Here is a 57,671-nt window from a genome sequence, read left to right as displayed (position 1 = left end):
CTTTAAGCACGGCCCGGCTTTTTTCCGTTAATGCCAGGGTGCCATAGCCTTCGATATCCAGTGCCAGGTAATGGTTGGCCAGCAACTGTCGCAACACACTACGCCAGGCCGAATCGCTTAAATCCTGCCCCACCCCGAACACACTTAAGGTATCGTGCTGGTTTTGCGTCACCCGGTCGGTTTTCTTGCCGCGCAAAATATCAATAATATGGCCGGCCCCAAAACGCTGGTCACGTTCCTTAAACAACCGGTAAACCGCTGACAGGATTTTTTGTGCGGCCACCGTACCATCCCACATTTTGGGCGGGTTAAGGCAGACATCACAATTACCGCAAGGTTCAATCTGCTGGTCAAAATAAGCCAGCAAACGAACCCGCCGACACTGAGCGGTTTCACACAGCCCCAACATGGCATCCAGCTGGGCCGCAGAACGACGCTTGAAGATCTCATCACCATTTGAATCTTCAATCATTTTTCTTTGCTGCACCACATCTTGCAGGCCGTAAGCCATCCAGGCGGTGGCTGCCAGGCCATCACGTCCGGCACGGCCGGTTTCCTGGTAATAGCCCTCTACCGACTTGGGCAGATCAATATGCGCCACAAAGCGGACATCGGGTTTGTTAATGCCCATGCCAAAGGCAATGGTAGCCACCATGACCAGATCGTCTTCCTGCTGAAAACGGGCCTGGTGCTCAGCCCGGCGGGCAACATCCAGGCCGGCATGATAAGGCAAGGCTTTAATACCTTCCTTGCTCAGGAATTCTGCAATGTCTTCGGTTTTATTGCGCGACAGGCAATACACAATACCCGAATCACCCATATGTTCTTCACGAATGAAATGCAACAACTGACGGCGCACATCATGCTTTTCAACAATGTGGTAAGTGATATTGGGGCGGTCAAAACTGGCAATAAACTGTTTGGCTTCACCCAGCGCCAAACGCTGGATGATTTCCTTGCGGGTATGGGTGGTGGCGGTAGCGGTTAAGGCAATTCGCGGCACATGGGGCCAGCGCTCATGCAATATAGACAGCCCCATATATTCAGGCCGAAAGTCATGCCCCCACTGGGATACACAATGCGCTTCATCAATCGCGAACAGGGAAATTTGTCCCTGGCTTAACAATTGCAGGCACCGCTCGCCCAGCAAGCGCTCTGGCGCAATGTACAGCAAGTCCAGCTCACCACGCAAAAAGTCTCGCTCTACCGCGCGTATTTCAGACCAATCCAGGGTGGAATTAAGAAATGCCGCCTGCACACCCAGTTCTTTCAAGGCATCCACCTGGTCTTTCATTAAGGCAATCAAGGGGGAAACCACAATGGCGCAACCCTCCCTGACCAAGGCAGGAACCTGGTAGCATAAGGACTTGCCAGCCCCGGTCGGCATCAGGACGAGTGCATCCCCGCCAGAAACAAGGTGTTCGACAATGGCCTGCTGTTCGCCCCGGAAAGATTCGTAGCCAAATACAGTTTGCAAAACCTGGCTGGCTGATGATAGTGACACTGCTGAAATATGCTGTAGTTGATTTAACCGTTATTAAAACAATTCTGTACCAGAAAAGTCGTATGATGTTGACATTATAGTCAATGCTGAACAACAGAAATGAAAAAATCCGTTTTTTACAAATTGCTGGCGGCTGTATTGGCCTGTACCTGCGCTACCACCGTGCTGGCAAAAATTCCCGTGTACATCAGTGGTAACACGCCCAATGATACCATCGGCACCCATATTGTTGCACAACTGCAAAACCAGGTCATGCTGTCTCCTGTCCTGCAACTGGTTAACCAGCCTGACCAGGCCGTGGCCCGGGTAAGGATTATTGGCGCAGACCCTACCCGAGACGGCCGTTTTACCGCGCTGGCCGAAAACGTGGATATCGTTAATATAGCTGCGCCACAGGCGGCCTGGCTGAATATCCAGCAGCATATCCGCATCTGCCTGTCTGAATCCAGCCAAACTTGTACCCATCAAATTTATGCCGACCTTGAAACGGTGGCCAAACAGTATGGGCCACCGTTGCAACAAAAACTGGGCCGTTGAAACTTGATCTGCATCATATAAGCGGAAACAGGCACCTATTATTGCAGCCTGTGCCAGCCTGCCTGTTTATAATGTTGCCTTGTCCCGAAAACAACATTCAACAGGCAAAGAAAAAAACATGAAAATAGCTATCGCCGGAGCCGGCCTGTCAGGTCGTTTGCTCGCTTTTGTTTTGTCATCACAAGGTCATCAGGTAAGTGTGTTTGACCCGGCCCCGTCCATGTACAGCCCGGTTGCCGCTGGCTGGACCGCCGCCGGCATGCTTAGCCCCATTGCCGAACTTGAAAGCGGTGATGAGAACGTCTTCCTGCTGGGCAAGCAATCGCTGGATTTATGGGCCAATCTGGTTCCTCGCCTGAAGCAGCCGGTTGAACTGCACTTTAAAGGAAGCTTGCTGGTGGCACACCGCGGTGATGAGGGTGCGGCAGACCGGCTGGTTTCCCTGCTTAAGGCCAAAGCCCCTGTGCATGAACAGCCCCAAGCCCTGCCGCGCCAGGAACTGGCCCGCCTTGAGCCTTCCATACAGGGGCCCTCGCACACCTGGCTGCTAGCCAACGAAGGCCAGATTCATACCGTCCAGGCCATGCGGGCCTTGGCCGAATCAGCCCCCAATGTGCAATGGCACTGGGGCCAGCCGGTTAACGCCCTTAGCCCGCATACCATTCATACCAGTACGGGCCAGCATAGCTTCGACTGGGTTTTTGATACCCGTGGGGTAGGTGCCCGTGACAAACCCGTTCATAACCATGCCGAACTTTCCTGCCAGAATGTACGGGGCGTGCGCGGAGAAATTTTCTGGGTCCAGGCACCGGGTGTCAGTTTACATCGCCCCATCCGCCTGCTGCATCCGCGTTACCGTGTGTATATTGTGCCGCGCGCGCCCGATACCATCGTGGTGGGCGCCAGTGAAATCGAAAGCGAAGACCGCTCTCCCGTTTCGGTACGCACCACGGTCGAGCTGCTAGCCGCTGCCCACAGCATTTTGCCTGAACTTGCCGAAGGCAGGATCATCCATTCAGAAGTCAACCTGCGCCCTGCCCTGGTCGACAACTTTCCCCGCATTGAAACCGAAACAGGCCTAACCCGTATTAACGGCTTGTTTCGCCATGGCTGGCTAATTGCACCCGCTATGGTTGAAAACGCCTTAAAATCAGTCTTTTCAGCTGACTATTCCTTATTGCAGGCATGACAACAATTTCAATTTCAGTAAATGGTCTTGAACGCATCATCAACCAGGGCACCACACTGGCTGCCCTGGTTGAGCAATTGCAAACCGAAACCCGTCAGGAACCTGACTCAACCGCCGTCGCCACCGCAGTTAATGAAATTTTCGTTTCGCGTTCCTCACGTGAAGCCTACATACTGCAAGCCAACGACTCTGTCTTCACCTTTTCGCCCATTACCGGTGGCTAAGCAAGCTTAATATGTCCTTCACTATTGCAGATACCCTGCTGTCCAGCCGTTTTTTTCTTGGTACCGCCGGATACCCGTCCCCCAAGGTTTTACATGATGCCATTGCCGCCTCGGGCGCACAGGTGGTGACGGTTGGCCTTAAACGCCAGCTGGCCCCCGGGCAAAACCCCTTAAGCAAAAGCACCACCGAAGGGGTTTCCAATGCCTTTTTCCAGATGCTCAAGCAAAATGGTGCCCACTTGCTGCCCAATACGGCTGGTTGCAAAACCGCCCGCGAAGCCATTACCCTGTCGCATATGGCCCGGGAAATCTTCGATACCAACTGGATCAAGCTTGAAGTGATTGGTGATGACTACACCTTGCAGCCCGACCCCATCGAGCTGATTAACGCCGCTGCGCAACTGGTCAAGGACGGTTTTGAGGTTTTTCCTTATTGCACCGATGACCTGGTGACTTGCAACCGCCTGTTAGATGCCGGTTGCCGCATTTTAATGCCATGGGGCGCCCCCATTGGCTCGGGCCAGGGGCTGGTTAACCCCTTTGCCCTAAGAACCTTGCGGGCCCGCCTACCCAATATACCGCTGGTGGTAGACGCCGGCATTGGCTCACCGGTTGATGCGGTAAAAGCCATGGAATTGGGTTTTGATGCGGTCCTGTTAAATTCAGCAGTAGCGCAATCGCATGACCCGGTCAAAATGGCCGAGGCGTTTAAATTGGCGATTCAGTCTGGCCGGATGGCTTATGAAGCCGGTATTATGGCCAGACAAGATATGGCGACACCCACCACACCGGTAACTGGCAGACCTTTTTTGCTGTAAGGCTGTTAGCGATTAACGCAGGGTATCTTTTTACCCTGCCAACCCGCTTTTTTTCAACTTTGATACCATACCAGGGCCGCTGTTACACCAGCCACATCAGGAAGCCGTAAGCCACCATGCCCAGCAGCATGGCCAGGCCGGTGTTTTTGGCAGCCTTCAGCACGCCAAACAGAATCAGCACCGCCAGTACATAAGCGCCCACTTCCTGCCATGACGTGGTTTCTGCCAATCCCGAATACAGCACCACCGTAGTGGTTGATACCAGCAAGGCCGGGCCCATGATGGCAAACCGGCCCGAATTCAGGCGTGACAGCAGGCGGCTGCGTTGCATCAAAACAAACGGCAAGGCTCTCATCAAGTAAGTGAACACCCCCATGGCCACCATGGCAATCACATATTCATACTTTTGCATTGTCGTCTCCGGGGGTATAAAACAGGCAGGCACCAAAAGCCCCCACCAGAATGGCCAGGGTTGGGAAGCCCAGTGATACCACCCCTATCGTAATTACGACACCGGCGGCCATGGCCTTTAACATAGGGGGCTGAATACTTTGCACCGTTACCGCCACAAACATGGCCGGCAAGGCAAACCCCAGGGTTTTTTCAACCACCGGAAAAGCCTTTAATAACTCATCACCGGCAAACACACCAATGGTCGTTCCGGTTGCCCAGGACAACCAGGCCAATATGCCCAGGCCCATATACCAGCTGCTGCGGGCTTCCTTTTCTACCTTGTTCATGCCCACATAACAGGTCGCAAACACCTCATCGGTCAGGTAAAACGCCTTGACCAGCCGGTTCTTCAGCCCCTTGGGCAGGTATTTTTCAATAATCGGACCATATAAAAGATGACGGGCATTAAGCAGGGTTACCAATAAAACCATGGTCACCAGCGGCGTACCCAATTGCAGGGATGCCAAAATAAAAAATTGCCCGGCCCCTGCATAAACAATCAATGAAGTGGCAATGAGCTCCCAGGCATTTAAACCCAGGCTGGCCCCTGCTATGCCAAACGCCATGGCAACGGGAATATAACCCAGCATAATGGGCAACCCCGCGCGCAGGCCCCTGCCAAAATATTTCAACTGACTCATTCTGATGATTGCTTCTTGGTTTGCTTCAGGAAAAAGGTGAGATATTACACCATTGCCATGACAGCCTGCCGTAAAAAGCGCTTTAATCCCAGATTACCAGCTGTTTACCTGGTGCCAGCGGATGGGCAATGGCCTGCCCATCAATGCCATACACCGCGTGCAGATTATCTCGGGTAAGTACTTTTTCGGGCGTGTCGCAGGCAATCAGTTTACCCTCGCACAACAAGGCAAGCCGGTCACAATAACGGGCAGCCAGATTCAGGTCATGCAAGATAATAAGTACACCTATATTTTCCTGCCGGGCCAGCTTGCCCAACGTACGTAATAATTGCTGCTGGTATTTGGGGTCCAGGCTTGACGTGGGTTCATCCAGCAACATATAACGGGCAGCCGGATCCTGTTCACGCTGGGCCAGCAACTGCACCAGCACACGAGCAAACTGAACCCGCTGCCGCTCTCCACCCGAAAGGGTCTGGTAGTTACGCGCTTGCAGGCTTTGCACATCGGCCCATTGCAGGGCCCGGTCAATCAAGGCCGTGGCCTGCGCCTGCATGATGTCCGAAAACGGGTACATGCCCATTTCTATAATTTCCAGCACGCTCATATCGAAGGTCAGCGAGGCATTCTGCGGCAACACAGCGCGCCGCTGCGCGCATTCAAGCGCACTCAAGCTGGAAATATCCTTACCATTAATGGTAACGGCAATACGATCGTGCGCAGACAGCCCCTGTTTTATTTCACCGCCCAGCACCGACAGCAAGGTTGATTTACCCGCACCATTGGCGCCCAGCAAAGCCAGTACCTGTCCGCTTTCAATCGAAATGGAAACATGGTCAAGAATACGCCGCTGCTGACGATGAAACAGCAGCGACTCACCTTTCATGGCATGTGTCATTATTACCTCTTGATCTGGCGAATCAATAACCAGAGAAAAAATGGTCCGCCAATCAGACTAGTCACCAGCCCAATGGGCAGTTCTGAAGGCAGGATAATTGTACGGGCCACCCAGTCAGCCCAAATTAAGGCCAGACCGCCCCCCAAAAAAGAGGCTGGCAACAGATAGCGATGATTGGCCCCGATAATCATGCGCATGATATGTGGCACCACCAGACCCACAAAACCAATACCACCCGTTACCGCTACCAGCGGACCAATTAACAGGGCCACACACACAATCAGCCGGCGCCGCAAAACCCGCATGGAAAAACCCAAATGTTCCACTTCCCGCTCTCCAAGCAGCAAAGCATTCAGGGCTTTCCATTGCCGGGCGGCATACATGGAAAGCATCACTGTCCAGGGCAGCATAAAACCCAGTGTTGACCAAGATGCGGCAGCCAGGCTGCCCATGCTCCAGAAGGTCAGGTCCCGCAGTTCGTTATCGGTGGCCATATAACTGAGCAGGCCGATAAGGCTGCCGGTAATGGCATTAATCGCAATACCCGCCAGCAACAGGCCCGCTACCCCCGGGAAACGGCAGCCTACCCAATAGGCCAGCCAGGTACAGACGAGGCTGCCCATAAAAGCGGCCAGGGCAATACCCCAGAAACCCGTGTTAGCCAGTACGATAACCAGTACAGCCCCCAATGCCGCCCCGGAAGAGACACCAATCAAGCCGGGTTCTGCCAGCGGATTCCTGAACAGGGCCTGCATGACCACCCCCGACAAGGCCAGCGCGGCCCCCGCTACCAGGCCGAACAGGACGCGTGGTATGCGAATATCCAGCAGCACCGCCTGCATCATACGCTGGCTTTCGGGCACTTGCCCCCATAGCAAAGCGGGAATATCCGCAAAGGGAATGGCAACCGCACCACTACTGCCAGACGCGATCAGGCTGATAATCACCAGTATGGCCAAAACAAAAATAATACGGACGGAAAACAGGTTTTTCCGGTAATGACTACTGTGCTGCATTTGATGCCAGTTTAAGTTGTTCAATAGCCTGGGCGACACGTGGCCCCAGACCCAGGGCGAGAAGATCATCCATGACGACAACCCGCTTGTTAATGGCTGCCGGCGTTATGGCAATGGCAGGATGTTTAAGGAACTTTGCCAGGCCGCCACTGGCCTGCACTGATCCCTTAGTCACAATAATAAGCTCAGGCCCGAAATTTACCAAGCTTTCTGCTGAGATGGGTTTATATCCTTTTTGTGCCGACTCCAGGACATTGGTCAAGCCGGCCAGCGATATCAGGACTGAAGCGGCGGTATGGCTGCCCGCCGCCTGGATGGTGCCGGTCCGGTTAACAATCAGGGCCGTTTTCAGGTTTTTGCCGGGCAGGGCCTGTGCCCGGGCCACCCTGGCACGGATTTGTTCAATAAGCACATCCCCCTTGTCTTCGGCAGATAAAACCTTGGCGATTTGCTGCACCCGCTCGTACAAGGACTCAAGGCTGGCACGGTCGGATACCTTGACAATTTCAACCCCCAGTTTGCTGATGCTTTCCAGCGCATGCGCAGGTCCCGCGTTTTCCGAGGCCAGGATCAGGTCTGGATGCATGGCCACCACCCCTTCCACGGGGACGGCACGATAATACCCCACCCGGGGCAAGCGGGTGGCGGCTTCCGGATACAGGCTGGAAAGGTCATCGGCAATCAGGCTGTCACCCAGGCCCAGTTCATACACAATTTCAGTTACCGAGCCCCCCAGGCTGATAACCCGCTCTTTATTGGCGGCAAAAGCCAGGGGCACAAAAAACAGCCCCAGTAAAAACAACAATGATTTTTTCATGGTGTTATTAAGCCGCAAGCGGCTCCTTGCATAAAGATTCCAGCAAATTACGCCAGGCCGGCAATTCAGGTATGCCCGGTTTGCGCACACCAAAAAACTGCACAATCAGTTCACCAGATTTTTCATAAACCTCAAGAGACGTCACCCAGCCATCAATAGTTGGCTTATTCACCACCCACACTGAATCAATTGCCGTCGTATTCAAATGCAAATTGAATTTTGCATCCAGAATATTGAACCAAGGGCCCGTACGCAACAGTTTATGAACTACGCCAGAATGGATCTGCACCATTCCCCGGTTGCCGGTAAAACACATAATCGGGATTTCCCGTTCCACACTGAGTTGCAACATGCGCTCAACGGCATCGTGATCCACCTGCTGGGCCAAATCATCGCCAGCAGCCTGCAAGGCGGTTATTCGGGACACATTCCATTTTTTTAATAAAGGAAAAAACGCATGGGTATCTTTCATGCCCAGCCAGTTGTCCCGCAACTGGGCCGGGGCCTGTTCAGAAAGACCGGTTTGCCCAGGCTCGGGCGCGGTAACGGCCGGCACCAGTGCCAAATCGGTCCTGAAACGCTCGACCAACGCCTCATAGGCCTGCCTGTCTGTCTTTTCAGTGCCGTAAACCTTGTGAATCGCCATACCGGTTTCATCAAAAAACTGAATGCTGAACCGCCCGTTCTGGCTGACTGCCCATGCTGTTTTCCAGCAGGCAAAAAACATCCGCAAATCAATATCCGGCCCCAGCACAATGCCAATAGACGCCTTGCCCACCTGGATATCTTTAAACAGGCCATGCCGTTCATGCACGCACCATTCATTGCGCGTCAAGACCATCACCTCACCCAAGGTGCCCAGCTGTTTAAAAATTTCCTTGACATCGGTACCCAGATAAACCGCTTGGGCATCGCAGCATTGCGCGGCCAGCAATTGCATTTCACTCACATTCAGACGCTCTGCCACATTACGGATTCGCAACTTGGGTTCCTGTGACAGCAGGCGGTCACATTGATGCCGCAGGGATTCAAATGATTGATTCATATATTTTCACCTTAAAATAATTAACGTTGCTGTGGTTATTAGTATTGGTAACTGACAGAAAGTGTGGCATGACGTCCCGGCTCAGTGTAATAGTCAATGCCGCGTGAAATCCGGCTGCTGCCCGCCGTCGGCACATTCAGCGCATTCCAGTATTTTTTGTCAAATGCGTTCATCAGGCCGGCTTGAATACGCAGCCCCTTCACCGCCTCAGGGGTCCAATGCGCCACCAGGTCAAGCGTGCCATAACCGGGTGCCTTGAAATCGGGGTAAGGCACCTGCGCGGTCGCATCGGGGTACTTGACCTTGTTGCGTTTGGCCGCCATTGTCCAGATGGCTTCAGCGCCCCACTGTTGGCTTTGGTAGCCAAGTGCCAGGATGCCCTTGAGTGGTGCGACCGAATTCAGGTAGTCACCCGTACTGCGGTCTTTGCCCACCGTCCATGCCACAGAACCCCGGGTATACCAATGGTTATTCATATTCCAGTAAGCGCTGGCCTCTAAGCCATAAATACGGACACGATCCAGATTGGCATGGGTAAACACGCCAAATGGATACAAGCCGTTTTGCATCATTTGCGCATAAATGGAATCGGCTGCCACTGGCACACCCGATTCAATAAAATTTTTATAATGCTGATCAAAGAAAGTGAGTGATCCACCTGCCGTCTCCGTATTCACGGCAACACCCAGTTCCCATCCGCGACTGGTTTCCGGTTTCAGGGATGCTTCACCCTTGCGCAGGTAATTGGACGATGAACCAAACTGCATGTACAACTCGGGGGCGGTAGGTGCCCTGAAACCATGCGCATAACGGGCAAACAAAGCGAGCGTGTCATTAGGATTCCAGGTAAATTCCAGGGATGGCGAAAAATGCCCTCCGCTGCGTTTATCCATTTGCGCCAGGCCACCGTTGGGATTATTCATAAAATCGCCAGCCGCTGATGGGTTCCGCTCGTAATGATCGTAACGCAGGCCAGGTGTCAAGTTGTACTGCCCATTACCCCATGAAAATGTGTTTTTGGCATACGCAAACCAGTCATTGCTTTTAACCTGGGGCACATCAGCCTGGTTGGTATGCAAAAATTCGCAAGAACGGGGACCAAACGGGGCCGGCAACATGGGTGAAACCACAGGGCAATTATCCACCCCTCCTGAATGCTGGCGATAACGGTCGCTGGTAAATCCTGCACCTGCCATCCAATGCGAACGCAACGGTGCTGTCCCCCAATAACCCGATGCATCCATATTCAGGCCCCAGCCTTTTTGCCCTACACTGTTATGGCGGTTATATTCCCCTGACGGAAAACCATATTTGTAAGGATCGCGGGGAATGATATTACCCCTGGCATCTTGCTGGCGATAGGCATTCTGTTCATTAAGCAGGTCGGTCCTGTGCCAGTAAGCCAGCATGGAAAACCGGTCAAGTGCCTCTCCTGCCTGTTCAGACCGGTATTCATAATCCAGCCAGATCCGGTCACGCTTGATTTCTTCTTTATACTGGTTATCGCCAATGTAATAAGTGGATGTATTTTGCTCGCTTAACTTGTCAATATCCCTGTCAAGTCGGAACAGGCTTGCGCCCAGGCCAAGCTGATGCCCGGGTGCCAAATCATGCTCAATCCGGAATAAAGCCGAATTCCGGTGATAATCAGCGGGGTCTTCTTTGGTCCTGTTGTCACCATAACCGCCGGTGCTGGCCTGGTTTTTAATTTCATGCCCCTTTTTATAGGCATACTGGAACAGCATCCGGGTTTTTTCACCCAGCCGGGTAGCCAGCGCCACATCTATGCCCGCACTGTCATCAAGACCCGAATAGGTGGTTTTACCCAAAAAGCCAATATCCTGCCCTTCTGGCAACAAATCGCTGGGCGACAGACTGCTTAAGGCCACCGCGGCTGTCATGGAATTGGTTTGATTGGCCCCGGGCCCTTTCACAATATCAATCGCTGACAGGGAATCAAAGTTAATCGCATCAAGCCCCCCTTTTACGCCACGGCTGCCATCGCTTAACCATGGCAATGGCACACCATCCTCGGTAAGCCGGATACGGTTGCCATCCAGGCCCCGTATATTCACACTATTGTTCTGTCGGTTAAAATTAACTCCCGGTGACAGGCGTTGCCCCAAATCAGTCCAGCTTTCAATACCCGCATTCTGCAACTGCGTTCTGTCTATGCTTTCTTGCTGGGGATTTTCAGTCTCGGCAACCACCTTTACCGCTGAAAGGGTGACCACTTTTTCCGGCTGTGATGCTGTTTGTGCCAAAGACGGGTTAGCCGCTATCAGACCGGCCAGCAGTAGAACCCCCTGGTGACGGGAATTATTTGAAAACCTCATTTTTATGCTTACCTTTTTATTTTAACTTAAAAACGAGAATCATTATCATTCGTATTATTATTAATGTCAAGAAAATTGATGTAGATCAATGTTGAAACACAAATTGGCTTGCATTCATCTAATCGTAATAAAAATGCAATATCCTATAATTAGTCATCTCCTGCTTTAATACCCTATACTGGTATGAAGACATGCCCCGCTTTAGTAACGGGTTATTAAATGCACAGGAAAGCATCACCGCTCCAAAGGACTCTTGAATGGTAAAAAACACCTGCAATCCTCAAACCGCCATGGATCAACTCGACCAGCGTTTTCAGGCGTCCATTGCCAAAAGTACGCTGTCAATGTCACCGTTACAGGGACTGCTCAGCTATATCGACTGGTCCCGGCATCTGGCCATATCACCGGGCAAACAGCTTGAATTATTCAATCTGGGTGTCGCGCAAAGCCTGGCGCTGGCCCAATATGCGCAGCGTACACAAACCGTTGGCATCCCCGGCACGCCCAGTTACCACAGCAACCTGAATATTGAACCTCCCATTACCGACAGACGCTTCAGCGATGAAAGATGGAAAATCTGGCCATTTAACATCTTGCAACTGTCTTATCTAATGACAGAAGAATGGTGGAAAGAAGCCACTACCGATATTCGTGGTGCAACGCCTCACCACCTGGACCTTGTTCGCATGGCGGGGCAACAGTTCCTGAATGCGCTCTCGCCCAAAAATTTCGTGCCAAGCAACCCCGAGGTATTGCAAAAAACACTAGAAGAAAAAGGGGCCAACCTGCTGCGCGGCAGCATGAATGCATGGCAGCTGTTCATGCAACAATACACGGGCACCCCCGATCCCAAACTTGAAAATTTCAAGGTAGGCCAACACCTTGCCACCACTCCCGGCAAGGTGGTTTTACGTAATCAGCTCATGGAGTTGATCCAATACACACCCACAACAGAAAAGGTCCACCCCGAACCCATCCTGATCACGCCGGCCTGGATCATGAAATACTATATTCTTGATCTTTCTCCGCACAATTCCATGATCAGGCATCTGCTAGACCAGGGCTATACGGTTTTTTGTATTTCCTGGAAAAACCCCGGCGTAGAAGAACGCAATATGGGTATGGATGATTACCTGTCCATGGGCTTTTTTGCCGCCCTTGATGCGATCAACCAAATTACCGGCCAGCACAAAGTCCATGCCACCGGTTATTGCCTCGGAGGCACCTTGCTGTCTATTGCCGCAGCGGCCATGGGTAGGGACCAGGATGACCGCCTACTTTCCATCACCATGCTGGCTGCCCAAACCGACTTCAGCGAACCAGGAGAACTGTCCCTGTTCATTGATAACAGCCAGCTGGCCATCCTGGAAGCAGAAATGGCGGATATTGGTTATTTAACCGGTGAACAAATGGCGGGCGCATTCCTGATGCTGCGTTCCGACTTGCTGATCTGGTCGCGTTACATCAAAGAACTCCTGCTGGGTGAAGAATCAACCATGAATGATTTGATGGCCTGGAATACAGACACCACCCGCATGCCCGCCAAAATGCACTCGCAATACCTGCGCAGGCTATTCCTGAACGATGATCTGGCAGAAGGCAAATACCCCGTCAATGGCCGACCGGTTTCCCTGACCGACATTCACTTGCCGGTTTTCTGCCTGGGTACCGAAACAGACCACATCGCCCCATGGCACTCGGTTTACAAAATTCATCCCCTGTGTTGTACCGACATGACCTTTGTACTTACCAATAAAGGACATAATGCCGGTGTTGTCAGTGAGCCTGGCCATAAAAACCGCTATTACCGGGTTCTTGCCCGCGCCAAAGACGAGCCTTATCTGGGTCCTGACGAATGGTATGAAACCGCACAACACCATGAAGGTTCCTGGTGGAACTGCTGGTTCAGCTGGCTCAAAGAGCGCTCCGGTAAACCGGTATCCCCTCCTCCCATGGGTAATCCCGAAAAAGGTTATCCATTGCTTTGTGACGCCCCCGGCGTTTATGTATTTGAAAAATAATTTCTCTTGGAGCTTATTAAATGACAGTAGTGAATGAATCAGTCAAGCGGACCGCATTGGTTACCGGTGGCACAGGCGGCCTGGGCACGGCAGTGGCCCGTGCCCTGCATAATGCCGGTCACACCGTTCTTGTTACCATGCGTCCTGGCAAAGACTATTCCGACTGGTTAAAAAAGCAAAGTGATGAAGGCTATAACTTCAAGGCCTATATGGTTGATGTTGCCGACTATGACTCTTGCATTGCCGGTGCCAAACAAATGCACGACGACGGCTATCATATTGATATCCTGATCAATAATGCCGGCATTACCCGCGATGCCAGTTTCCGTAAAATGGACAAGGACAAATGGGACCAGGTCATGAAAACCAACCTGGATTCCATGTTTAACATGACCAAACCCCTATGTGAAAACATGCTGGCTGCTGGCTGGGGGCGTATTGTCAATATTTCTTCCGTTAACGGCAGCAAGGGGTCATTTGGCCAGGCCAACTATTCTTCGGCCAAGTCAGGTATTTATGGCTTTACCAAAACCCTGGCGCTGGAATTTGCCCGCAAAGGCGTAACCGTTAATGCGGTTTCTCCGGGTTACTTAAATACCGAAATGGTTGCCGCCGTTCCCAAAGAAGTCATGGACAGCCAGATCCTGCCCCAGATTCCATTGGGCCGTTTGGGCGAACCAGCCGAACTGGCCGCGCTTATCGTGTTCATCTGCAGTGATTTGGGCGGTTTCATGACCGGTGCCAACGTTGCCATGAACGGCGGACAGCACATGTATTGATTTTGCTCTTGTTTCAAGACAATAAAATGCCTGCCCGGCTTATTTTGCCGGGCAGGCATTTTCCATTTACCGTTTAGGCCGTGCCTGATAACAAAGCGGCTACAGCAAACCTTCCGCTTTCATGACAGAAACAATCGCGGGACGCTGGGCAACACGTGCCTGATAGGCGGTCAGGTTGGCCCATTTAGCCAGATCCAGCTGAATATGTTTAGCCCAGCCCAGTACCGTAAACAGATAGGCATCAGCAACTGTAAAGGTATCGCCCATTAAATAATCTTTACCCGCCAACTCAGACTCAACATAAGCCAGACGGCGTTCAAGATTAGCCAGACAAATATCCTTCCATTCTTGTGGCGTGGCGGGATTGAAAAAAGGGCTGAATCCTTTGTGAATTTCAGTTGCCACGAAATTCAGCCAGGCTTGAGCTTGATAGCGAGCGGAAGAACCGGATGCAGGAATCAGGCCTTGGGAAGGATTGAGGTCACCTAAATATTCAAGAATAACCTGACACTCCGTTAACACTTCACCATTATCCATTTGCAATGCCGGCACATATCCTTTTGGATTAATGGTTAAAAAATCCGCACCTGATTCAGTCACCTTGGTTTTGAGGTCGACTTTTTCAGATTCATAACTAACACCCAATTCTTCCAGAACGATATGCGGCGCCAAAGAACATGCACCTGGTTTATGAAACAATTTCATTTAACAACTTCCTTGATCAAGTGAACAAAAAACGGGTAACTTCGCATAAAACCCGAATAAAAATTTGACAACAATTACTTATTAATCCAGAACATACTACAAAATTACCGGATTCTCAGTAAGCACAATGCCATCGGCATCACTATATACATACCAGCCAGACCTGAAGGTAACGCCACCAATCATGACCGGGATATCCAATACGCCCTGCCCCGCCTTGTGACTCTTGCGAGGATTGGTACCCAACGCCTTGACAGAAAAATCCATATCATTGATCTGGGCACTGTCACGAATAGAACCATACACAATAATACCGCCCCAGCCGTTATCCATGGCCAAGGTGGCAATCATGTCTCCCACCAAAGCCCTGTGCAACGAAGCGCCGCCATCCACCACCAGAATTTCTCCCGACGACTTTTCTGACAGCACCTGCCTGACCAAGGTGTTGTCCTCATAAACCTTAAGAGTCCGGATCCATCCGCTAATTGCCTTACGCTTGCCCCATTGCTGAAACTGAAGATCACACGAGGCACTTTCAGGAAATGCATCCATCACATCGCAGGTAAGTAATACTGACATTGCTTGTTCTCCTTTTAGCTGAAAATTTCCAATTTTTTTATATTGACGATCAAGTGTAATCCATGATCTTTATATTTTCGACCCGCCTGATTTGTATTTTTATTATATTTTTATATATAATATATTTTTATATAATATATAGCACGGAAATTTTCACATGATTATCAACTGGCAAAATTTCACCCCCTGGTCATCACTGGCCGGGGGTATTTTACTAGGCATTGCTGCCGCCATTTTCATCCTGGCAAGTGGCCGCATTCTAGGCATCAGTGGCATCCTTGGCGGCCTGCTCAAACCCGCCAAAGGCGATACCAACTGGCGTATCGCTTTTCTACTGGGACTTTTTTCAGCACCGTTAATTTATTTGCTGGCAGTGGGTTCCATACCCATAGAAATCAATACCGGCTGGCCACTTATTATGCTGGCTGGCTTACTGGTGGGCTTTGGCACTCGTCTGGGTTCGGGTTGCAGCAGTGGCCATGGTATTTGTGGCCTATCGCGGCTTTCGGGCCGATCGCTAGTTGCCACCCTGGCTTTCATGGCAAGTGGTATCGCAACCGTTTATCTGGTTCGTCACCTTATTGCTTAACCCCCTGTCTTCAACCTAATTAAAGGATATCAACATCGTGAAACGCATCACCGAATATCTGGTCGGACTCCTCTTTGGCATGGGTCTTATCATTTCAGGTATGGCCAACCCTGAAAAAGTACTTGGCTTCCTGGACATTGCCGGCAACTGGGATCCTTCCCTGGCCTTCGTCATGGGGGGCGGCATATTGGTGGGCCTGTTTGCCTTTACCGCCGCAAAAAAACGCCAGACAGCCTGCCTGGGTGACCCCATGAGTTTACCCGCCAGCCGCAGCATTACACCTCGTCTGGTGATTGGCAGTTTACTGTTTGGCATTGGCTGGGGGATGGCTGGCATTTGTCCTGGGCCTGCTTTGGTATCAATGGCCGCAGGCGAATGGAAGGCATTGCTGTTTGTAATTGCCATGATTGCAGGCATGCTTGTTTTTACCGCCTTTGAAAACCGTAAAACCCGTTAAGCTCATTAAAACTGCAAAGCCCCAATACCGTGACCCAACGCAAATTGCCCAACTTACTGCCTGACTGGATATTGGCCTATCAGAAAAACCTGTTTTCAGGTGATCTGACAGCAGGCCTGATTGTTACTGTCATGCTTATCCCACAAAGCCTGGCCTATGCCATGCTGGCAGGCCTGCCACCTGAAATGGGGCTGTATGCCAGTCTTTTGCCTATCATTGCTTACGCCTTGTTGGGCTCAAGCATGACATTGGCAACCGGCCCTGTGGCGGTTATTTCCCTCATGACCGCCAGTGCCCTAGCACCGCTGGCCCAACCAGGTTCTGCGCAATATATAGAACTGGCCATTCAAATGGCCCTGATATCCGGTGTCATGCTGTTGGTGTTCGGGGTATTGCGGCTGGGGTTTCTGGCGCATTTGTTAAGCCATCCAGTCATTAGCGGTTTTATCAGCGGTTCGGCCATTCTCATCAGTATCGGGCAACTTAAACACATGCTGGGTGTTCAGGCTTCGGGCAATAATATCATCGCCACCCTGCTTGATCTGGCCCGTCATTTACCCCAAACCAATCTGCTTACCCTGCTCATTGGCAGCAGCAGCCTGCTTTTTTTATGGTGGTCACGGCGTTACTTAAGCGCTGCTCTTGAAAAGGCCGGTGTCTCATCCCGGCTGGCCGGCATGCTTTCCAAACTGGCACCCATGCTTAGCGTAATCTGCTTTACTGTCATTGTTTATGTGTTCAAACTGGATACGCAGTATGGTGTCAGTATTGCCGGTCATGTTCCGCAAGGCCTGCCTATACTCAGCCTGAATCTGCCCGGTCTGAATGCAATTGGCGCATTATGGTTACCAGCGTTGCTTATTTCGCTAGTCGGCTTTGTTGAAAGTGTTTCGGTGGCGCAATCGCTGGCCTTAAAACGCAAGGAACGCATCAAGCCCAACCGCGAATTAATTGGCCTGGGCGCTGCCAATATTGCCAGCGCCATTTCGGGCGGTTATCCGGTAACTGGCGGGTTCGCACGTTCGGTGGTCAATTTTTCAGCCGGCGCCAATACCCCGCTTGCCGGTATTATCAGTGCCCTGCTCATGGCTGTGGTTATTGCTTTTTTTACCGAGCTGTTTTATTACCTGCCCCAGGCCGTACTGGCCGCCACGATTATTTCAGCCGTGACAGCACTTGTCGACTGGCACAGTCTGAAGGCCGCCTGGCAATATGATCGGGCCGATGCTTTCTCATTATTAACAACCATGCTGGGCGTGATTTTACTGGGCGTAGAAGCTGGTATCCTGTTTGGCATTGCCCTTTCCCTTGCCGTACTGGTTTGGCGCAGCAGCCGCCCGCATATGGCCGTCCTGGGCCGTGTGCCTAATACCGAACATTACCGCAACATAGAACGCCATGACGTGCAAACCGTACCCGGCCTGGTCGCGTTACGGATTGATGAAAGCCTTTTTTTTGCCAATGCCGCAGCGGTAGAGCAAAAAATCATGGCGCTTATTAATACCAACCCTGATGCAAAAAATATGCTGCTGGTTTGCTCGGCGGTTAACCAAATTGATGCCACTGCACTGGAAATGCTGGACCAGCTTGAAAAAAGCCTGGCTGCCCGCGACATCCAGCTGTATTTTGCCGAAATCAAAGGCCCCATTATGGATCGCCTGAAAAATACACCTTTGGGCAAGCGCATGAAAAACAAAATATTTTTAAGTGTGCACGAGGCGTTTCTGCAGTTAAATTAATGGCGCTTGATTGACGGCAGTAAGCAGCAACAAAAACCCACATTAAAGCCCCCCTGAAGGGCAGGTTTATGCTTAACGCTTAATTGCACAAAGCTATCAATAACCATTGATAGCTCTTGGTGGGTTGACAGGGAATCGAACCCTGGACCGACAGATTAAGAGTCTGCTACTCTACCAACTGAGCTACCAGCCCAAAAAACCGACAAACCACTGTAAGTATAAATATTGGCTTCGGTAGCTTAAGTATATCTGAAATTTTTACGCAAAAAAAAGCCGCTTAACTTTTGTTAGCGACTTATTTTAACAAACCAAATAATTTTGGTGGGCTGGCCGGGATTCGAACCCGGGACCAACGGATTAAAAGTCCGCTGCTCTACCAACTGAGCTACCAGCCCGAATAAAAAAGCCGCTTGTATAAATAAAAGCGGCTAATAATATGTACTACAAAATTACGTGCTTTAATTTTCAGATGGTGGGCTGGCCGGGATTCGAACCCGGGACCAACGGATTAAAAGTCCGCTGCTCTACCAACTGAGCTACCAGCCCCCTGAAAGAATGAAATTATGACTGATCTGCACTATCGTGTCAATATTTTTTTGCTACCAGGCAACTAAAATAGAATCTTGGTACTTTTTCACAACAAAATCCTTAACGGGCCGTGATTGGTAAATTTGCACGAACTCTTTCAGGTCGGCACGATCAAGATCTTTTTCACGGACAGCAATAATATTGGCGTAAGGTGAATCGCCATCTTCCAGCACCATGGCATCTTCTTTTGGGGTCAAGCCCGCCTCAATCGCAAAATTGGTATTAACCGCTGCAAAGTCCACATCATCCAGTGAACGGGGCAATTGGGCCGCATCCAGCTCGATGAAACGCAGTTTTTTGGGGTTTTCAATCACATCAATTGGTGTTGCCTTAATGCCCGCCTTGGGATCAAGCTTGATCAGCCCTTGCTTCTCAAGCAATAACAAGGCACGGCCACCATTGGTAGGATCATTGGGCAGGGCAAAACGTGAACCTTCCTGAACTTCACTGAAATTTTTAATTTTTTTACTGTAAATACCAATTGGGAACACAACCGTTTTTGCCATGCTTACAATGCCGTAATTGCGGTCGGCATTGGCATTTTCAAGGTAAGGCAAGTGCTGGTAACTGTTGGCATCCAAATCGCCGGCTGCCAGTGCCACATTGGGTTGCACATAGTCGGAAAACTCGATAATTTCAATGTTATAACCTTTTTTGGCCGCTTCTTCTTTTACTACCTCCATGATCTGTGCATGTGGGCCGGATGTCACACCCACTTTCAGTGTTTTGTCTGCGGCCAATGAGGTTGAAACCAGACCCGCACCCAATGCCAGGGCCAGGATATGACTAACAAATTTTTTCTTCATGTGAGAATCCTTCGGAATTATTTATGTGACAAACGTCGGGAAATCCAGTCACCCACACTTTGAATCAACTGGACCATAACAATTAATACTACTACCACAATCAGCATAACTTCAGGCAAGAAACGCTGATAACCATAACGGATACCCAAATCACCCAAGCCCCCTCCGCCAATGGCACCCGCCATGGCCGAATAACCAATCAGGCTAACCAGGGTAATCACCATGGCGGAAATAAGTCCAGGCAACGCCTCGGGCAGCAGCACCTTGACAATAATTTGCATGGGTGAGGCGCCCATCGCCTTGGCAGCGGTAATCAGGCCACGGTCAACCTCACGCATGGCGGTTTCAGCAACCCGGGCCATAAATGGAATAGCCGCGATAGCCAAGGGAACAATCGCCGCGGTGGTGCCAATAGAAGTACCGGCAATAAAGCGGGTAAACGGAATAATCGCCACCATCAAAATAATAAAGGGTACCGAGCGGGTTGCATTGATAACCGCCCCCAGAACACGGTTTACCGCCAGGTTCTGCCACAGACCGCCTTTATCGGTCACGATCAGGGCGACACCCAGCGGCACCCCCAGAAAGAGTGCCGCCAGCCCTGAAACCCCAACCATGAGCAGGGTTTCAAAGGTCGCATCAATTAATAAATTAACCATTTGCGGATTCATATGCCACCTCTTGTATTTGAACACCGGCCTCATTACTTAAAGCCTGCTGTGCATTCAGGATAGCTTGCGCACTACCCTGCACCTGTACATATAATTTGCCTACGGCAACCCCTTTGATGTCTTCTACTTTGGCCTGCAACAAGGAAAGCCTGACACCATAATCATTGGCCTTGCCTGCAAACAGTCCATCAGACACCCGGGAGTCATGCAAATGCAATTCCCAAATGGCGGCATCCTGCCCGGGATTTTCCTGAACCCACTTTTTCAGGCGTTCCACCAGAATCTCCTGCGAGTCTTCAGACAAGGTGGATTCTGTTGCTGCAGACACCATAGCCCGAGTCACATCATGTTGGGGGTTGGCAAAGATATCGGCAGTCGCACCCACCTCCACCACGGCCCCATGGCTTAACACCGCCACCCGGTCACAAATTTGCTTGACCACTTCCATCTGGTGCGTAATCATGACAATGGTAATCCCTGTCTTGCGGTTGATGTCGCGCAGCAAGTCCAGGATATTGGCCGTTGTTTCAGGGTCCAGGGCAGAGGTCGCCTCATCACTTAATAAAACATCAGGCTGGCAGGCCAGCGCACGGGCAATGCCTACCCGTTGCTTTTGTCCCCCACTAATCTGCGCTGGGTAGCGGTCGCTTAAATGAGACAGCCCCACCAGATTCAACAGTTCATCTACCCTGCTTTTGATGACTTCCTTCTTGACGCCGGCAATTTCAAGCGGCAAGGCCACATTATTGAACACCGTGCGCCGGGACAATATATTGAAGCTTTGAAAGACCATACCGATTCGACGTCGTTGCGCACGCAACTCGATTTCCGACAGACCGGTTAACACCTGGCCATTAAGGGTAATAGAACCGGAGTCAGGCTTTTCCAATAAGTTGATACATTGCACCAACGTGCTTTTACCGGCTCCACTGGGGCCAATAATGCCAAAAATTTCACCCTGCTCTATCTTCAGGTCTATTTTTTTGATGGCTTCAAAAATCCCTTTGGGCGTTTTGTATGTTTTTCTTAAATCTTTAATGTGAATCATGATGTGATATTGTGATCTGCTTGCCAGTTTCAGCAAACAAAATTATAGTAAGCTCCATATTTCTTTTGGAAATATGGAGCTTACTTTTCTTAAATAATTTTAAGCCAAGCAATGTGAAAAACAATGCTTATGCCGTGTTAGCCCGCCTGATTTCCCTGGCTCTGCGCCGTTGTTTGCGAAATTTTTTCCAGCGATTGTACAAGGGGCCCCAATACGGATTTTTGGCAATGCCGATTCTATGTATTAACCATGCACCAGGTTTGTTTCTAACCGCAATCCGGTAAATATATTGCGGGTTGCCACCCGCCACATTAAATCCATAGGCATCGGTGGTATAAAAAATGCTAAAGCCCAATGCCTGGGCAGCCTGGATATAGTCATCATCAAAATACCCCTGTGGCCAACACAAATGCGGGCTATTTTTATTTAATTCCTGCAACAGAGCCGCTTTTGATTGTTGTAAATCATTGGCAATACCTGCACACTTTCCAGCCCTGTCAAAGTTCAAATCCCAACGGGTATGGGTATGGGTATGGCAATGAATTTCAAAAGTACCTGCGGCTTCCATGGCCTGCACCTCAGACCAGCGAACCGCAATATCATTGGCTTTGCCTGCCGCAACAATTTCTTTGCATTCATGATGTGAAGGACAGGCGGGTAAAGGCTTACCTGATCCGTCAACGGGCCGGAGCTCGCCCTGCCCGGCCCAATCAGTCACCAGAAACATGACCGCATTCATGCCATATTTTTGCAAAACCGGATGGGCATAAACGTAATTATCCAGATAGCCATCATCAAAGGTGATTAGCACCGATTTTTCGGGTACTGTTTCGCCCTGAAGATAGCCGGCAAACTGGCCTGCAGTCAGACTTGTGTAGCCATTGGCCGCCAGGGCCGCCATTTGCGATTCAAAGTTTTGGGGGCTGGTAGTGATTTGTCCCGAAGACGGCGTAATATGGTGATACATCAGGACCGGCACAGAGCGGGCATTTTTCTCCGCCATCTTAGCGCTCCCGGGAGATGCGTACCTCGGCACCGCGACGCTTTACCTCAAGCCCTTCAGACTGCAAAATACGCAACCCTTCAAGCCCTTTGATATAACTGGACCCTTGCATTTGCATGACACGGATTTTATTGCGCATCACAACAGGGTTATGTAATGGCATGCCAAACATCCAGACCTCATCCAGTATGCGCGCCGTATTGAACTCGCCCAAATGTTTAAGCACCGGGCCAAGACACAGCATATGCCCTTCACGTCCAAAGACAGGTACGGAATCAAGTGCACAGTCAAGGCTGATAGGTTGACCACCCTCATAGCGCCAGCCGGTATTCAAGTCCCACCAGGCCTCGCCTTCGGGCAAGTAAACCACAACGTTCCCACCGGGTTCCAGTACGGGTGCCACCAATAATGCCGGCCCAAACATGAATTGGGTATCGTATTCTTGCGCCTTCGTATCGTTTGGGAAAGCCAGAGACATCATGCGCTGTACCGGCAGGCCGGTTCTGACCGAGTCTTCTATGATGCCAAGCACATAAGGAATAAGGCGGTAACGCAACTCGAACAGGGTTTTGATTTGCGACTGGGTGTCTTCATTGAAAGCGGTGGGCAACAAGGCTGGATTTGCATGCAAGGCAAACCCGGCAGAGAAAACCGACAGCCCCAAACAACGCAAATACCATTCAGGATCGACAGGACCAGACAGCATGTGCGGATTACCTATCTCATGCACCTGCGTCACGATGCCACTGGCCTGAACCGACAGGGCACTGCGTAATATCTGGTGCAGGGCATCCCAGTCATTGCCGGGGCACTCCAACTGCTTCCAGGGCGTACGCTGCGACCCCAGGCCAAGACTGTCACTTAACACCACCCCTTCTGCAGGTATCTTGTTACGTGAAACGGCTTCAAACAGGGCGTTTTTCAGCAATAATGGGTAGAGCGTGCGCAACAGCGGACCGGACTCTCCGTTACGGGCACTGACTGAGTCGGGCAGCGCTATGGGCAACTTGCATTCAATCGCGCTAGCACCTTCTTCAATAAGTTGCGCATGGCGCTCTTGCCAAAAAAGGAACGCGTCTTTATAGGTTAAATCAAGCAAGCCAAAAGACTGTCCACCTGTAGCCGGAACCCCGTCAAATACCTGTGCCAACCCTTCATCATTGCAAAGCAGCCAGCCACGATCTTCCAGGTCTGCAAACAGGCGCGTATTAGTCAGCACGCCCGGGAAAGTCGTTACACAGGCATACCATTGGTCTTCGGTCAGTTGGGCAAAATAGCGTCTTGCGTCTTCAAGGCGTGAAACATCCCATTCAAGGGCCTGCTTGTCCTGTTGAAACTGGATTAGGGACGGGTTGTCAAGCCTTAGGGTATCGAGCGGAATATCCTGATCACGCAGTGCTTTCGCCAACTCGCCAACTTCGTTGAAGTCTTGGCCCGTTTGCTGGATTAACCAGGTGCCCATGGCCCATAGCGGGGGTTGCCCGGCACGACCGGCAAGCGCGGAATATTGATTAAATATTTCGGCCGGCTCACTGGCAAATAAAAACAGGTCAAATACACTGTCTTCAACAAACAACTGGTAGGTATCCGGTTCATCGGGTGTACCGGGAGCATGCAAGACACGGTTCAGGGAGTTTACGTAAATACCCCAACCTTGAGGGTTCCAGGCCAAAGGCAAATAATTGAAACCGGGCAAATCGGAAACAATTTCCTGACCGCGACGGTTGAAATCGCCAAGGGTTTCACCCAAGCCATACACCGGTGCCTTGTCAGGCAGACCCAGCATAAGTCCCCAGCTTTCGGGCAGACCATTGCTGATCTCGGCCACAAAAGGACTGGCAAACTGGCTGTCTGTACTTAATAAAAGCTGTTCATTGCGAAACAGGGCCAGCCGGAATGGTCGGGCATGCATTTCCAGCGTAATGTCCCCTTGGACAAAACGCCAGGCACTTTCTTGCAAAACAGACTCGGTGCTCATTTCACCGATAGCCTCGGGCCTGGCCAATAGTAACTCCTGACGGGCCCTGGCGCGCGCATTCAGTTTTTCATCGTCCAGTTTGGATGCTGGACCACACCGCAAACGAAATACGCCCGGAGCGTGTGCCTCTATACGAAGGCTCAGGCCCGAATCTATTTCAAAAACGGCATGTGCTGAATGTGCGGATACAAATTCTAGATTATCAAGCTGGATCACGTAAGTTCTTTTTAAGTATTGCGCTTAGTGTGGCGCCAAAACGGTCACACTATAAAATATATTATTTTGACTCATTTACACCAAAATTAAAATCGAAACAAGGATTTAGCTGAAAATTCCTGCTAAATATGGCTTATTTCCCGTTTAAATCTGCAAATACAAAGAATATTGCAAAATTAACGCGGAGAAATCGCTTTTAGCAAATCTCGCTCCAGCGGTACCGGTTCTCCTTCAAGCCGGGCACCAATCACATCTCCAGCCAAACTCGACCATGTTAGTCCATGGGAGGCATAGGCCGCAGCAATCCAAACGCCCTCAGCATGATCAAGCTGCCCGACAACCGGCAAACGCCCCTGCAACACAGCCCGCATACCTGCCCACCCGCTTATCTCATTATCCTGAACGGCCTTTTTAAGATTTGCACAAAGGGTGACCGGCATTTTCGACAAAATGGTTTCCTGGCCTGCTTTACTGGTACATGGCATTAATTGATTATGCATATAAGTACTGCCCATGACACATAAGTTGTTGACCGCTGGTAAAAAATAACCCTCGCCACCAATAATGCAACGGGGTCCCCCATTAACAAGCCCAGCCGGTACATGCATGACTTCCCCCCCCATGGGATGAAGGGAATGCAGTTTGGGAATGGCCGGCACCACCTCACCGGAACGACGGGTTTGCTGCATCAGGCCGCTTTCTTGCATGACAGGAAGGGTTTGCAAACCACAGGCCACCACAACCGTATGCCCGCACGCCAGTACATTGCCATCTGCGCCCAACAGTTCCCATTGCCGGGTTTGCTCATTACGCAATAAAAATGCCACCCGGGCAGCCATGCACTCAATGCCCTTATTGGCCAGCAAAGTCTGAATCAGACCTTCCGGATTAACCAGCATGCCGGCAGAAAAATAAGCCCCTTCCCGGTCTATGGGCGTACCGGCCAATTCCGAAGCCTCGGCAAGTTTAACATGGCGCACCCATTCCCGGGGAAATTGCATGGCCTTGACGGCTTCGGTCAAATCCTTGGCATGGCCTTTATTTCGGCTTAACTCAAGGGTACCGCATCGGGCGGGGATAGCCGCTGGCGGGAAATCACGCCAGCGACTATGCGCCCGTAACGTACCGGCTCGACTTAAGCGCGACCGAAAATTATCATCAATTGATATCATCGGTGTCAGGGCAGCGGCAATATGCCCCTGCTGCCCTGCCGACTGCCCATGCGCAAAAGACGGATCGAAGACCCTAACCTGCCAGCCACGCAGGGCCAAGGCATGCGCCACCCCAGAGCCGGCCAGACCGCCCCCGATCACCAATGCAGTTCTGTCCTGGTCCGCCCTATAAACCGGCATTGGCCTGCCAGAGCGCGCCTGCAAGGCCAGATGCTTTCCATCTTGGCTCACGCTGGCTTCTCCTGTTACCAAACCTTCGGTTTTCAGGGCCTGCCTCAAGAGCCCCTCATCCTGGACACGACTTATCACATAAACTTGTGGTGAGGCATAACGCAACCAGTCACTGTAATTTTCTTGCGCCAGTACGGCAGGGCCACAACTGTCAGCCAGAATATAGGTATCCATAGAGGCATGAATATTTTTCAGCATCCGCCGTTTTTCGCCATACGCCAGCGTGATGGTAATATTGCCCCCTTCCAGGTCAATGCGATGCATGCCCGGTAATACGCAAGGCCAGTGACTGGCCAGCTCATTGACTTGCGCCTGGAAATGCCCGGGAAAAAGACGCGCGCCCATTTTTACAAAATCTTCACGGGAAAGCGGCCGCTCTTCAAACACAATCAGATGCAAACGTTTGCAGCGTAATGGATCTTCTTGCCAGTATTTGCGCAACAAGAGCAGATGCATGGCAAAACGCGTGCCATTCAGGGCAATGGTATGGCGTGCCTTGCCCTGCCATTGCAAACAAGATGACACGAAACTTGAATACCATGCATCAAGCTCGCAAAAGCTTTCTGTGATGGCCGAAACGGGATTATCTGTACAAGGCAAACTAAAGCCACTCTCTTGGGCGACAAGGTTGGCGGGACATAAAGCAGGATTGGTAGAGGACATGAAGGAAAGTGTTCGGGCAAATCAAAATTTAAGGTTCAGGAGCCGGCGACCGTGGCATCACTCCTGTGTATAATTCCTGTTTATAAGGACTGAATGGGCGAATTACGATGTTAACAAAAAACTATTTGGATTTTACCAGAGCATTGGAAGCAGGCATTACCGCAGCACATGCCGCAGCAGCAATTTTACAGGCATACGCCCATAACAGATCAGATCTGGTCATCGACCATAAATCGCGCAATGACCTGGTTTCCCAGGCAGACCGCGAAGCCGAAGCCGCCATTCTGGCGCACCTGTCAACCCTTACCCCCGAATTTGGCATTGTGGCTGAAGAAACCGGTGGTAAGCCCACTGGCACCGCCACCTGGTATATTGATCCGCTGGATGGCACCACGAATTTCCTGCACGGGATCCCCCATTATGCCGTATCACTGGGCTTAATTGCCCATGCGGGCACCCAACTGCAGCCCGACACACCACCCCTGACCCAAGACACACCGGTCGTCTCGGTTATTTATGACCCTTGCAGAGAAGAACTGTTCACCGCCATTTATCAGGAAGGCTCACGACTTAATGGCGAGCGGATTTACTGCTCCGCCTCACAATCCCTGGCCGACTCCCTTCTTGGCACAGGGGTTCCGTTTCGGGATTTTTCTTTTGCCAATCAATACATGCCCACGTTTGATGCCGCTCTTCAAACGACTCGCGGTATCCGTCGCCTGGGCGCGGCCGCCCTTGACCTGGCCTGGATTGCCTGCGGCCGTTTTGATGCTTACTGGGAAATGGGCCTGGCGCCCTGGGATGTTGCTGCAGGCACCTTGCTGGTGCGTGAAGCAGGTGGGCAAGCCGAAGATATGTACGGTATTGATCCCTGGCCTATAAAAGGTTATATTGCCGCCGCCAACTCACAGGTATTTCCTGAACTCATGGCAATGCTTAGGCCACACCTGACTGCTCCCACCATAAAAAATGAATCAATATGAACAATAAAGTCAAAGAAATCGAGGCACCCGAAGCCGTTATGGTCACGATTCCCAGAAGACTGGATACCGAAGATGCACAACTGGCACTGGAAAGGATACAGGACTTACTGAAAAAGCATGCCCTGGTAGAAAACCTTGTACGCAGGCAAGAGGAAGGAGACGAACAAGCCGACATTGTTGAAGGATTATTAAGGCGGCAACATGAGGTTGAGCTGGAACACACGCTTAACCAGCTGCATCCGGCCGACATTGCCTTTATTCTTGAATCATTACCCTCAGAGCAGCGCCGCCTGATCTGGAGCCTGGTGAATGCCAAATATGATGGCGATATTCTTCTCGAGGTTGATGACTGGGTTCGTGAAGACCTGATTTCATCCATGAATCGCGAAGATCTTCTGGCCGCCACCGAAGATCTTGACGCCGATGAGCTGGCCGATCTGGCGCCCGACCTGCCCGCCGATATTGTTGCCGAAGTCCAAAAAGGCCTTACCAACGAAGAGCGGGCGCAATTACTTGAAGCCATGGGTTACCCTGAAGGTACCGTGGGTGCCATCATGGACTTCGAGATGGTACGTGTACGTGAAGATGTCAGCCTTGAGGTCGTCTTGCGTTACCTCAGGCGCCTTGAAGAACTGCCAGACCATACTGACCAGATTTTTGTGGTGGATCGCCAGGATCGCCTTCAGGGCGTATTAAGCATATCCCAACTACTGGTCAATGACCCGGACACTAACGTGAAAGATGTCATGAAAACCGACTATCTTTCCCTCAAACCCAACGATGACGATACCGATGCCGCGTCGGCTTTCGAGCGTTATGACCTGGTTTCCGCACCGGTTGTCAACCGGCAAAACCGCCTGATTGGCCGGGTAACCATTGCTGATATGGTGGATGTGATTCGTGAAGATTCACAAGAACAGGATTTATCCCGTGCCGGCCTTCATGAAGAAGATATTTTTGCGCCGGTCGTCAAAGCCATCAAAAACCGTTCCCCCTGGCTGTTGATCAATTTATGTACAGCCTCCACCGCCGCGGTCATTGCCTCACAATTTGAAGGCACGGTCAGCCATATCGTTATTTTGGCTTTCCTGATGTCTATTGTGGCAGGTATTGGTGGCAACTCGGGTAACCAGACAATGACCATGGTCATCCGGGCCCTGGCGGTTGGACGCATTACCTCAAAGAACTTTACTTCCCTGCTGAAACGGGAATTTATTGTGACTATTTTAGTCGGTTTCATTGGCACCATCGTAGCTGCCGGTTTTTCCTGGGCTATTTCAGGCTCATTCAAAATTGCCTTGGTCATGGCCACCGCCATGCTGTGCAATATGCTGATTGGTGCCATGCTGGGTGTCCTGATCCCAATTTTCCGCGACAAGTTTGGCAAAGATCCCGCCATTGGTTCTTCGGTATTGCTCACTTTTGTCACCGACTCTCTGGGTTTTTTCATCTTCCTGGGGCTGGCCAGTATCTTTCTGCTTTAACATCTTCCCCGGCCTGATGGCCACAAACAAAAAATGACTGAATACCATTGAGTTCGGTATTCAGTCATTTTCTACGATCCAAAGAACACAAGCCGGGCGCCCCCGGCTCATGCCTTACCAAAGAGGGCTTTTATTTCAGTTGACCATGGCAGTGTTTGTATTTTTTACCACTACCACATGGACATGGATCGTTGCGCCCGACATTGGCCATCATGTTCCGGACTGTAATTCCACCGGCAGAAACATCACCTTTTTCATTCACTTCAATACCCAAGGCTTCGTCAAAGTCCGAATGATGGAGCGTTACATTCTGCACATGAGATTTGGCCGCTTCTGCTCCGGCTTCCTGAACCTGCTCAGGAGAGCGGACCTGAACAGTCATTAACACCTTGATCGTGTCATTGCGAATGCGCTCAAGCATGCCGGCAAACAGTTCAAAGGCTTCTTTTTTATATTCCTGTTTGGGGTCTTTTTGTGCATATCCGCGCAAATGAATACCCTGGCGCAGGTGATCCAGTGAGGCCAGATGCTCACGCCAGTGTGTGTCGATGGTTTGCAACAGGATAGAGCGTTCAAACGAGGACCATTGTTCCTGCCCTACCTGCTCCACCTTGGCCTCATAAGCATTCTTGGCCGCTTCCTGAATAGCATCATGAATTTCCTCTTCACCAAGACTGTCATCAGCCTGAATCATGGCCGTTAACGGCACTTCTATTTGCAACTCGGCAGCAAGCGAGGTTTCCAAGGCAGGAATATCCCACTGTTCTTCCATGGAGTTTTCAGGCACATAGGTTCGCACCAGGTCATTAACCGCGGCATTGCGCAATTCGGTAACCATTTCTGAAATGGATGCCTCTTCAAGAACCTCGTTACGCTGGCCATACAATACCTTGCGCTGGTCATTGGAGACGTCATCATACTGAAGCAGTTGCTTGCGAATATCAAAGTTGCGGCTTTCCACCTTGCGTTGCGCCGACTCGATAGAGCGGGACACCATTTTGGCCTCGATAGGCTCGCCATCGGTACCCAGGCGCTCCATGATGGCACGGACACGTTCACCCGCAAAAATACGCATGAGTGAATCATCAAGGGAAAGATAAAAGCGGGAAGAACCCGGATCTCCCTGACGTCCGGCACGGCCACGCAGCTGGTTGTCGATCCGGCGTGATTCGTGGCGCTCGGTACCGATAATACGCAATCCACCCGCCGCCTTGACCTGCTCATTAACCGGTTTCCATGCTTCCCGGATTTTAGCGGTTTCCGCTTCTTTCTGTTCTGCTGCCAGAGAATCATCGGCACGAACCAGGTTAATGGCTTTTTCTATACTGCCGCCCAGCACGATGTCGGTACCACGACCGGCCATATTGGTGGCAATCGTAATGTGGCCGGGTTTACCTGCTTCGGCAACAATTTCCGCCTCGCGTGCATGCTGTTTGGCATTAAGCACTTCATGGGGCAGTTTTTCTTTTTTCAGTAGCTCAGACAAAAGCTCCGAGTTTTCGATGCTGGTGGTACCCACCAGAACAGGTTGGGCACGTTCGTAACAATCGCGGATATCCTTGATGATAGCAGCGAATTTTTCCTGGTCATTTTTGAAGATCTGGTCGTTCTGGTCGATCCGGATCATGGGCACGTTGGTAGGAATAATGACGGTTTCAAGACTGTAAATTTCCTGAAATTCGTATGCCTCGGTATCTGCCGTACCGGTCATTCCCCCCAGTTTTTCATACATGCGGAAATAATTCTGGAAGGTAATGGAAGCCAGCGTCTGGTTTTCATTCTGGATTTGCACCCCTTCCTTGGCTTCAACCGCCTGATGCAAGCCGTCTGACCAGCGGCGACCGGCCATAAAGCGGCCGGTGAATTCATCGACAATCACCACCTCGTTGTTTTGCACCACATAATGCTGGTCTTTGAAGAACAGGTTATGGGCCCGCAAGGCCACCATCAAGTGGTGCATTAAGGTGATATTACGTGGATCATACAAAGACTCGCCCTCGGGCAGAATGCCCTGCTCGCGCAAAATCTTCTCGGATTTTTCATGACCGGCTTCAGACAAGTAAATTTGCTGGGATTTTTCATCTACCCAGAAATCGCCTTCGGGCTCGGGTTCCTGCGGCTTGGGCTCTTCTTTCATGCGAGTCAGCAAGGCAGGAATACCATTCATGCGAATATATAATTCGGTATTGTCTTCGGCCTGGCCTGAAATGATCAGTGGCGTACGGGCCTCGTCAATCAGGATAGAGTCGACTTCGTCAACAATTGCGTAATTGAGCCCACGCTGACGGCGATCCTCGCTGCGGTACTCCATATTGTCACGCAGGTAATCGAAGCCATATTCATTATTGGTACCGTAAGTAATATCGGCACGGTAGGCATCAATTTTTTCCTGGTTGTCCTGCTGGGGAACCACCACCCCTACGCTTAGACCCAGAAAATTGTAAAGACGGGCATTTAATTGCGCATCGCGGCGGGCCAGATAGTCGTTGACGGTGACTACGTGCACACCCTTGCCACTTAAGGCATTCAGGTAAACGGGCAAGGTACTCATGAGAGTTTTACCTTCTCCGGTACGCATTTCCGCAATCTTTCCGTTATGCAAGGCAATACCGCCCAACAGCTGGACATCAAAGTGACGCATGCCCAATACCCGACGGGACGCTTCGCGGGTAACCGCAAAGGCTTCGGGAAGCAGGTCATTAAGGCTTTCGCCCTTTTCCAGACGGGCACGAAACTCGGGGGTTTTAGCGGCAAGCTCTTGATCGGAAAGCGCTGATATTGTTTTCTCCAGCGCATTGATTTTTGACACTATTTTGCGATACTGTTTAAGTATGCGGTCATTACGGCTGCCAACTAGTTTTTTAAGTATAGAAATCATTCTTATTTTACAATATAAGCTTGGATTTTCGCAGGGGCTACCCGCCAAACCGGTCCAATGTGGTTAGTCAAATTTTTTACTCGAAGCCAGTAGTTTAACGCATACCGCTTCCAGTTGTAACGCCTGAAGGTAAACTGGCTCCAGCTTTTCCGCCCGAACCCAGCTTTGCCCCAATAACTGCCGCACCTGCTTTACTGACGGTTTCAAGCAATGAATTCCCGGCAACTGCCGTTGTTGGTGTAGAGGCTTGTTTCAGGAACATGAGCGGGTCAACCGGGCTGCCATTGACACGGACCTCGAAATGCAAATGTGCGCCGGTTGAACGTCCTGTAGAACCAACACGGCCAATAATTTGCTTTTTGGAAACCAGATCACCTTTTTTGACCAGCAGCTTGGAAGCGTGTGCGTATCGGGTTACCACACCATTGCCATGATCAATATCAATTGAGTTTCCGTAGGCCCCATTATAGCCAGCCTCTAGAACAATGCCGGCCGATGAAGCATAAATGGGCGTGCCGGTGGGCGCGGCAAAATCAGTCCCTGAATGCAAATGATATTTTTTACTGACAGGATGACGGCGCCAGCCATACGCAGATGAAATACGGGCTGCCGACATGGAGACCGGTATCGCCGAAGGGATGCGATTGCGATCGGCGTTACGCGTACTCAGCAGCAACTCCATGGTTCTGAAACCGTCATTTTGCATGGAAATTTGTTGTTTGAGCATATCCAGCTCACGCCCGATTTCTTCGGCTGACATAATCGTGTCATTGGTAATCAGGTCATCTTCGAAGGAAAAAGATTCATCCGACTGTTTTGCCGCTGGCAAGATGGCTGCCGCCTCGGGAGACTTGAGCAAGCCCGCGGTACCGGCAACCCGGGTACCCAATTTTTCAAGACTTTCAACCCGCGCTCGCAATTCCCCCACCTGTGTGGCCATGAAGTTTACACTATTACGAATAAGTGCTTCATCGCGGGCAGAAGGTTGCGTATTAACCGCCAAATGGCTATTATTTTCCTGGTGAAGGGATTGAACGCCCCAATATCGCTCTAGCATTGCACCACCGGCTACCGCGATACCCAAGACCATTACTGACATACTGAATGCCCAGATTTTCTTGCTGGACTGCCTGTGTTTGTATGAACTTTCTGATATAAAAAGATCTTTTTTACGCTTTCTAAACATTTTACCTATCTACTGTCTATGTCCCTGTTTCGCAAATATTATAAAAACAAAAACCATACTACCCATAGCCAACAAAGCAATGAGGAAAAGACTGCCCTTGGCTGGCTCAGGGATGATGAACAAAAGGCAAACATCCTTAAAACGGCCAGCTATTACCTGGACATACAAAATACAATTCTGGACAGTTTACATGATCCAGTAACGCAAGCATGTAAAATCCTGAAGTTTGATAACGGAACCCTGGTTATTGCCGTACCCAGTGCCGCTTACGCGGCCAAGATACGTCAACTTACACCAAGAATCAGCCAGCTCCTGATGAATCGGGGCTTGAATGTGAATGAAGTACGCATCAGGATACAGGCAAACCTGTACAAACCCGAACCACCGGCCCAGGTTCATACTGAAAACAAAGCCATTTTAAACCAATCTGCCGTGGATGCCTTTGATAAATTGCATAAAACCTTGCCTAAGGGTGAACTTTCCGATGCCATTGCCCGGATTTTGGAACGAAGAAAAACTTAAGCCAAACGCCAATCACGGCCAACCGCATCGGCGGCAGCGGCCTGTGAATCATAAGTAACAATTTCCCAGGCATCTTCCTGGGCCAGCAAAGCGCGGCACAGCTTGTTATTAAGGCCATGCCCCGATTTACACGCCACGTATCGGGCCAACAAAGGCTTGCCAATCAGATAAAGGTCACCAATGGCATCAAGGATTTTATGCTTGACGAATTCGTCATCGTAACGCAGGCCATCGCTATTAAGAATACGGTAATCATCCATCACAATGGCGTTATCAAGGCTACCACCACGGGCCAGGCCCATGGAACGCATGGCTTCCACATCGCTGGCAAAACCAAATGTACGGGCGCGGGCGATTTCTTTAGTGTAAGAGTCGCGAGCGAAGTCTACTTCGGCAAAACTGGCGGTTGAGTCGATGGCCGGATGCTGGAAATTAATTGAAAACGCCAGGGAAAAACCTTCATAAGGCTCAAGACGGGCCCATTTGGCATTTTCACCCTCGCCTTCGCTAACTTCCACTGTTTTCAATACTTTAAGAAAACGTTTGGGCGCATTTTGTTCAACGATACCCGCAGAGCGCAGCAAATAAACGAAAGTACCCGCGCTGCCATCCATAATGGGCACTTCTTCGGCATTCAGGTCTATGTGAATGTTATCGATACCCAAACCGGCCAGGGCAGACATTAAATGTTCTACGGTAGAGATACGGACATGGCCATTTTGCAAGACCGAAGCCATGCGGGTATCGCCTACTTTGTCTGCCAGGGCGGGAAAGTCAACAACTTCGGGGGTATCAATACGATGGAAAACAATACCGGTATTTGCCTCTGCAGGACGCAGGACAATTTCCACACGTTCTCCGGAGTGAACGCCGACACCCGTGGTTTTAACTAAATTCTGAATCGTTCTTTGTCTGAGCATAAGTGTAATGTCGCAACAAGGCCAAAATTTGCCTTTTATAAACAGCCATTTTACCTTGAAACGGGGTGCCAAGTTATTGATTTGACTAAAAAGTGTTTCAATTAAAGACAAAAAAGAAACGGCTTGGGGAAACCGTTTCTTTTAATTGCCGGAAACCATGAGACTGATTTCCGGCAGGAGTTGGTACTGATTTTTTTATTAATCTGCCTGTTTACGTAAAAAGGCGGGAATATCGTAACGCTCCATACCCGAGGTTTCCAGCGCCCTTACCTGGTCGGAAGCCGCTTGGCTACGGGCACGGGGATTACGAAATACCGGTGGTGTATCCAGATTAAATGCTTCAGGCTGACTATCGCCCGCATTCAGGTTCAGCACCAGGTCATCAGTGCCGGTACGTACATTCTGAGTCACATTATGCACCAATTCAGGCTGTTTGCGTCCCAAGCCTGTGGCTACCACGGTAACACGCAAATCATCACCCATGGATTCATCAAAGGCACTACCAAAAATGAAATGAGCGTCTTTGGAAGCATAGCTGCTGATAATTTCATTGATCAGCTTGGTTTCCGTCATTTTCAGGGAACGGCTGGCAGTGACATTAACCAGGATACCGCGCGCACCATTCAGGTCAACACCCTCAAGGAGCGGGCAGGCAATTGCCTGTTCAGCAGCCAAACGGGCGCGATCCTGTCCACTGGCAACCGCTGTACCCATCATGGCCTGACCGTATTCGCCCATCACTGTTTTCACGTCTTCGAAGTCGACGTTAATATCGCCATGAACGTTAATGATTTCCGCAATACCTGCGCAAGCATTGTACAAGACGTTATCAGCTTCCTTGAAGCAGTCATCCTGGGTCGCATCTTCACCCATCAACTCATAAAGCTTTTCGTTTAAAACCACAATCAGGGAGTGCACGTGCTTGGCGAGCTCGACAATCCCTTCTTCTGCCGACTTCATGCGACGGGTACCTTCAAAAGAAAAAGGCTTGGTTACCACGCCAACGGTAAGAATACCCAGCTCTTTGGCCACTTCAGCAACGACAGGACCGGCACCGGTCCCGGTACCCCCCCCCATACCGGCCGTGATAAACACCATATTTGCACCATTTAAGGCAGCCCTGATTTCTTCACGGGCAAGTTCGGCCGCCGCACGACCTTGTTCTGGTTTGGCACCCGCACCTAAACCGGAATTGCCCAGACGAATTTGCACGGGTGCCTCGGTCGCATTAAGCGCCTGGATATCCGTGTTGGCGCAGATGAAATCTACACCCTTGATTCCTGAACGCATCATGTGCCGTACGGCATTGCCCCCGGCCCCGCCTACACCAATAACCTTGATAACGGTGCCGCTATTATTACTGTCATCTAATATTTGAAAACCCAAATCCATGATATCCAACTCCTATAATCCAAATAATTATCGAAAATTCCCCAATTTTCGGAAATTATTTCAAAGACAAGGCCGAAATATTTGTTTAGTATTTGTCTTTAAAATAACTCCTGGATGATATTAATCACCCTTTTTCAGGGTTAACCCCTGCAAAAATACGTTTTAAGCATAAAAAACACGTAATCCTTTTATTATGCATCTATCTTAATTCATAAACCATTCTTTCATGCGTAAAAAGATGGATTTGAATCCTCCTTTTTGTTGCATGGTTTTACTACCCCTGAGGCGCTGCACGCGCGCTTCGGTTAACAGACCCATGACGGTTGAAAAGCGCGGGTTGCGAACCACATCAGCCAGGCTTCCGCGATACTCGGGCACTGCCACCCGAACGGGTTTGAGAAACACGTCTTCGGCCAATTCAACAATGCCGGGCATCAGCGATGTGCCACCCGTCAGCACAATACCTGAAGCAACCAGATCTTCAAAGCCTGAATCCCTGACTACCTGCTGCACCATCATAAACAGTTCTTCGATACGGGGTTCAATAACCGCCCCCAGGGTTTGTCGCTTGACCTTGCGTACATCGCGATCGCCCAGGCCGGGCACTTCGATCAGTTCTTCAGGATTGGCAAGGGACTGCTTGGCAATGCCAAAGCGCAACTTGATGTCTTCTGCGTCGGGCGTAGGTGTCCTGAGCATGGCTGCAATATCGCTGGTTACCTGGTCTCCGGCAATTGGCAAAACGGTTGTATGGCGTATTGCACCACCGGAAAAAATAGCCACATCGGTGGTACCGCCACCAATATCCACCATAACCACCCCCAACTCTTTTTCATCGTTGGTAAGGGTAACCATGCTGGATGCCAGCGGTTGCAAAATAAGATCTTGCACTTCCAGTCCGCAACGACGCACGCACTTGACAATATTCTGGGCGGCACTGGCAGCCCCCGTTATAATGTGCACGCGTACTTCCAGCCGGATGCCGCTCATGCCAACCGGCTGCCTGATATCTTCCTGGTTATCAACAATAAATTGCTGGGTCAATACATGAAGTACCTGATGATCGGTTGGGATATTAACCGCCTTTGCGGTTTCAATGACCCGGGCAACATCAGCCTCGGAAACTTCCTTGTCTTTAATGGCCACCATGCCACTGGAGTTGAAGCTGGTAATATGGTTGCCGGCAATACCTGTGTAAACTTCCCTGATTTTGCAATCAGCCATTAACTCAGCCTCTTCCAGTGCGCGCTGGATTGAGTTCACGGTTGAATCAATATTGACAACAACCCCTTTACGCATTCCCTTGGACTCATGCTGACCAAGTCCAATCACTTCAAATCGCCCTTCTTCTGGCAATGCCTCGGCGACAACCGCAACAACTTTGCTGGTACCAATATCCAAAGCAACAATTAGGTCCTTAAGGTCACGACTCATTTTTTCTCTTTACTATCAACGGGTAGAGTATTATCCACTGGAGCATACGTTATGGCAAAGCCCTTGGTATAACGAAGATCCACCTTGTTTATTTTCCTGCCTTCGATACGGTTTTGCAATATTGGCCACGAGCGCACAAAGCGCTCGATGGTCGAGGAAAAAGATACAGCTCCCTGTCCCCCATGCGGATTGATTGCATCAGCCCCCGGATCCCTTCCCATTACCAACTCCATATCATTACTCAATTCTACACGCCATGCATAGCGATCGCTAAGCGTTATTTCATTAACGCCAAATTTTAATGGCGCCAGCCAGCGAACCAGCTCGGCATACCGTTGCACGACCAATAATTCAGAGCCATCGGGACCATTAAACTGTGGCAATTCCGATTCGGAATTCAATTCGGCCTGGTTTGCCGAAAACAGTTCCCCCCACGTATTGATCATCTGGTTTTCATTCCAGAATGCAAAGGGCTCATGCTCTTCTATTTTAAGCAATAAACCATCTGGCCATACGCGTCGCAAGTGAGCCTGCCTGACCCAGGGGGATGTTTCAAAAACTCGCTTGGTTTCATCAAGGTTAATCGTAAAAAAATTACCCTTGAGTTTACCCGCTATGGTTGCCTGAATGCTGGCTGGCGACACATAATTAAGTACTCGTCCCTTTACCGGTTCTATCGTAATGCGCGACAAATTGAACATCGGGCGATGCGCAAGCCAATAGATGCCCCCCGCGATCAAAATAATCACGGCCATTATTGCGATAACATTTGCAATGAGGTTGGTTACACGGGCATTATTCAGCACTGTTTACATCCCGCTTATCCGTGTTCAGGCACAGGCCTGTGTATTTTGCACGAAGCCTGCGACAGGATGAATACACACAAGTCGGCATAACTCATTCCTTCCGCTTTCGCCCCCATGGGTACCAGGGAGTGACTGGTCATGCCTGGAGAGGTGTTGATTTCAAGCAACCAGGGCTGGTTTTGCCCATCAAGCATAATATCAACCCGTGCCCATCCTTCACATCCAATCGCCCGATAGGCCTGTACGGAAATTTCCTGAATCCTGCTGGCCAATTCAACAGACAAGTTGGCTGGACACTCATAACGCGTATCGTTGGAAATATATTTGTGTTCAAAGTCATAATTGCCACCTGGGGCAAAAATTTCAATGACCGGCAAGGCCCGGGCATCTTCACCGGCACCGACGACAGGAATGGTAAGCTCCCGACCAACCACAAACTGCTCAGCCAATAGTTCATGATCAAAGTTAATTGCCTGATTGAAGGCCTCATGCAACTCATCCTGCTGGCTGACTTTATACAAGCCCAGCGTTGAACCTTCGTGAGGAGCCTTGATGATCAGGGGCAGGCCCAGTTCCGCACAGGCGGCATCGGTCTCGGCCAGATTCCTGACCACTTTGTATTTTGGCGTGGGCAAACCTTGCTCAAGCCAAATCCGCTTGGTCATGATTTTATTCATTGCCAGGCTTGAAGCCATCACACCACTGCCGGTATAGGGAATGCCCAATAACTCAAGCACCCCCTGCAACGTGCCATCTTCTCCGTAACGACCATGCAAGGCAATGAAAACACGATCAAAATTTTGTGCCGCCAGCTCTGCCAGGTTGTGTGTACTGGTATCAAACAAGTGGGCATCAATCCCCTTACTTTGCAAGGCAGACAAAACACCTTCACCCGATTGCAGGGAAACGGCTCGCTCGGCTGAATGGCCGCCATACAAAACCCCAACCTTGCCAAATTCATGTTTCATGCCATTTCTCCTATTTGGCCGGGGACCTTGCTAATTGATCCTGCTCCCATTACCACCACCACGTCGCCATCCCTGACAAAGTCAATAATCGCCTGTGGCATTTCATTTATATTTTCAATAAATACAGGTTCCAACTTGCCAGCCACCCGAATTCCCCGGGTCAAGGCACGGCCATCGGCGGCCACAATCGGCGTTTCTCCGGCTGCATAAACCTCGGTCAGGACAACCGCATCGGCACTGTTTAAAACTTTAACGAAATCTTCAAAACAATCGCGTGTGCGGGTATAACGATGCGGCTGAAAAGCCAGCACCAGACGCCGTTCAGGCCAGGCACCACGCGCGGCCTCTATGGTGGCGGCCATTTCTACCGGATGATGTCCATAATCATCAATCACGGTAAACCGGCCACCGCCTTTTTCTTCGGGGATATTGAAATCTCCCGTATAGGAAAACCGGCGCCCGACACCGTTAAAGCCTTTCAAGGCTGAAACAATAACTTCATCAGAAATATCAAGCTCGGTTGCCACGGCAATCGCGGCCAGGGCATTCAACACATTATGGCGTCCCGGCAAATTCAGGGTAACGCTTAAGGTTGGCAACCACTCATCAACCTTGATACGGCGAATGACGTCAAAACACATATGAATACCTTCTGCCCGAACCTTGACCGCCTGAAAATGGGCATCATCACCAAAGCCATAGGTGGTTACCGGTCGAGAGATAAAGGGAATAATTTTACGGACGTTGTCATCATCATTGCACAGGATGGCACTGCCATAAAATGGCAGGCGCTGGGTGAACTCAACAAAAGCGCTACGCAGCCGGGCAATATCATGACTGTAAGTGTCCATGTGATCAGCATCGATATTGGTAATGATAGCCATGACCGGCAACAGATTCAAAAACGATGCATCCGATTCATCGGCTTCCACAACAATATAGTCACCCTGTCCAAGACGCGCATTGGCACCGGCCGAGTTCAGGCGGCCACCAATCACAAAAGTCGGATCAAGGCCTGCAGCAGCCAGCACACTGGCCACCAAGCTGGTCGTAGTGGTTTTGCCATGCGTGCCTGCAACCGCAATCCCGCGTTTCAGTCGCATTAATTCTGTCAGCATGATGGCCCTGGGCACCACAGGAATTTGCCGGGCCCTGGCGGCAAGCACTTCAGGATTGCTGTTAGCCACCGCTGTAGAGGTGACAATTGCATCGGCTTCCTGTACGTTTTCAGCCTGATGGCCAATATGAATCATTGCGCCCAAATTGGCCAGACGACGCGTGACAGCTGACTCTTGTAAATCAGAGCCGCTAATGCGGTAGCCCAGATTGAGCATTACTTCGGCAATGCCACTCATTCCTGAACCGCCAATACCTACAAAATGGATATTTCTTATCCTGTGTTTCATTTTTTATCCTTAACTACACTGATGCACACATCGGCAATAACCTGCGTGGCGTCAGTCCGGGCACATTGCCTTGCTTTTTCGGCAACTGCCTGCAATTCATGACGTGTTTTTTCCTGCAACCAGGAAGCCAGCCATTGGGCTGATAATTCTTTTTGCGCTTTGGTCCATGCCGCCTCTTCACGGGTAAGCCAAGCCGCATTAGCCGTTTGATGATCATCAATGGCATGTGGCAAGGGAATAAACAGGGCAGCCACCCCTACCGCCGCCACTTCGGCGACTGTCATGGCACCTGCGCGGCAAATCAGCAGATCTGCCACTGACATGGCCGCTGCCATATCGGCAATAAAGGCCACACACTCAGCCTGCACACCCAAATCGGCATAGGTTCTTTCAAGTGTATCAAGGTGCTGGGTTCCCGACTGATGCACAATATGAGGGCGCTGTTCGGGCGCAATGCCCGCCAATGCCTGGGGCACAACGGTATTCAGGGCATGCGCGCCCAAACTGCCACCCACCACCAGAATGCTCAGCCGCCCCGTACGACTTGCGTAACGTTGGGCCGGACTTGGCGTTGCCAACAAATCCTTACGTACCGGATTACCCACCATTTTCCCTTTGGGCAATACGCCGGGAAACCCGGTTAGCACACGGGTAGCCACCTTGGCCAGCCATTTATTGGCGGTGCCGGCCACCGCATTCTGCTCATGCACCACCAGGGGAATACCGCGCAAAGCAGCCATCATACCACCAGGAAAAGCGACATAGCCGCCCATTCCCAATACAACAGAAGGTTTTATTTTGCGCAGGCTTAGCCAGGCCTGAAAGCTGGCCTGCAACAAGGTGAACGGCAATTTGACAAGAGCGGCCAGGCCCTTGCCACGCACCCCTGAAAAAGCCATGGGTTCCAGGGTAAAACCATGCCCGGGCACCAGCTTGCCTTCCATTTTGGAGGGATCTCCCAACCAGACAACCTGCCAGCCACGTGCTTCCATTTCATGCGCCACGGCAAGGCCTGGCATAATATGCCCGCCTGTCCCGCCTGCCATGACCAATAATGTTGGCTGCTTCATGGATACGACCTTTTACTTTCTTTATTCACAGGCTGGCCACGCATCATTTGACGGACCTCGTAATCAACCCGCATTAACACGGCAACCGCAATCAGATTCATGACAATAGAAGAACCGCCATAGCTAACCAGAGGCAAAGTCAGGCCTTTGGTGGGCAACAAGCCCAGGCAAACCCCCAGATTAATAAATGCCTGCACACCAAACCAGATGCCAACTCCCTGAGCCACCAGGCCATTGAACTCGCGATCCATCGCGATGGCAGAGCGGCCAATCTCAAAGCTTTTTTTGACAATGACAAAAAACAGCAGCACCACCAACAGGATACCGACAAAACCCAATTCCTCTCCTACCACTGCCATAATGAAGTCGGTATGCGCTTCAGGTAAATAATGCAGTTTTTCAATGCTTGAACCCAAACCAACCCCAAACCACTCGCCTCGGCCAATGGCAATCAGGGAGTGCACCAGCTGATAGGCAGTGGACTGCACATTCGATTCATGAAAGGGGTCCAGATAGGCCATTATCCGCCCCAGTCGCCAGGGTGCAAAAATAATCATCGCTACAAACAAGGCAGCCAATACGCCCATGGCAAAAACGAAAAGGCCAAGATTAATGCCGCCAAGAAACAGTATGCCAACGGCAATCGCCATTGTTACCATTAATGCCCCCAGATCGGGTTCAAGCATCAACAGCACCGTAATCGCAGCAAGTGCCACGACCATCGGTATAAAACCACGACCAATGTCCTGCATATATTTTTGTTTACGCACCGTGTAATCAGCAGCAAACAGCAGCATGGCAAATTTCATGAATTCAGAAGGCTGAAAATTAACCGGACCGATGGGAAGCCAGCGTGATGCACCATTGACTTCCTTGCCAATAAACGGCACCAGTACCAGTACCAGCAGCAGTAATGCAAACAGAAAAACCGCGAAGGCGTTTTTTTCCCAGAAACTCATGGGCACGGTAACCGTCAGGGAAAACAGAATAATCCCAACCATTATATAAATAGCATGACGGGTAACAAAATGATAACGACCCAAATTGGCATATTTGGGTCCATCGGCCAGCGCAATAGAAGCGGAAAACACCATGATCAAACCAAACAGCAACAAAGCAGAGACAGCAACGCCCAGCAGCAAGTCATAATTGCGCATAGTCGTACGACCCGGCTTGACGGCACTGACACTGGAACGAAACTCTCTCATCAAACTCATGCAATTTCTCCGTTTTCAAGGGCTAACTCGTTAACGGCATCAATAAATGCATGGCCACGGTGGTTGTAATTGTTGAACATATCCATACTGGCGCAGGCGGGTGACAACAGCACCACATCAGTTTCCTGCGCATGATCCAGCGCAACGCTTACCGCTTCTTCAAGCGATGCGGCATGAACACACGGAACCCCGGCAGGCGCCAGAGCCTGTTCAATCACACAGGCATCCTGTCCGATCAGAATAACGGCACGGGCAAAACGCGAAACCGGTGCAACCAACGGCGAAAAGTCCTGCCCCTTGCCCAAGCCACCGGCAATTAACACCACCTTGCGTCCCATACCTTTAAGCGCGGCAACCGTAGAGCCCACATTGGTGCCCTTGCTGTCATTGATAAAATCCACACCCTTGATACTTCTGACAAAATTGGTACGGTGCGGTTCTGCCTCATAATTTCTTAAGGCATTAAGTAATGGCGTCCAGCCAAGATCAAGAACCCGGCATAGGGCCATCGCTGCCAAGGCGTTCAGGGCATTATGCCGGCCTCTCACCTGCATCGCATCGGCCGGCATCAACCGTTTAAGCACGCCATTTTTTCTAACCGGACGCTCCAGATTCTTTTTTCTTCTGCCTCCGGTTTCGGGCAAATCGAACTCATCAACACTGCCAGCGGCCAGCCACAGCATGCCGTTGCTGTCTTCCAGACCCATATCCTGATCAAGGAGCGGCTCTGTTTCACCAAAAGAACGCACATTCAGGTCATTGGCAAATTCAACCATGCCACTGACCATTTCATCATCGCGATTGATAATGGCGACCTGGCTCATTGTGAGCAACTTTGCCTTGCAATCCGTGTATTCCTGCATACTGCCATGCCAGTCCAGGTGGTCTTGCGTAATATTCAGCACGACAGCCGCATCAGGCTGCAAGGATTTAACGGTCAGTAACTGGAAGCTGGATAGCTCAAGCACCCAGACATCGGGTAAGGCATTAGCGTCAAGTGCCATCATAAGCGCGGTTAAGGCAGAAGGGCTGATATTACCCGCTGCCACGGCAACCAGCCCGGCTTCCTGCAACATGTCCCGGACCATGGTCGTAACCGTAGTTTTGCCATTTGTACCGGTAACACCCAGCACCTTGGGTTCATAGCCCCGGGTTTGTCTTAACTGCGACAATGCGCGGGAAAACAGTTCAATCTCACCCACTATGTCAATATTCCGTTGCCGCGCGAGATCTAGAAAAGCAGCCAGATGCGGCTCGGAAGGTACCAGGCCCGGGCTTAAGACTATTGCTTCAACACCGTCCAATACCTGGCTGTCAAAACATGGCTCACCCAGAAATTTTTCAAAAGGCTGCCCGGTCGCATCCAGCGTATCAAGGCCTGGCGGGTTGGGCCGGGTATCGGCAATGCGCAAACGTGCCTGATTACGCAAGCACCATAAAGCGGCTGCAAGCCCGGTTTCCCCCAGCCCCAGAACCAGGACCAAAGAGGGAAAAGACAAAACGTTGTTTTCTGACTGTGTATTCATCGTAATTTCAAGGTTGCCAAACCAAGTAGCACAAGCATCATCGTGATAATCCAAAAACGCACTACCACCTGGGTTTCTTTCCAGCCACCCACTTCAAAGTGATGATGCAAAGGGGCCATCCGAAGTATGCGACGCCCGCTACCATATTTTTTCTTGGTGTATTTGAACCAGATCACCTGAATCATGACCGACAGGGTTTCTACCACAAACACGCCCCCCATGATAAACAGGACAATTTCCTGCCGGACAATAACGGCAACCGTGCCCAGCATGCCACCCAGGGCCAGCGCACCGACATCACCCATAAACACTTGGGCGGGATATGCGTTGAACCACAGGAATGCCAATCCGGCACCCGCCAGGGCCGCGCACAGGATTAACATTTCAGAGGCCCCCGGAATATAAGGAAACAGGAGGTATTTGGAGTAATCAACCCGCCCTACAATATAGGCAAAAATACCCAAGGCACCGCCCACCATGACGGTTGGCATAATGGCCAGGCCATCAAGGCCATCGGTCAGGTTGACGGCATTGCTGGTACCCACAATAACCATCCAGGTTAACGCAGCAAAACCAAAGACGCCCAGTGGGTAGCTGACACTTTTGAAGAAAGGCACAATCAGGTCGGCACGCGATGGCAATGGCATGGTGAAACCGCTTAAGACCCATTCTTTAAACAAGGGCCATAAATCGGCATTGGCCGGTGCTGAAACGGCAAAAGTAAGATATACCGATGCAATCAAGCCAATTAATGACTGCCAGAAAAATTTCTCTCGCGAGGACATGCCTTCAGGATTACGATGAACCACCTTGCGATAATCATCAACCCAGCCAATTGCCCCAAACCCGAAGGTAACCAGCATAACCACCCAGACAAACCGGTTGCTTAAATCTGCCCATAATAAAGTACTGATAGCAATGGCAATAAGAATCAGCACGCCCCCCATGGTGGGCGTACCATTTTTGACCAAGTGCGACTCGGGCCCATAGGCCCGAACTGCCTGGCCAATTTTAAGCTCGGTTAACTTACGGATGACACGCGGGCCGGCCCACAAGCCAATAAACAAGGCAGTGGCGCATGCCAACATGGCGCGCAGCGTAATATACTCAAATACGCCAAAGCCGCTGATACTTTCAGACAGCCACCTGAATAACTCATACAGCATCTTTTTCCCCTTCAATGGATGAAGCTTTTTGCAAGTCTGCAATGACTCGCTCCATACGCATTGATCGTGATCCTTTCACTAAAATATTTAACGGTTTAAGATTTCTGATGTGCGGTGCCATCTGATGAATGTCTTCAAAATGCGTTGCCTGTGAACCAAAAGCCTGTACGGTTTGCATGGATGCATCACCATAAGCCAGCAAGTAATCAATACCTTTTTCTTTGGCATAAAAACCTACCTCGGCATGCATTTGCGGACCATCTTCACCTACTTCGGCCATATCACCCAAAACCAGAATTTTGATCCCAGGCAATTGTGACAGGACATCGATGGCTGCACGAACGGAATCAGGGTTTGCATTATACGAGTCATCAAGCAGTTTTGTGCCGTCAGAAAGCACAAATCCCTGCATTCGTCCCTTTACGGGGCTAAATTTTTGTAACCCAATGATAATGGTATCCAAAGGTATCCCGATTGCCAGGGCACAGGCAGTGGCTGCCAATGCATTGCGCACATTATGATGACCGGGAATATTCAATGAAACCCGACCAGAAGCCTTGGGGGTTACCAGCAGGAAACGGCTGCCATTACTATCAGCCTCCAGTTCTTGGGCGGTGACATCGGCCTGTTCACCAAAACCGAATAAAATCCGGTGACGGTTACCGGCAATGTCCTCCCATAAGGCGGTATAAGGCTCGTCGGCAGGGAAAACGGCAACCCCACTAAGATCCAGTCCAGCAATCACATCTGCGTTTTCAAGCGCCACCGCTTCTACCGTTTGCATGAACTCCTGGTGTTCCCTTTGCGCGTTGTTCACCAATCCAACCGTGGGCCTGGCCAGGTCAGTCAGGAGACGGATCTCGCCCGGGTGATTCATACCCAGTTCAAACACCGCGACCTGATGATTTTCATTCAGGCCAAGCAAACTTAACGGGACACCAATTTGATTATTCAGGTTGCCTTTTGTGGCAATACAATGATCCGGGCCGACATGTGCCGCCAGAATGGAGGCAATCATTTCCTTGGTGGTTGTTTTGCCATTGCTGCCTGCAACCCCAATAACCGGAATATCAAACAGGGAGCGCCAGGCTTTACCCATCAACTCTAGTGCCCTGCCTGTATCGGCAACCAGCACCTGGGGCAGATCTATGAGCGGATTTTTACGACTGACCACCGCCAGCAAGGCGCCTGTTTGTTGAACTTTATCCAGAAAATCATGGGCATCAAAATTTTCACCTTGCAGGGCGATGAATATCTGCCCCTTGCCCACACTGCGTGAATCGCTTGAGACGCCGGTGGCATGGCGCAAAGCCAGTGCCAGCACTGACCACTCACGATCATCAAAATTGGTTCTGACATGATTAATTTCCTGATAGGTTTCATGTCCTTTGCCAGCCACCAAAATCACATCAGTTGGCATGGCATGCAAAACCGCCTGCAAAATGGCACTGGCCCGGTCAGGCAAAACATTGGGGGCGCTAGGCATGCCAACAAGTATCTCGGCCAGGATCTGTTCGGGGTCTTCGGTTCGGGGATTGTCACTGGTTACATAAACCAGATCGGCTTTTTGCGAGACAATCTTCCCCATGACAGGACGTTTGACTTTATCACGGTCACCGCCACAGCCAAAAACACAAATCAACCGCCCTTTCCTGGCCAATGCGGTTGGCCGCAAGGCATCCAGTGCTCGCTCCAGCGAGTCTGGTGTATGAGAGTAATCCACCACCACCAACGGCTGCATGCCAGTCTCGCCTTCTGCATCAAGACCTTTCACAATCTGCAGACGCCCGGGAACTGGTTCAAACAGGCTGATGGTTTTGACGATATCGGCCAATTCCCAGCCCATGGCCTGCAAAACACCGGCTACCAGCAACAAATTGGAAATATTGTGCTCGCCCAGCAGCCTTGTTAATACCTGCGCTTCACCTTGCGAACTGAATAAATCAAAAGCCAGCCCGTAATCATAAAAGCGGTGTTCTTTAGCAAGAATTTTTGCCTTGGCATGATTCTTTAACGAATAGCCAATGGTATTTTCAGCATGGGAATCATGAAATATGCGTTCGCCAGCCGGATCATCAAGGTTAATGACTGCATGTTGCAAGCCAGGCCAGTGAAACAGGCGCATTTTGGCCTGCTCGTATTGCCCCATGTCTTTATGGTAATCCAGGTGATCAAGGGTAAGATTGGAAAAGGCGGCAATCTGGATTCGCAATCCGTCCATACGCCCCTGGTCAAGTCCAATAGAAGAAGCCTCGATAGAAACGGCATTGATTTCCCGGTTTCGCAATTCTGCCAGTAAACGATGCAAGGTAAGTACATCAGGGGTTGTTAGAGAACCACCCAAATTATCGTTATTGGGCAAGACCATACCCAGCGTACCAATAGTGGCACATGGCACGCCATTGGCGGTAAGTGCCCTGGCCAGCCAGGTGGCGCAAGAGGTTTTACCATTAGTACCGGTAACGGCAATAACAAAAACCTGCTCTGATGGGTGCCCGTACCAGGTATCACCCAGTTCACCCAGCAATTGACGCAAACCCGGCACGGTCAATACTGGCACCGGGTATCCGGATAGCACTTGCCTGTCGTGGGATTGCTCCAGCAAAATGGCTGCTGCACCGTTTGCAATCGCATCCTTAATATACGCGGCACCGTTTTGTGACGTTCCTGTGCAGGCAACAAAAACATCTCCTTTAGTGATGTCCCTGGAGTTTAGCTGAAGATGCACGGTGGGTGCGACGTGCTGTTGTAGCCAATGCAATATGTCTTGTACGGTCATCCCCGGTTTCTCCTGCTTGTATTATTCGGGCTCTTTGCTTCCAGCGCAGGCTCTACCGGCAAATCAGGCTGAACCGTCAGATACTTCAAAGTGCCTTCAATGATTTCTGCCGCAACCGGTCCTGCAGTGAGCGTACCGTAATACCCCCCTTTTCTCGGCCTGTTCACGGTTACTGCCACAACAACTCTGGGTTTTGAAATAGGCGCTACGGCAACAAATGAACCCCTGTAATCAGAGCGGCTATAACGTCCGTTGACAATTTGTCTTGCGGTTCCGCTTTTTCCGCCAATACGGTAACCGTTAACCATCGCCTGAATTTTATTACCCTCGGGACCGGACGACTCTTCAAGCATGGCCCTTACATTACGGGCCGTTTGCGGTTTGTATATCTGGATACTGGTGGGTTGCTTGTCATTTTTAATCAATGACAGGGAGATCATGTCGCCGTCACGGGCCAGCGTTGTAAACGCCTTGGCGATTTGTAACAACGACACCGATAATCCATATCCATAGGACATGGTTGCCTTTTCAATCAGCTTCCAGCGCTCCCATGAGCGGACCCGACCCGAAGCGGCACCGGGAAAGCCGGTATTGGGAACCTGCCCGAAACCCAGCGCATTGAATACGGTCCACATTTGTTCCGAACGCAAACGCTCGGCAATCATGGTCATGCCAATATTACTGGAGCGGCGTAAAATTCCGGACACATTCAACGTACCATTGCGGGAACTGACATCGGTAATAGTGGCGCCCTGATAGCGGTATGAACCCGTACCCGTATTGAACAGGGTGTTTTTGGTAATGACACCCGCATCCAGTGCCAACGCGGCAACCAGCGGTTTAATAATGGAGCCTGGTTCAAAGGTATCGGTAATGACGCGATTCCGGAGCGCGGCACCTTTACGTTGTGACTGCTCATTGGGGTCATAAGATGGCAAACTGACCATCGCCAGGATTTCACCATTTTGCGTATCGATGACCACCGCCCCGACCGACTCGGCACCATGCTTTTCCATGGCCTTTTCAAGTGCCTGGGTAGTAAGGAGCTGAATATGTCCGTCTATGGTCAATTTAACTTCGGCACCGTCTGTTGCCAGCTCGACTTCCTGAACATCTTCAATAATACGTCCGATACGGTCACGCAACACCCGACGCAAACCCGGCTTGCCCTGCAATTCATCGTTCAATTGCAGTTCAATACCTTCTATCCCCTTATCTTCGATATTGGTAAACCCAACCACATGCGCCGTCAAGGAACCCTGCGGATAAGAGCGCTTGGATTCGGGTAAAGAATGAATACCTGGAATATCCAGCACTTTTATCTCTTTGCCAATGTCTGTCGAAATTTGCCGCTTCAGATAAACAAATGTTTTATCCAGGTTTTTCAGTCTTTCTTGCAGATCTTTCAGGGGCATATCCAGCAGTTTAGCCAAATCACCAAGCTGCCGGGCACTTGCCTTGCTGGTTTCCTCGGGTACACTCCAGATCGCTACCGCTGGTGTACTGGTTGCCAGAAAATCGCCATTACGGTCGGTAATCAACCCCCGGCTGGCCGGCAACTGTAAGGTACGCTCAAAACGCTTGTCACCTTCTGCCTGCAAGAACTCTGTACTCATGATTTGAATGTACAGGGCTCTGCCAATCACCGCCAGAAAACCCAGGGCAATAAGAAAAAAAAGGATGCGCGCACGCCACCTGGGGATTTGCACATGCAAAACCGGGCTGCTGTAATGATGGGAATACGTATTTTCTCTGGATCGCTTGAACAACTCAGGGATTTTGTTTTTGCCGAATTTGAGCATTGGGCCTCCCTTTTATTGATGACTCTGTTGTGCTGCAGGCAAGGCCGGATTATTCGCCAGCTCAGAATCTTTGATGTAAATAATTTGACCGATATGCGGAATTTGCATATTCAGTTTTTGAGTGGTTACTTGTTGAATACGCGCATTGGCGGTTAACTTTGCTCGCTCAAGTTGCAAATAACGCCAGTCAATACCCAGATCATTTTCTACTGCCTGGGCACGACCAAGCTCAACATACAACAAGCGCTGTTGATACCGCACCGACACCAGCGAAATAGCACTATAAACAAACCACCCCACCAATAGGAATAAACCTAGCCGCGCCATAATGCTCTCCGCTTGCCAGACTGTCCACCCAACCTAAGCGGCCTGCTGACAAAGGCATCGGCATCCGTCAATTCAGTTGTCGTTCTTTGCGCCACCCGCAATACCGCCGAGCGGGAACGGGGATTGCCAGCCACTTCAGCATCGGTCGCCAGTACCCTGCCTATATTTTTCAGGACAGGCTGAGGCATCTCGCTTTCACGCAAGGGCAAACGTGCAAATTCGGCACCCGGATTTGCCGCTGCCGCAATACACTGTTTTACCATTCGGTCTTCAAGTGAATGAAAGCTGATTACTGACATCCTGCCACCTGGCGCAAGCAATCTTAAAATTGACGCGAGGGTGTTCGCCAGCTCTTCGAGCTCTTGATTGATGTGAATCCGTATAGCCTGAAAGGTGCGTGTGGCCGGATGTTGACCTTTTTCCCTCGTCCGGACGACGGTTGAGACGAGCTCGGCAAGTTCGAGCGTGGTGCACAAAGGGCTGGATTGGCGGCGATGATCAATCGCCTTTGCAATCGGGAAAGCAAACCGTTCTTCGCCATAGTTTTTTATAACCTCCTTCATTTCTTCAATACTGGCCTGTGCCAGCCATTCAGCCGCAGTGATGCCACGACTGGTATCCATTCGCATATCCAGCGGCCCTTCACGCATGAAGGAAAAACCTCTGGATGCATCATCTATCTGTGGGGAAGAAACCCCCAAATCCAATAAAACGCCCTGCACCTGGCTAATGCCACGCTGACGCAACTCTTCTTCCATTGAAGAAAAGCCACCATGAATAATTTCAACCCGGGAATCTTCCTGCTGCAATTGACGTGCTGACGCCATTGCCAAGGGATCTTTGTCAAAAACAAACAATTTTGCATTAGGGGAAAGCTGGGACAGCAAATAACGACTGTGCCCCCCCCTGCCAAATGTGCCATCAACGAAAACACCTTGCTTATTACCGGTCGGCAACAAATCGTGAATCCATTTGGCCTTTACATTAAACTCATCGTGTACCAGCGCATTGACAGTTGCCCCAAGCAAAACGGTCTTGTGTACGAAACTTTCTGACATCACAATGAAAAATCATCCAAACTTTCTGGTAAACCCTTGGCCATATCAGCCGCCTGCATTTGTGCAAACATCTGGGCATCCCAAAGATCAAAATGCCTGCCCATGCCAACTAAAACAACGTCTTTAATCATTGCTGTGGCAGTGCGCAATTCGGGAGCAATAAGAACTCGCCCTGACCCGTCTATATCCACATCCTGGGCATTACCCAGCAACATACGCTGGACATGACGGGCGGACATAGGCAATTGCATAATAGTTTCACGCTTTTCTTCCCACACAAAGCGGGGATAAATAAGCAAACCACCATCAAAATTGCGGGTGATAGTCAAGGCGCCATGGGCGGATTCCATTAGTGCATCACGATAACGGGCCGGAATGGTCATCCGTCCCTTGGCATCTAAGGTGAGCGCACTATTTCCTTGGAAAACCACTTTTCCCCCACTTTTTTCCACATTTCCCTACTTTTCCCCACTTTAAGACAAGGCCGATATTTGGTCAAGCTTTATTTATTGACTTTTTTCAATGACAACAAAGACTTAGCGCGTTCTTACAAAAACATAAAATAGAAAGCCCTTTAGAAATCAAGCCCTTAAAAAACAAAGTGAAAGTAAGATGGGAGATACTGTAAATACTGTTTATTAATTCTTATCATTTCTTAACAGTTTTCAGCAAAATCCCACACACGATACCCCTAGCCACCCTAAAGGGACGGGGAATTTTAGTGTGTAAGAAAAGAACTGACAAAGTGAGCCTATAAGCCGGATTCTGTAAACCAGTAAACTGGTTGGCAATCATTCCTCTGGGCGCATCATTGCTGATGCGCTCTAGCCATCTACCCGCATGCTTGAACGAGCCGCCCTTCCTGGCAAAGCCAGACGCATGCCTATTTGATGTTGCTCCGGATAGAGGTTACCGCGTTTCACCCTGCTGCGTTATTGCCTTGCGGCAATGCCATACGGAAGTTGCCGTATCAGTGCACTTGCGTGCCCACGCTGCAGTCTCGTCTCTGTGGCCCTGTTCCTCGGTTGCTTACGCAACCGGACGGCTGTTAGCCGCTATCCTGCCCTGCGGAGTCCGGACGTTCCTCGAGGGATAAACCCCCGCGATTGCCCAACCCACTTTGCCAGAAAAGCATTTTAACCGACTTATTCCCGGCAAAGGTGTTAAAGTCCTTTTATCCCAAAAGAATAAAAAAACGTTTATCTAATTTATTTCTTGATCTACTTTATGGCAGCACAAACTCTTATTACACTTATTAATGCACATCTTGCATATGGTCACCACGCCCTGCTAGACAATGCCAACCTTACCATCCAGGAGTCCGAAAGAATCGGTCTGATCGGCCGCAATGGCGCTGGCAAATCATCCCTGCTACGCATTCTTGACGGCCGCACCGAAGCCGATGACGGCGAAGTCTCCAGAATGAGCTCACTACGTGTTATTACTGTTGAGCAGGAACCCATTCTTAACGACACCCAAACCGTTTATGAAAATATCTGTGGCGATATCCTGGACTCCGAAGACTGGGCGCGTCCTGCCCGCGCCAGTGCGATTATTGAAAAGCTGGGCCTGGATCCCGATGCCCAGGTCAAGGGGCTGTCTGGCGGCACACGCAAACGCATTGCCCTGGCTCGCGCCTTTATAGAAGACCCCGATCTTCTGCTGCTTGATGAACCCACCAACCACCTGGACTTTGAGGGCATTCTCTGGCTTGAGCAAATGATCCAAAGCTGTCGCTCAGCCTGCGTTATTATTACCCACGATCGCCGTTTTCTTGATGCCGTCACCACACGCATCATTGAACTGGATCGTGGCCAGCTACACAGTTTTCCGGGCAACTTCAGCCAATGGCAGGCACGCAAGGCAGAATGGCTGGAAGCCGAAAAGCAGCAAAATGAACGTTTTGACAAATTTTTGGCCCAGGAAGAAGTCTGGATTCGCAAGGGAGTGGAAGCCCGTCGCACCCGCAATGAAGGCAGGGTAAGACGCCTTGAATCCCTGCGCCGCGAACGCGGCGAACGGCGAGAGCGCGTCGGCAATGTCAATCTGGCCGTTTCTGTAGGTGAAAAATCAGGCAAACTGGTGGCTGAGCTGGAAAACATTAGCCACTCATTTGGCGATAAAGCCGTTATCAAAAACTACTCCACCACCATCATACGTGGTGACCGGATTGGCCTGATTGGTCCTAACGGTGCCGGTAAAACCACGTTGCTTAAAATTATTCTGGGCAAACTTGTGCCTACTGAAGGCAAGATCAAGCTAGGTACCAATTTGTCGATTGCCTATTTTGACCAGATGCGTGAACAACTGGATGAAAATGCCATTCTCACCGAGGTGATCAATCCAGGCAGTGAATGGATTGAAATTGGCCAGCAACGCAAACATGTCATGAGCTACCTGGGCGATTTCCTGTTTTCACCGGCACGGGCACAATCTCCGGTTTCCAGCCTGTCAGGCGGTGAAAGGGCCCGATTGCTGCTGGCAAGGCTGTTTGCCCGGCCTGCCAATATCCTGGTCATGGATGAGCCCACCAACGACCTTGATATCGAAACCCTTGAATTGCTTGAGGAATTACTGCAAGATTTCAATGGTACGGTTTTACTGGTCAGCCACGACCGCACCTTCCTGAATAATGTGATTACGCAGACCATTGCCTATGAGGGTGACGGGCAATGGCGGGATTACGTAGGCGGCTATGATGACTGGCTGGAGCAACGGCCAGCCGAAGTAGCTAACAGGCTGGCTGGCAAGCCTGAGAGCACAGACAAAAAAGCCGAAGAGCCGGCCGCTAACAATTCGTCTCAGGCCAAGCCACGCCAAAACCGTTCACGAATTAGCAGCTGGGAACTGAAAGAACTTGAAACCCTGCCTGAAGAAATTTCAACACTGGAGACAGAACAAGCTGAACTGACCGCCAAACTGTCCGACCCGGAACTGTACAAGGACGGCTCAGACACCGCCAATGGTATCAATCTTCGGCTGCAAGAACTGGAAGATGAACTGCTTACTCTTTTTGACCGCTGGGAACAACTGGAAGCCAAAAAAGAAGGCAGCTAGACATATTGGCTGGCCTGAAGACCTTATTGCTTAACAATAGCAATTGCCAGGCCATCCCAGCCTTTTGAACCCAGGGTTTGAAAGGCTGTCACGGTAAGCTGGGGGTTGGCCGCCATATCCTCAAAGCATTGGCGCAGCCCCCGGATATTATCCGCCTTGCCACTATCATCCAGGATTTTGGCCTGACGCACCACATTATCAGCCACAATAACAGTGCCCGGACGTGACAGCTTCAGGGCATACTCCAGATAGACTGGATTGTTTTCCTTGTCTGCATCGATAAAAATAAAATCAAATGGCGTTTCCTGGTCTTTTACCATTTGCGCCAGTGTATCGGCAGCCACGCCTTGCCTAATGTCCACTTTGTCCTGCAAGCCTGCGATATTCAGACTTTCACGGGCAACCTTGATATAGTTTTCATCAAAGTCCAGGGTAACAAGGCGGCCGTTGTCGGGCAAAGCCAGCCCCATCCAAACGGTACTGTATGCCCCCAGCGTACCAATTTCCAGAATACGTTGCGCCCGATTCATCCTGACTAGCATCTGAAGCAACTTACCCTGGTTGGGCGCCACGTTAATGGCTGGAAGATGGTGACTTTTGCAATGCTCCAGCACTTTTTCAGGAATGACATCTTCTTTCAAAAAAAGCTGATTAAAGTAGTCATCTACATTTTTGTAGCATTCTTCGGTAATTTTCATTTTCATTTTTAGCTAAGGGAACGCCTATCAATTCGTCTTTCCATTTAGATTGGGAATTTGACCAATCCAAAACAACCATTCACTTAAGACCGATTAGGCTAGCAATCCCGAATCACTTTAACAAGCCCGGAATTGCCAGACATCAGTCACCCAATTATTTCATTTTCCAGTTCAAGCTCTCACCCGCCGCCAGCGGCACCAGGGTAGCATTGTCCGCATAGGGTAACTCTAGCGGAATGGTAAATTCTGCGCGTTCCAGGGTAATTTTTTCCTGATTGCGGGGTAGCCCATAAAAATCAGGCCCGTTCAGACTTGCAAAGGCCTCCAGTTTATCCAGCTTGCCGGCCAAGTCGAAGGCAGTAGCATAAAGCTCCATGGCATGCACGGCGGTGTAGCAACCGGCACAGCCACAGGCATGCTCTTTAAGGCCTTTGGCATGCGGGGCGCTGTCTGTACCAAGAAAAAAGCGTGTGCTGTCGCTGGTGGCTGCCTCAAGCAAGGCCAAACGATGTTTTTCACGCTTTAAAACGGGCAGGCAGTAGTAATGCGGGCGAATACCACCCGTAAAAATAGCATTACGATTATAAAGCAGGTGGTGAGCCGTAATGGTTGCCGCTACCGGACCATGCGCATCACGCACATAGTGGGCGCCTTCCTGAGTCGTGATATGTTCAAACACCACCTTTAGCTCAGGAAAATCACGACGCAGGGGAATCATTACCTGATCAATAAAAACCGCTTCGCGATCAAACAGGTCTACCGACGGGTCTGTGACTTCACCATGAACCAGTAAGGGCATCCCATGCTTTTGCAAGGCTTCAAGGGCAGGCTGGCATTTTCCAAGCAAATCAGTAACACCAGCATCCGAATTAGTAGTGGCACCCGCTGGATATAATTTAACCGCATGAATAAAGCCTGACTCAGCCGCTTTTTGAATTTCCTCTGCCGAGGTATTATCGGTTAAATATAAAGTCATCAAGGGCTGGAAATTGCCTTGGTAGCCCGTTTTATCCAACGCTGCTTCAATTCTTGATTTATAAGCCGCCGCCAATGCCACAGTTGTCACTGGCGGTCGCAGATTAGGCATGACAATAGCACGGGCAAATTGCCGAGCACTATCGGCAACAACAGACTCGAGGGCAGGCCCGTCACGTAGATGCAGATGCCAGTCGTCGGGACGTATTAAGGTAATTGAATGATCAGTAATTTGCATGATTGAATTTTAAAAGCAGAATTTCTATTGAATAATTATGCACTATAACTAAAATAAGCACTTTATACCCAAGATTACAGTAAGCCCTTCAAATTTAACTTAACCATTAGTGATGCTACTAAAACCCCATTAAATCGGCCATAAACACACAACAATGGTTAATAAAGTATAATTTTCAAAAACAAAGGCCTAAAAACCATTTTAAGCAAAATATACTGTAAAAAATACTAGGCAAGCTTCCTATTACACGTTATTCTCTACTACATACACTATATAACTACCTGCCTTTAAGGAGAGTCCAAACATGGCCACAACTAAATCGGAAAAACCTGCACGCAAGCCAAATGCAGCGTTTATGAAACCCCTTACACCAAGCACCGAATTGGCCGCCGTTGTTGGTAGCGAACCACTACCTCGCACAGAAGTTACCAAAAAAATCTGGGAATACATTAAAAAACATGATCTGCAAGATCCTCAAAATCGCCGCAATATCAATGCCGACGATAAACTGCGCCCCATTTTTGGCAAAGAACAGGTCAGCATGTTTGAAATGACCAAGCTGGTTAGCACGCACCTGAAGTAAGCAGGCCAGGCAGCACAAGTATAAGAAACGGGCACAAGCCCGTTTTTTTGTGCCTGCCGTACCTGCCAGACCCAGTTTGACATGATTTTATAAGAGTTTTATTAACAGTGTGGCTGGCTGGGTGGATATCCAATGTCATCCGGCAACACCTTCTTTAATGTCTCGTATCCGTTACCGGCACTAGCCATCCGGCCAGTGCGTTTGCCGCTGGACGTTGTGGTTGAGGGTTTCTTAAAGTGGCAGGAATCTGCCGGGTCATGATACCGGCCTTGCTATTAATACGGAACTAAAAACAGCCGGGCAATAACGGCCAGGCAATAAAAAACCCCTTCAGATATCTCTGAAGGGGTTTTTTTGAATAAAGAGCCTGACGATGACCTACTTTCACGGATGTCCATCCACTATCATCGGCGCGAAGGCGTTTCACTGTCCTGTTCGGGAAGGGAAGGAGTGGGTCCACCTTGCTATGGTCGTCA

50 protein-coding genes, 3 tRNA genes, 1 rRNA gene and 1 other RNA gene (1 of these 55 running past the window's edge) are annotated in these 57,671 nt (G+C 50.4%); 15 read left to right on the top strand and 40 right to left on the bottom strand.

The window, feature by feature from the left end; translation table 11 throughout:
- Positions 1-1,504, bottom strand: partial view of a DNA helicase RecQ gene (gene recQ, locus JHL22_RS12420; protein WP_200237987.1) — the 5' portion only. 326 nt of this gene lie to the left of the window's left edge; the window shows 1,504 of its 1,830 coding nt (coding positions 1-1,504); the start codon lies at positions 1,502-1,504; its stop codon lies beyond the left edge, outside the window.
- Positions 1,505-1,603: 99 nt separating this feature from the next.
- On the opposite strand from recQ, the gene JHL22_RS12415 reads away from it, so the two are divergent.
- The 4 genes from JHL22_RS12415 to JHL22_RS12400 all read left to right on the top strand — a co-directional run bounded on the left by JHL22_RS12415 (position 1,604) and on the right by JHL22_RS12400 (position 4,272).
- Entirely contained in the window at positions 1,604-2,041 is a 438-nt protein-coding gene (locus JHL22_RS12415; RefSeq protein WP_200237984.1) for a hypothetical protein, read from the top strand.
- Between the two features lie 118 nt (positions 2,042-2,159).
- A complete protein-coding gene (locus JHL22_RS12410; protein WP_200237981.1) occupies positions 2,160-3,230 on the top strand; it encodes an FAD-dependent oxidoreductase in 1,071 nt (356 codons plus the stop codon).
- The gene (gene thiS / locus JHL22_RS12405) at positions 3,227-3,454 is read left to right on the top strand and encodes a sulfur carrier protein ThiS (RefSeq protein WP_200237978.1); all 228 of its coding nucleotides are present in this window, start codon (positions 3,227-3,229) and stop codon (positions 3,452-3,454) included. Before JHL22_RS12410 ends, thiS begins: the two co-directional genes overlap by 4 nt.
- Positions 3,455-3,465: 11 nt before the next feature.
- Positions 3,466-4,272, top strand: coding sequence for a thiazole synthase (locus tag JHL22_RS12400; RefSeq protein ID WP_200237975.1), 807 nt, complete (start codon positions 3,466-3,468; stop codon positions 4,270-4,272).
- A gap of 82 nt (positions 4,273-4,354) precedes the next feature.
- On the opposite strand, the gene JHL22_RS12395 is transcribed toward JHL22_RS12400, so the two are convergent.
- The 7 genes from JHL22_RS12395 to JHL22_RS12365 form a co-directional block, all read right to left on the bottom strand.
- Positions 4,355-4,684, bottom strand: coding sequence for an AzlD domain-containing protein (locus JHL22_RS12395; protein WP_200237972.1), 330 nt, complete (start codon positions 4,682-4,684; stop codon positions 4,355-4,357).
- Positions 4,671-5,366 (bottom strand): AzlC family ABC transporter permease, encoded by a 696-nt coding sequence (locus JHL22_RS12390; protein ID WP_200237969.1) that lies wholly within the window; start codon positions 5,364-5,366, stop codon positions 4,671-4,673. The genes JHL22_RS12395 and JHL22_RS12390 overlap by 14 nt, the downstream gene beginning before the upstream one ends.
- 82 nt (positions 5,367-5,448) lie before the next feature.
- Positions 5,449-6,261, bottom strand: a complete 813-nt coding sequence (locus JHL22_RS12385; RefSeq protein ID WP_234041271.1) for a heme ABC transporter ATP-binding protein — start codon at positions 6,259-6,261, stop codon at positions 5,449-5,451.
- Positions 6,262-6,263: 2 nt separating this feature from the next.
- Positions 6,264-7,208, bottom strand: coding sequence for a FecCD family ABC transporter permease (locus JHL22_RS12380; protein WP_407926775.1), 945 nt, complete (start codon positions 7,206-7,208; stop codon positions 6,264-6,266).
- Positions 7,209-7,263: 55 nt separating this feature from the next.
- Entirely contained in the window at positions 7,264-8,094 is an 831-nt protein-coding gene (locus tag JHL22_RS12375; protein ID WP_200237963.1) for a heme/hemin ABC transporter substrate-binding protein, read from the bottom strand.
- 7 nt (positions 8,095-8,101) lie between these two features.
- A complete protein-coding gene (locus JHL22_RS12370) occupies positions 8,102-9,139 on the bottom strand; it encodes a hemin-degrading factor (protein WP_200237960.1) in 1,038 nt (345 codons plus the stop codon).
- 38 nt (positions 9,140-9,177) lie between these two features.
- The gene (locus JHL22_RS12365) at positions 9,178-11,475 is read right to left on the bottom strand and encodes a TonB-dependent hemoglobin/transferrin/lactoferrin family receptor (protein WP_200237957.1); all 2,298 of its coding nucleotides are present in this window, start codon (positions 11,473-11,475) and stop codon (positions 9,178-9,180) included.
- A gap of 257 nt (positions 11,476-11,732) precedes the next feature.
- On the opposite strand from JHL22_RS12365, the gene JHL22_RS12360 reads away from it, so the two are divergent.
- Both JHL22_RS12360 and phbB read left to right on the top strand, forming a co-directional pair.
- Positions 11,733-13,496 carry a PHA/PHB synthase family protein gene (locus JHL22_RS12360; protein WP_200237954.1) on the top strand — a complete coding sequence of 588 codons (1,764 nt, stop codon included), beginning with the start codon at positions 11,733-11,735 and terminating at the stop codon, positions 13,494-13,496.
- Positions 13,497-13,516: 20 nt separating this feature from the next.
- Positions 13,517-14,275: an acetoacetyl-CoA reductase gene (phbB, locus tag JHL22_RS12355; protein ID WP_200237951.1), complete on the top strand. Its 759-nt coding sequence runs from the start codon at positions 13,517-13,519 to the stop codon at positions 14,273-14,275.
- 99 nt (positions 14,276-14,374) lie between these two features.
- Here phbB and gstA read toward each other — a convergent pair whose 3' ends face one another.
- A complete protein-coding gene (gene gstA, locus JHL22_RS12350) occupies positions 14,375-14,980 on the bottom strand; it encodes a glutathione transferase GstA (protein WP_200237948.1) in 606 nt (201 codons plus the stop codon).
- Between the two features lie 96 nt (positions 14,981-15,076).
- Positions 15,077-15,559 carry a ribonuclease E activity regulator RraA gene (rraA, locus tag JHL22_RS12345; protein ID WP_200237945.1) on the bottom strand — a complete coding sequence of 161 codons (483 nt, stop codon included), beginning with the start codon at positions 15,557-15,559 and terminating at the stop codon, positions 15,077-15,079.
- 157 nt (positions 15,560-15,716) lie between these two features.
- Here rraA and JHL22_RS12340 point away from each other — a divergent pair, with 157 nt between their 5' ends.
- The 3 genes from JHL22_RS12340 to JHL22_RS12330 are packed head-to-tail and all read left to right on the top strand — an operon-like array spanning position 15,717 to position 18,344.
- Positions 15,717-16,148: a YeeE/YedE family protein gene (locus tag JHL22_RS12340; protein WP_200237942.1), complete on the top strand. Its 432-nt coding sequence runs from the start codon at positions 15,717-15,719 to the stop codon at positions 16,146-16,148.
- A gap of 37 nt (positions 16,149-16,185) precedes the next feature.
- Complete coding sequence (locus tag JHL22_RS12335; RefSeq protein WP_200237939.1) at positions 16,186-16,605, top strand: DUF6691 family protein; 420 nt, start codon at positions 16,186-16,188, stop codon at positions 16,603-16,605.
- A 29-nt stretch (positions 16,606-16,634) separates the two neighbouring features.
- A complete protein-coding gene (locus tag JHL22_RS12330) occupies positions 16,635-18,344 on the top strand; it encodes a SulP family inorganic anion transporter (RefSeq protein WP_329610669.1) in 1,710 nt (569 codons plus the stop codon).
- Between the two features lie 117 nt (positions 18,345-18,461).
- On the opposite strand, the gene JHL22_RS12325 is transcribed toward JHL22_RS12330, so the two are convergent.
- The 9 genes from JHL22_RS12325 to mnmC1 form a co-directional block, all read right to left on the bottom strand.
- Positions 18,462-18,537, bottom strand: a tRNA-Lys gene (locus tag JHL22_RS12325).
- 126 nt (positions 18,538-18,663) lie between these two features.
- Positions 18,664-18,739, bottom strand: a tRNA-Lys gene (locus JHL22_RS12320).
- A gap of 75 nt (positions 18,740-18,814) precedes the next feature.
- Positions 18,815-18,890, bottom strand: a tRNA-Lys gene (locus tag JHL22_RS12315).
- Positions 18,891-18,943: 53 nt separating this feature from the next.
- A complete protein-coding gene (locus JHL22_RS12310; RefSeq protein ID WP_200237936.1) occupies positions 18,944-19,738 on the bottom strand; it encodes a MetQ/NlpA family ABC transporter substrate-binding protein in 795 nt (264 codons plus the stop codon).
- Positions 19,739-19,755: 17 nt separating this feature from the next.
- On the bottom strand, positions 19,756-20,409 hold the full coding sequence (locus JHL22_RS12305) for a methionine ABC transporter permease (protein WP_200237933.1): 654 nt from the start codon (positions 20,407-20,409) through the stop codon (positions 19,756-19,758).
- Positions 20,390-21,457 carry a methionine ABC transporter ATP-binding protein gene (locus JHL22_RS12300; protein WP_200237931.1) on the bottom strand — a complete coding sequence of 356 codons (1,068 nt, stop codon included), beginning with the start codon at positions 21,455-21,457 and terminating at the stop codon, positions 20,390-20,392. Before JHL22_RS12300 ends, JHL22_RS12305 begins: the two co-directional genes overlap by 20 nt.
- A 127-nt stretch (positions 21,458-21,584) precedes the next feature.
- Positions 21,585-22,460, bottom strand: a complete 876-nt coding sequence (locus tag JHL22_RS12295; RefSeq protein WP_200237928.1) for a polysaccharide deacetylase family protein — start codon at positions 22,458-22,460, stop codon at positions 21,585-21,587.
- A gap of 1 nt (position 22,461) precedes the next feature.
- On the bottom strand, positions 22,462-24,654 hold the full coding sequence (locus JHL22_RS12290) for a glycoside hydrolase family 31 protein (protein WP_329610668.1): 2,193 nt from the start codon (positions 24,652-24,654) through the stop codon (positions 22,462-22,464).
- Positions 24,655-24,830: 176 nt separating this feature from the next.
- Complete coding sequence (mnmC1, locus tag JHL22_RS12285; protein WP_200237926.1) at positions 24,831-26,582, bottom strand: FAD-dependent 5-carboxymethylaminomethyl-2-thiouridine(34) oxidoreductase MnmC1; 1,752 nt, start codon at positions 26,580-26,582, stop codon at positions 24,831-24,833.
- A gap of 245 nt (positions 26,583-26,827) precedes the next feature.
- On the opposite strand from mnmC1, the gene JHL22_RS12280 reads away from it, so the two are divergent.
- Both JHL22_RS12280 and mgtE read left to right on the top strand, forming a co-directional pair.
- Complete coding sequence (locus JHL22_RS12280) at positions 26,828-27,703, top strand: inositol monophosphatase family protein (protein ID WP_200237923.1); 876 nt, start codon at positions 26,828-26,830, stop codon at positions 27,701-27,703.
- Complete coding sequence (gene mgtE / locus JHL22_RS12275; RefSeq protein WP_234041270.1) at positions 27,700-29,187, top strand: magnesium transporter; 1,488 nt, start codon at positions 27,700-27,702, stop codon at positions 29,185-29,187. The genes JHL22_RS12280 and mgtE overlap by 4 nt, the downstream gene beginning before the upstream one ends.
- Before the next feature lie 130 nt (positions 29,188-29,317).
- Here the strand turns inward: mgtE and secA are convergent, their stop codons facing one another.
- Together secA and JHL22_RS12265 are read right to left on the bottom strand one after the other, a co-directional pair.
- Complete coding sequence (gene secA, locus JHL22_RS12270) at positions 29,318-32,065, bottom strand: preprotein translocase subunit SecA (RefSeq protein WP_200237918.1); 2,748 nt, start codon at positions 32,063-32,065, stop codon at positions 29,318-29,320.
- Between the two features lie 94 nt (positions 32,066-32,159).
- Positions 32,160-33,164 (bottom strand): M23 family metallopeptidase, encoded by a 1,005-nt coding sequence (locus JHL22_RS12265; protein WP_200237916.1) that lies wholly within the window; start codon positions 33,162-33,164, stop codon positions 32,160-32,162.
- A 105-nt stretch (positions 33,165-33,269) separates the two neighbouring features.
- Between JHL22_RS12265 and JHL22_RS12260 the strand changes: the two genes are divergently transcribed.
- The gene (locus tag JHL22_RS12260; protein WP_200237913.1) at positions 33,270-33,773 is read left to right on the top strand and encodes a DciA family protein; all 504 of its coding nucleotides are present in this window, start codon (positions 33,270-33,272) and stop codon (positions 33,771-33,773) included.
- On the opposite strand, the gene lpxC is transcribed toward JHL22_RS12260, so the two are convergent.
- The 16 genes from lpxC to rnpB form a co-directional block, all read right to left on the bottom strand.
- The gene (lpxC, locus tag JHL22_RS12255; RefSeq protein WP_200237910.1) at positions 33,770-34,693 is read right to left on the bottom strand and encodes a UDP-3-O-acyl-N-acetylglucosamine deacetylase; all 924 of its coding nucleotides are present in this window, start codon (positions 34,691-34,693) and stop codon (positions 33,770-33,772) included. The two genes, JHL22_RS12260 and lpxC, sit on opposite strands and share 4 nt — an antisense overlap.
- Before the next feature lie 198 nt (positions 34,694-34,891).
- Positions 34,892-36,085 carry a cell division protein FtsZ gene (gene ftsZ, locus JHL22_RS12250; RefSeq protein WP_200237907.1) on the bottom strand — a complete coding sequence of 398 codons (1,194 nt, stop codon included), beginning with the start codon at positions 36,083-36,085 and terminating at the stop codon, positions 34,892-34,894.
- Between the two features lie 204 nt (positions 36,086-36,289).
- Positions 36,290-37,519: a cell division protein FtsA gene (gene ftsA, locus JHL22_RS12245; protein ID WP_200237905.1), complete on the bottom strand. Its 1,230-nt coding sequence runs from the start codon at positions 37,517-37,519 to the stop codon at positions 36,290-36,292.
- Entirely contained in the window at positions 37,516-38,325 is an 810-nt protein-coding gene (locus tag JHL22_RS12240; protein WP_200237902.1) for a cell division protein FtsQ/DivIB, read from the bottom strand. Before JHL22_RS12240 ends, ftsA begins: the two co-directional genes overlap by 4 nt.
- A gap of 14 nt (positions 38,326-38,339) precedes the next feature.
- Positions 38,340-39,293, bottom strand: coding sequence for a D-alanine--D-alanine ligase (locus JHL22_RS12235; protein ID WP_200237900.1), 954 nt, complete (start codon positions 39,291-39,293; stop codon positions 38,340-38,342).
- Positions 39,290-40,699, bottom strand: coding sequence for a UDP-N-acetylmuramate--L-alanine ligase (gene murC, locus JHL22_RS12230; RefSeq protein WP_200237897.1), 1,410 nt, complete (start codon positions 40,697-40,699; stop codon positions 39,290-39,292). Before murC ends, JHL22_RS12235 begins: the two co-directional genes overlap by 4 nt.
- A complete protein-coding gene (murG, locus tag JHL22_RS12225; RefSeq protein WP_200237894.1) occupies positions 40,696-41,769 on the bottom strand; it encodes an undecaprenyldiphospho-muramoylpentapeptide beta-N-acetylglucosaminyltransferase in 1,074 nt (357 codons plus the stop codon). Before murG ends, murC begins: the two co-directional genes overlap by 4 nt.
- On the bottom strand, positions 41,766-42,986 hold the full coding sequence (gene ftsW / locus JHL22_RS12220) for a putative lipid II flippase FtsW (RefSeq protein WP_200237891.1): 1,221 nt from the start codon (positions 42,984-42,986) through the stop codon (positions 41,766-41,768). Before ftsW ends, murG begins: the two co-directional genes overlap by 4 nt.
- Positions 42,983-44,512, bottom strand: coding sequence for a UDP-N-acetylmuramoyl-L-alanine--D-glutamate ligase (gene murD, locus JHL22_RS12215; RefSeq protein WP_200237888.1), 1,530 nt, complete (start codon positions 44,510-44,512; stop codon positions 42,983-42,985). Before murD ends, ftsW begins: the two co-directional genes overlap by 4 nt.
- Positions 44,509-45,678, bottom strand: coding sequence for a phospho-N-acetylmuramoyl-pentapeptide-transferase (mraY, locus tag JHL22_RS12210; RefSeq protein WP_200237885.1), 1,170 nt, complete (start codon positions 45,676-45,678; stop codon positions 44,509-44,511). Before mraY ends, murD begins: the two co-directional genes overlap by 4 nt.
- Positions 45,668-48,457, bottom strand: coding sequence for a bifunctional UDP-N-acetylmuramoyl-L-alanyl-D-glutamate--2,6-diaminopimelate ligase MurE/UDP-N-acetylmuramoyl-tripeptide--D-alanyl-D-alanine ligase MurF (murF, locus tag JHL22_RS12205; protein WP_200237883.1), 2,790 nt, complete (start codon positions 48,455-48,457; stop codon positions 45,668-45,670). The genes mraY and murF overlap by 11 nt, the downstream gene beginning before the upstream one ends.
- Positions 48,454-50,259: a peptidoglycan D,D-transpeptidase FtsI family protein gene (locus tag JHL22_RS12200; RefSeq protein WP_200237879.1), complete on the bottom strand. Its 1,806-nt coding sequence runs from the start codon at positions 50,257-50,259 to the stop codon at positions 48,454-48,456. Before JHL22_RS12200 ends, murF begins: the two co-directional genes overlap by 4 nt.
- 12 nt (positions 50,260-50,271) lie before the next feature.
- Entirely contained in the window at positions 50,272-50,586 is a 315-nt protein-coding gene (gene ftsL / locus JHL22_RS12195) for a cell division protein FtsL (protein ID WP_200237877.1), read from the bottom strand.
- On the bottom strand, positions 50,574-51,644 hold the full coding sequence (gene rsmH / locus JHL22_RS12190; protein WP_200237875.1) for a 16S rRNA (cytosine(1402)-N(4))-methyltransferase RsmH: 1,071 nt from the start codon (positions 51,642-51,644) through the stop codon (positions 50,574-50,576). Before rsmH ends, ftsL begins: the two co-directional genes overlap by 13 nt.
- A complete protein-coding gene (gene mraZ / locus JHL22_RS12185) occupies positions 51,644-52,096 on the bottom strand; it encodes a division/cell wall cluster transcriptional repressor MraZ (RefSeq protein ID WP_200237873.1) in 453 nt (150 codons plus the stop codon). The genes rsmH and mraZ overlap by 1 nt, the downstream gene beginning before the upstream one ends.
- A gap of 286 nt (positions 52,097-52,382) precedes the next feature.
- Positions 52,383-52,766: RNase P RNA component class A (gene rnpB, locus JHL22_RS12180), an RNA gene on the bottom strand.
- Positions 52,767-52,871: 105 nt separating this feature from the next.
- Here rnpB and JHL22_RS12175 point away from each other — a divergent pair.
- On the top strand, positions 52,872-54,701 hold the full coding sequence (locus JHL22_RS12175; RefSeq protein WP_200237871.1) for an ATP-binding cassette domain-containing protein: 1,830 nt from the start codon (positions 52,872-52,874) through the stop codon (positions 54,699-54,701).
- A 23-nt stretch (positions 54,702-54,724) separates the two neighbouring features.
- Here the strand turns inward: JHL22_RS12175 and JHL22_RS12170 are convergent, their stop codons facing one another.
- Positions 54,725-55,405: an O-methyltransferase gene (locus tag JHL22_RS12170; RefSeq protein WP_200237869.1), complete on the bottom strand. Its 681-nt coding sequence runs from the start codon at positions 55,403-55,405 to the stop codon at positions 54,725-54,727.
- Positions 55,406-55,553: 148 nt separating this feature from the next.
- Entirely contained in the window at positions 55,554-56,612 is a 1,059-nt protein-coding gene (gene pyrC, locus JHL22_RS12165) for a dihydroorotase (RefSeq protein WP_200237867.1), read from the bottom strand.
- A gap of 304 nt (positions 56,613-56,916) precedes the next feature.
- Between pyrC and JHL22_RS12160 the strand changes: the two genes are divergently transcribed.
- Complete coding sequence (locus JHL22_RS12160) at positions 56,917-57,195, top strand: SWIB/MDM2 domain-containing protein (RefSeq protein ID WP_200237865.1); 279 nt, start codon at positions 56,917-56,919, stop codon at positions 57,193-57,195.
- A 132-nt stretch (positions 57,196-57,327) separates the two neighbouring features.
- On the top strand, positions 57,328-57,456 hold the full coding sequence (locus JHL22_RS16115; protein ID WP_268918926.1) for a hypothetical protein: 129 nt from the start codon (positions 57,328-57,330) through the stop codon (positions 57,454-57,456).
- A 104-nt stretch (positions 57,457-57,560) separates the two neighbouring features.
- Here JHL22_RS16115 and rrf read toward each other — a convergent pair.
- Positions 57,561-57,671: ribosomal RNA gene (gene rrf / locus JHL22_RS12155) — 5S ribosomal RNA — on the bottom strand; the annotation flags it as partial.

Origin of the sequence: Advenella mandrilli (genome assembly GCF_016595155.1) — a bacterium.
GTDB lineage: Bacteria > Pseudomonadota > Gammaproteobacteria > Burkholderiales > Burkholderiaceae_B > Advenella > Advenella mandrilli.
This window is presented reverse-complemented; position numbering and strand designations above follow the sequence as displayed.

Coding starts and splice junctions, on each gene's coding strand:
- JHL22_RS12415 (WP_200237984.1), top strand. CDS start 1,604: ATGAAAAAATCCGTTTTTTACAAATTGCTGGCGGCTGTATTGGCCTGT.
- JHL22_RS12410 (WP_200237981.1), top strand. CDS start 2,160: ATGAAAATAGCTATCGCCGGAGCCGGCCTGTCAGGTCGTTTGCTCGCT.
- thiS (WP_200237978.1), top strand. CDS start 3,227: ATGACAACAATTTCAATTTCAGTAAATGGTCTTGAACGCATCATCAAC.
- JHL22_RS12400 (WP_200237975.1), top strand. CDS start 3,466: ATGTCCTTCACTATTGCAGATACCCTGCTGTCCAGCCGTTTTTTTCTT.
- JHL22_RS12395 (WP_200237972.1), bottom strand. CDS start 4,684: ATGCAAAAGTATGAATATGTGATTGCCATGGTGGCCATGGGGGTGTTC.
- JHL22_RS12390 (WP_200237969.1), bottom strand. CDS start 5,366: ATGAGTCAGTTGAAATATTTTGGCAGGGGCCTGCGCGCGGGGTTGCCC.
- JHL22_RS12385 (WP_234041271.1), bottom strand. CDS start 6,261: ATGACACATGCCATGAAAGGTGAGTCGCTGCTGTTTCATCGTCAGCAG.
- JHL22_RS12375 (WP_200237963.1), bottom strand. CDS start 8,094: ATGAAAAAATCATTGTTGTTTTTACTGGGGCTGTTTTTTGTGCCCCTG.
- JHL22_RS12370 (WP_200237960.1), bottom strand. CDS start 9,139: ATGAATCAATCATTTGAATCCCTGCGGCATCAATGTGACCGCCTGCTG.
- JHL22_RS12365 (WP_200237957.1), bottom strand. CDS start 11,475: ATGAGGTTTTCAAATAATTCCCGTCACCAGGGGGTTCTACTGCTGGCC.
- JHL22_RS12360 (WP_200237954.1), top strand. CDS start 11,733: ATGGTAAAAAACACCTGCAATCCTCAAACCGCCATGGATCAACTCGAC.
- phbB (WP_200237951.1), top strand. CDS start 13,517: ATGACAGTAGTGAATGAATCAGTCAAGCGGACCGCATTGGTTACCGGT.
- gstA (WP_200237948.1), bottom strand. CDS start 14,980: ATGAAATTGTTTCATAAACCAGGTGCATGTTCTTTGGCGCCGCATATC.
- rraA (WP_200237945.1), bottom strand. CDS start 15,559: ATGTCAGTATTACTTACCTGCGATGTGATGGATGCATTTCCTGAAAGT.
- JHL22_RS12340 (WP_200237942.1), top strand. CDS start 15,717: ATGATTATCAACTGGCAAAATTTCACCCCCTGGTCATCACTGGCCGGG.
- JHL22_RS12310 (WP_200237936.1), bottom strand. CDS start 19,738: ATGAAGAAAAAATTTGTTAGTCATATCCTGGCCCTGGCATTGGGTGCG.
- JHL22_RS12305 (WP_200237933.1), bottom strand. CDS start 20,409: ATGAATCCGCAAATGGTTAATTTATTAATTGATGCGACCTTTGAAACC.
- JHL22_RS12300 (WP_200237931.1), bottom strand. CDS start 21,457: ATGATTCACATTAAAGATTTAAGAAAAACATACAAAACGCCCAAAGGG.
- JHL22_RS12295 (WP_200237928.1), bottom strand. CDS start 22,460: ATGGCGGAGAAAAATGCCCGCTCTGTGCCGGTCCTGATGTATCACCAT.
- JHL22_RS12280 (WP_200237923.1), top strand. CDS start 26,828: ATGTTAACAAAAAACTATTTGGATTTTACCAGAGCATTGGAAGCAGGC.
- mgtE (WP_234041270.1), top strand. CDS start 27,700: ATGAACAATAAAGTCAAAGAAATCGAGGCACCCGAAGCCGTTATGGTC.
- secA (WP_200237918.1), bottom strand. CDS start 32,065: ATGATTTCTATACTTAAAAAACTAGTTGGCAGCCGTAATGACCGCATA.
- JHL22_RS12265 (WP_200237916.1), bottom strand. CDS start 33,164: ATGTCAGTAATGGTCTTGGGTATCGCGGTAGCCGGTGGTGCAATGCTA.
- JHL22_RS12260 (WP_200237913.1), top strand. CDS start 33,270: ATGTCCCTGTTTCGCAAATATTATAAAAACAAAAACCATACTACCCAT.
- lpxC (WP_200237910.1), bottom strand. CDS start 34,693: ATGCTCAGACAAAGAACGATTCAGAATTTAGTTAAAACCACGGGTGTC.
- ftsZ (WP_200237907.1), bottom strand. CDS start 36,085: ATGGATTTGGGTTTTCAAATATTAGATGACAGTAATAATAGCGGCACC.
- ftsA (WP_200237905.1), bottom strand. CDS start 37,519: ATGAGTCGTGACCTTAAGGACCTAATTGTTGCTTTGGATATTGGTACC.
- JHL22_RS12235 (WP_200237900.1), bottom strand. CDS start 39,293: ATGAAACATGAATTTGGCAAGGTTGGGGTTTTGTATGGCGGCCATTCA.
- murC (WP_200237897.1), bottom strand. CDS start 40,699: ATGAAACACAGGATAAGAAATATCCATTTTGTAGGTATTGGCGGTTCA.
- murG (WP_200237894.1), bottom strand. CDS start 41,769: ATGAAGCAGCCAACATTATTGGTCATGGCAGGCGGGACAGGCGGGCAT.
- ftsW (WP_200237891.1), bottom strand. CDS start 42,986: ATGAGTTTGATGAGAGAGTTTCGTTCCAGTGTCAGTGCCGTCAAGCCG.
- murD (WP_200237888.1), bottom strand. CDS start 44,512: ATGAATACACAGTCAGAAAACAACGTTTTGTCTTTTCCCTCTTTGGTC.
- mraY (WP_200237885.1), bottom strand. CDS start 45,678: ATGCTGTATGAGTTATTCAGGTGGCTGTCTGAAAGTATCAGCGGCTTT.
- murF (WP_200237883.1), bottom strand. CDS start 48,457: ATGACCGTACAAGACATATTGCATTGGCTACAACAGCACGTCGCACCC.
- JHL22_RS12200 (WP_200237879.1), bottom strand. CDS start 50,259: ATGCTCAAATTCGGCAAAAACAAAATCCCTGAGTTGTTCAAGCGATCC.
- ftsL (WP_200237877.1), bottom strand. CDS start 50,586: ATGGCGCGGCTAGGTTTATTCCTATTGGTGGGGTGGTTTGTTTATAGT.
- rsmH (WP_200237875.1), bottom strand. CDS start 51,644: ATGTCAGAAAGTTTCGTACACAAGACCGTTTTGCTTGGGGCAACTGTC.
- JHL22_RS12175 (WP_200237871.1), top strand. CDS start 52,872: ATGGCAGCACAAACTCTTATTACACTTATTAATGCACATCTTGCATAT.
- JHL22_RS12170 (WP_200237869.1), bottom strand. CDS start 55,405: ATGAAAATGAAAATTACCGAAGAATGCTACAAAAATGTAGATGACTAC.
- pyrC (WP_200237867.1), bottom strand. CDS start 56,612: ATGCAAATTACTGATCATTCAATTACCTTAATACGTCCCGACGACTGG.
- JHL22_RS12160 (WP_200237865.1), top strand. CDS start 56,917: ATGGCCACAACTAAATCGGAAAAACCTGCACGCAAGCCAAATGCAGCG.
- JHL22_RS16115 (WP_268918926.1), top strand. CDS start 57,328: ATGTCATCCGGCAACACCTTCTTTAATGTCTCGTATCCGTTACCGGCA.